Below are 57129 nucleotides of genomic sequence, written 5' to 3'. Positions count from 1 at the left end.
AGCGAAGCTCACGAAGATTTTTCGCTGCTATCCCGCTCGATCCAGCAGGACACAGGGTGGCTGGGAAAGCCCTTGGCACCCCCAGCCCGGCCCGTCCCAGTCCTTGCATCTCTCTGCGGCTTCGTGCTCTTCTCCGCCCTTCCCGCCCTTCGTGGTGAGTGTGATTCAGCGGACAGAGAAGCCCGTGATGGGCGGCAACTCGACCTTGCGCTGCTCCACCTGGGTGATGCGCACGCGGCCGCTGAGCAGCATGACCTTGCGCATCAGCACGGCGATCTTGTCGCGCCCGCCCTGCAGCACGGCTTCCACCGAGCCGTCGGGCAGGTTGCGCACCCAGCCTGCCAGCTCCTGTTCCCGGGCCAGGCGGCTGAAGGCGTAGCGGAAGCCCACGCCCTGCACGTCCCCCTGGAAGAGCAGCTGTTCCGATTGCATCAGGGGCGGCATCAGGCCTCCTCGGCTTTGAGATCGCGGGTCATCAGACGGCCCACCTCCTCGCGGGGATCGCGCCCTTCAAAGAGGATGGCGTGCACGGCGGCCGTGATAGGCATGGCCACACCCAGGCGACCGGCCAGCTCGTGGGCGCCCTCGGTGGTGCGCACGCCCTCGGCCACCATCTCCATTCCGGCCAGGACCTGTTCCAGGCTGCGACCCCGGCCGATCTGCTCGCCCACGGCACGGTTGCGGCTGTGGCGGCTGGCGCAGGTGACGATCAGATCGCCGATCCCCGCCAGTCCACTGAAGGTCTCCGGCCGGCCGCCCAGGGCCGTGCCCAGCCGGGCCATCTCCACCATCCCGCGGGTCATCAGGGCGGCCTTGGTGTTGTCGCCGAAGCCCAGCCCGTCGCACATGCCCGCCGCCAGGGCGATGACGTTCTTCAAGGCGCCCCCCAGCTCCACGCCCGTCAGGTCGCCGTTGCGGTAGACGCGAAAGGTGGAACTGGAAAACAGCCGCTGGACTTCCTCCAGCAGGCCGGCCGAGCCGCCGGCGGCCACCACGGCGGTGGGCACGTCGCGGCTGACCTCCTCGGCGTGGCTGGGTCCCGACAGACAGACGTAGGCCGCCGGATCGTGGCCGGGCAGGACTTCCGCCACCACCTGGGAGAGGCGCAGCAGGCTGCGCTGCTCGATGCCTTTGGCCACGTTCACCAGCGGCAGGCCGGGCGGCAGCAGGGGCGCCAGCCGGCCCAGCAGCGCGCGCTGGGTGTGGCTGGGCACGGCCAGCACCAGCCAGTCGGCGTCCTCCAGCAGCCAGTCCAGCTCCTGCCGGACGTGAATGGCGGGCGGCAGGAAGATGCCCGGCAGGAAGACGGCTTCGCGTTCGCCCCTGGCGTAGCGTTCCACCACGCCCGGGTCGTACTCCCAGGCCCGCACGCGGCAGCCGCGCTGGTGCAGGAGCAGGGCCAGGGCCGTGCCCCAGGAGCCCATCCCGGCCACGGCCACGCGCGGGGAGGCAGCGGCGGTTGCGCGGCTTCGTGCTGGCTGGCGGTTCACGAATCTCCTTTCAGCGCTCGGGCTCCTCGTGTCGCGAACGCCAGCGCGGATCCCCGGCGGGCGCGCCCCAGAGGGTCGGTTCCACGCCGCGGCGCAGTCGGTCCAGATTCTGGCGATGGGTGAAGAGCAGCAACAGGGCCAGCCCGAGCGCGTAGCCGGTCGGGGCTGCGCCGCCCTCGCCGGTCACGCCCTGCAGCAGCGGATAGAGCAGGCCGCCACCGAGGGAGGCCGGCGCCATCCGCCGGCTGGCCAGCAGGACGAGCACCATGCCCAGCAAGGCCAGCAACGCGGCCCACGGCGCCAGGATCAGGGCCGCCCCGGCCCCGGTAGCCACGCCCTTGCCGCCCTTGAAGCGGGCCCAGGGCGAGGCGCAGTGCCCCAGCACGGCCGCCAGCCCGCAAGCCGCGGCCAGGCCGGACGAGTCCGACAGCCCGCGCGCCAGTCCGGCGGCGGCCAGCCCCTTGCCCAGGTCCACCAGCAGCGTGAGCAGGCCCCAGCGCCAGCCCAGCAGCCGACCCACGTTGGTGGCGCCACTGGAGCCCGAGCCCGTTTGGGTGGGATCCGGCGCGCCGCGCCAGCGGGCAAGCCAGACCCCGGTGGGCAGACCACCCAGCCCCCAGGCCGGCAGCAGGAACGCGGCCTGTAGCAGGAGGCTCATGGCTGGCAGCGGGTCGGAGCGCTCCCCACTTCCCCTCCATCACGACGGACGCGCGGTTGCGCGGCCTGCCCAGCGGGCGTTCCAATACCACAGTGTGATCGGGGTCCCGCCCGCACCGGCGCGGGACCCCGCCTCGCCTCAGACTTGCGGGATGCCCGCCGGCGGCAGGCCCATCTTGGCGCGGACCTTGGCCTCGATCTCCTTCAGGAGCTCGGGCTTCTCGGTCAGCAGGGTCTTGACGTTGTCGCGGCCCTGGCCCAGGCGCTCCTCGCCGTAGCTGAACCAGGTCCCGCTCTTGGAGATCACCTCGTGCTCCAGGCCCAGGTCGATGAGTTCGCCGGTCTTGGAGATGCCCTCGCCGAAACCGATGTCGAACTCGGCTTCGCGGAAGGGGGCGGCCAGCTTGTTCTTGACGACCTTGACGCGCGTGCGGTTGCCCACTGCGTCCTGGCCCACCTTGACCGTGCCCACCCGGCGGATGTCCAGCCGGATGCTGCTGTAGAACTTGAGCGCGTTGCCGCCCGTGGTGGTTTCGGGATTGCCGAACATGACGCCGATCTTCATGCGGATCTGGTTGATGAAGATCAGGCAGCAGTTGGATTTGGAGACCACGGTGGTGAGCTTGCGCATGGCCTGGCTCATGAGCCGGGCCTGGGTGCCCACGTGGTAGTCACCCATCTCGCCCTCAATTTCCGCCTTGGGAACCAATGCGGCCACCGAGTCCACCACCACGATGTCGATGGCGTTGGAGCGGATCAGCTTCTCGGCGATGGCCAGCGCCTGCTCGCCGTAATCGGGCTGGGAGACCAGCAGGTTGTCCGTGTCCACGCCCAGCTTGCGGGCGTAGATCGGGTCCAGGGCGTGCTCGGCGTCGATGAAGGCGCAGAGGCCGCCCAGCTTCTGGGCCTCGGCCACGAAGTGCAGGGTCATGGTGGTCTTGCCCGAGCTCTCCGGGCCGAAAATCTCCACGATGCGCCCGCGGGGAATGCCCCCGATACCCAGGGCGCGGTCCAGCATCAGGCTGCCGCTGGGAATCACCGAGACGTCCATGATGGCGCCGTTGTCCCCCAGGCGCATCACCGAGCCCTTGCCGAATTCCTTGTCGATCAGCCCGATGGCCTCTTTGACGGCTTTCTGTCGTTCGTCCATGGTTGCCATGAGTCCTCTTATTCCGCTGTCGATGCTTCGCGTTCGTTTCCACTCAAGATATGCCGGGTCAGGACATGATGCTCGGCTCCAGCCGGCCGCAGCCGGCTCTCGATCAACTGCAGGTGGCCCAGGCGCAGGGCCAGGGGCAGGGGCGGAAAGGCCAGATGGGCCGCCGCCAGGTCCGCCCGACACTGCTTCACACGCCCCAGGGTCAGGTGGGGCTTGAAGCCCGACTCCGCCGGGGGCCGGCCCAGCCGGCGCAGGCGCGACTCGAGCTCCCGCACCAGGCGCTCCAGGGGCTCCAGCCACCCGGCCAGCCCCACCCAGAGCACGCGCGGCGCGGCGGGCGGCCCAAAGATCCCGGGCAAGCCCAGCTTCAGCTCCAGCGGCGCGTGGCGGGCGGCCAGCTCTTCCAATTGCGCGTCCAGCGCAGGGATCTCCGCCTCCTCCACGTCCCCCAGAAAACGCAGAGTCAGGTGGAGCTGCTCCCTGGGCAGCCAGTTGATTCGATCCCGCCGGCTGGCAAGCTGGTCGCGCGTGCGGCCCAGCTCGGCGCGGATCTCCTCCGGCAGCGCCAGCGCGATGAACAACCGGCGGGTCATCTCGCTTGCCTCCGAACCGACACGCAGGGCCCAAGGGAAGACGCGAAGAAATCCAAAGAGGAAAGACCGGTCATGGCGCGCCGCTCCGGCTTGGATTCGTAGGACACGAAGACTCGGGACGAGCACGAAGAGCCCATGAACGGATTCACTGCCGGGCTCTATCCTTTGTTGGTCCTTCCCGCTCTTCCCGCTCTTCCTGCCCTTCGTGAGCTTCGTGAGCTGCGTGTCCCGTCTGGGTCTTCGTGTCCTGCAGGATCTCAAGCAACCAAGCCCAGGCCTGACCCGCCGCCCGCTGGCGGATCTGGCCGCGGTTGCCGCGCAGGTCCAGCCGGCGCGTGAGCAGACACTCCGGCCCGGCCAGCCCCAGCCAGACCGTGCCCACGGGCTTGTCCGGCGTGCCGCCCGCAGGACCGGCGATCCCGGTCAGCGCCAGGCCCCACTGCGCCCGCAGGCGCTGGCGGACCCCCAGCGCCAGGGCCCCGGCGCAGGCCTCGGAGACCGCCCCGTGCTCCTCCAGCAGCTCCCGGGGCACGCCCAGCAGCTCGCTCTTGACGGCGTTGGAATAGGCCACCACGCCGCCGGGAAAGACCTCCGAGCTGCCCGGCAGATCCGTCAGTTCCCGGGCCAGCCAGCCCCCCGTGCAGGACTCGGCCAGGGCCAGCGTGGCCGACCTGCGGCACAGGGCCGCGAAGACCAGCTCCACCACCGGCGCGCCGCTCTCGGCCAGCAGGCAGTCCCCCAGCCGCTCGCGCACCAGCTGCCGGGCCGCCGCCGCACGGGCTTCCAGCTCCGGCGGATCCAGGGCCGGCAGGCGCAGCCGCAACAGCACGCCGTCCGGACTGGGATAGAAGCCCACCTCGCCCAGGGCCTCCAGCTCGGCCAGGGGCTCCAGCCGCTGGGAGAGATCCGCCTCGGGCAGGCGCCGGCTGCGGAAGGCCAGCACGCGGCCCCGGGGCCGGGCGCCCAGTCGCCGGGCCAGCAGGGGCAGCACGCCGGAGGCCAGCAGGTGGCGCAGCTCGCTGGGCACCCCGGGCAGGGCGATCCAGAGCCGGTCGTCGCGTTCGAAGAGCAGGCCGTTGGCCGTGCCCACCTCGTTGGGCAACGCGCCGCCGGGGACGGGGTGGAGGGCCTGGCTGCGCTGCAGCTCCCCGGGCACGCGGCCGCGAGCGGCGAACCAGGCCTGCAGCTCGCGCCAGCGCGTCTCGTCAAAGACCAATTCGGCGCCGAAGGCCGCGGCCAGGACCTGGCGCGTGCGGTCGTCCAGGGTGGGGCCCAGCCCGCCCGAACTGATCACCAGTTCCAGCCCGCCCGCGGGATCCAGCAGGGCCGCCACCTCGGCCCGGATGGCCGCCTCGTGGTCGCGGATCAGGTGGACGTCCAGCGGTCGCAAGCCCAGTTCTTCCAGGGCGGCGGCCACCTCGCGGCTGTTGGTGTCCTGGGTGTGGCCGTCCAGCAGCTCGTCGCCGATGGCCACCAGCCGAATGCCCGGCACGAACGGCGTCGTCTCGCTCAGCGTTCCCTCCCTGTCGCCTTCCGGGCGCCGTGGGGCGCGCTCCGTCCACTTCGCCGGTCGGGACGGGTGGCCAGCGGCTCCGTGCTGCCCGGTCGTCGCGTTCCCCGATCGCCCCCGGCTACACGAGCCACCAGGCCAGGCCCCAGAGGCCGGCTGCGGCCAGCAGACCGGCCAGCAGGTCGTCCATCAGCACGCCCAGCCCGCCGGGCAGACGCTGGGCCTTGTCCACCAGACCCGGCTTCCAGATGTCGAACAGCCGGAAGAGCAGAAAGGCGCCCAGCCAGCCGGGCCAGCCGGCCAGCAGCGCGGGCGGGCCCAACAGGAGAGTCAGCCACTGGCCGGCCACCTCGTCCACCACCACGCGGCCGGGATCGTGGCCCCAGGCGCGTTCGCCCTCCTCGCAGGCCGCCCAGGCGCTGAGCAGAAGCAGAACGGTGAGCGGAAGGGACAGTGCCAGCGGGATGTGCGGACCGCCGCAGAGCCACCAGAGCGGAAAGGCCAACAGCGAGCCCCAGGTCCCCGGGGCCACGGGCAGGCGGCCCAGCCCCAGACCCAGGGCCCAGAGGCGCAACAGACGCGCGCTCATGGGCGCTCCTTCAGGCTGGGTTGGCGCGCCGGGCGCTCCTCCTCGTCCTCCACACCCCGCAGGGTCCGGCGCAGTTCGCGGCGCACCCGGGCCTGCTGGCGGGCCTGGCGGCGGGCCTCGCGCAGGGCCTCGCGGTGCCGCGGATAGCGCAGCAGGTAGATGAGGAAGGTCGAGAGCGTGAGGGCCGCCGAGAGCAGGAAGCCCGTGCCGATCCAGGCCAGGATGCCGTCCCAGCCCATCAGTCGGGAGAGCCAGGCCGGCGAGAGGTTCTCCACCTCCATCACGTTGAGCCGGAACAGGGCCAGCAGGATGGTGATGAACTGCACGGCGGTCTTCCACTTGCCGATCCGGGTGAAATGTAGGTCCACGCCGCGGTAGAGGCTGACCACCGAGAGCAGCAGGATGCCCAGCTCGGCCAGCGCGATCAGCACGATGCAGGGCACGACCACGGGCACCTGTTGTCCCAGGTCGCCGCGCATGAGCAGGGCGAAGAACAGGCTGACCGAGAGCAGCTTGTCCGCCAGGGGGTCGGCGAACTGCCCGAACTGGGACTCCTGCTGCAGCCAGCGGGCCAGGAAGCCGTCCAGCCAGTCGGTGATGGAGGCGGCCACGAAGATGGCGGTGGCCAGCAGGTGCAGGGGGGTGACGTCGCTGAAAAAGAGAATCAGGAAGGCCGGCACCATGATGAAGCGCAGCAGCGTGAGGAAGTTGGGAATGGTGAACATGGGTCCTCCCCGTCGGGCGCCCGGGGCACCCCTTCCTCGCGCCGGTCCCGTTCCCGGGGCGGACGCGCGCGGTCCGGCCGGGATCCCCTGCCCAGGCAGGGTCTAGCTCAGGCGCTCCCGGCCGTCCAGGGCCCGGGCCAGCGTGAGCTGGTCGGCGGACTCCAGGCTGCCGCCCGACGGCAACCCGCGGGCCAGCCGGCTGATGCGCAGCTCACCGCCCTGCAGGCGCCGCTGCAGGTAGAGGGCCGTGGCGTCGCCCTCCACCGTGGCGCTGGTGGCCAGCACCACCTCGCGCACCGGGCCGCCCGCCACGCGGCGCTCCAGTTCCGCCAGCCGCAGCTGCTCCGGACCCACGCCGTCCAGCGGCGAGAGCACGCCGCCCAGCACGTGATAGACGCCGCGGTACTCGCCCACGCGCTCGATGGCCAACAGATCGGGCACCTGCTCCACCACGCAGATCAGCCCCGCGTCCCGGGCGGGATTGCGGCACACCGGGCAGAGTTCCTCTTCACCCAGGTTGCCGCACTGGCGGCAGAAATGGCAATGCTCGGCCGCCCGCAACAGGGCCGCGGCCAGCTCGCGCGTGCGGCCGGCCTGGAGCAGCAGGTGCAGGCCCAGGCGCAGGGCGGTCTTGCGGCCGATGCCGGGCAGTTTGCCCAGTTCGGCCACCAGAGCCTCGAGGCTGGGGCTGAGTTCGGTCATCAGAGCCCCGGGAACTGCACGCCGCCGGTCAGGGCGGACATCTCGCGCTCGGCCTTGGCCCGGCTCTCGTCCAGGGCGCGGTTGAGGGCCGTCAGCAGCAGGTCCTCCAGCAGGGCCGGATCCGCCGCGGCCGCCGGGTCCACCTGCAGGCGGCGCACCTGCTGGCGACCGCTCACGGTGACGTGCACGGAGCAGCCCTCTTCGCCGGCGCTGGCCGAGTAGTCCTCGCCGGCCAACCGTTCCTTCAGCTGGTCGAGCTTCAGCTTCATCACTTGGGCCTGCTTGATCAGGCCGCCCAGGCCACCCTTCATGCGGGAGGTCCCCCTTGGTTGATGTTCACGCCCGGGCTCAGCCGTCCAGCAGGCGTCCGTCCATGCGCTGGAACAGGTCGTCCAGCAGCGGCGCCTCCCGGCGCAGTTCGGCGAAGCGGCTCTCCGCGTCCAGATGCGTGGGCTGCGCCTTGAGGAAGCGCTCGGACTCGCTGAGCACGCCCTCCTCCAGGCTCAGGCTTAGGCCGGTAGAGGTGCCCAGCACCTGGCGCAGCAGCTCCTCGAGCTCGGGCCGGGCCTGCTCCAGCCGGTCGCGGATCGGTCCGGCGCGCAGCTCGCCCTTGAGCCGCAGCCGGCCCCCCGTCAGCGCGACGGGCAGCAGTTGCAGGAAGCCCTCCAGCAGCAGGGGAAAGCGCTTCTCCACCTCCTGCTGGAACTGCGGCCAGTGCCGGCGCACGCGCTCCAGGTCGAGTTCGGCGGCGGAGGGGTCTGCAGGGGGAGCGGGTGCAGGAACAGGCGGGCCGGGAACGCGAACCGGCCCCGGAAGCGGAGCCGCCTGCGCGGCCGGAGGCGCTGCCGACACGGGCGCAGGAGCGGGCCGGGCGGGAGCGGAACGGGCCTCAGGCGCGGGCGTCAGCTTTTTTTTTTGCCCCTCGGCCGGGGCGAGGCTCTCCAGGCTGGCTGCGGGCAGGCCGGCCAGGCCGCGCAGCAGGTCCTGCAGCTCCAGGCTCTGCTCCATCCGGGTCAGACGCAGCAGGGCCAGTTCGAAGCGCAGGCGCGGATGTCCGCCCCGGCGCACGGCGTCGATCTGGCCGCCCAGATAGGTCAGCATGCGGATCAGGTCGGACTCGGCGAAGGCCGGCGCCAGCGCGCGCAGGCGCTCCAGCACATCCTCGGGCAGCTCGGCGGCCGCGGACTCCGGCTCCAGCCGCAGCAGCAGCAGGCTGCGCAGGCTGTCCGCCAGCTGGAGCAGGAACTCGCCCAGATCGGCGCCGGCGGCGGCCAGATCCCGCGCCAGACGCAGGGCGGCGGCCGCGTCGCGCTCCACCAGGGCGTTCAGGAGCTGGTCCAGCCGTTCCTGGCCCACCAGGCCCAGGGCCTGGACCACCTCGTCGTGCTGGACGGCGCCGTCGGAGAAGCTCAGCACCTGATCCAGCATGGACTGGGCGTCGCGCATGCCACCGTCGGCCCGGCGGGCGATCAGCCGCAGGGTGCGCGCCTCCACCGCCACGCCCTCGCTGGCGCAGACGCGGCCCAGACTCTCCTCGATCTCCAGCGGAGTCAGGCGCTTGAAGTCGAAGCGCTGGCAGCGCGAGAGCACGGTCAGCGGCAGTTTGTGCAGCTCGGTGGTGGCGAAGATGAAGACCGTCTGGGGCGGCGGCTCCTCCAGGGTCTTCAACAGGGCGTTGAAGGCGCTGGTGGAGAGCATGTGCACCTCGTCGATGATGTAGACCTTCCAGCGCGCTTCGCCGGGGCCGTACTTGACGTTGGTGCGCAGTTCACGGATGTCGTTGACCGAATTGTTGCTGGCGCCGTCGATTTCGATCACGTCGAAATGGGTGCCCGCCTGGACGTCCTGGCAGGAGCGGCAGGTGCCGCAGGGGTCCACCGAAGGGCCCTGCTCGCAGTTGAGGCTCTTGGCCAGGATGCGCGCGATGGAGGTCTTGCCCACGCCGCGCGGCCCGCTGAACACGTAGGCATGGGCGATGCGGCCGCTTTTCAGCGCGTTCTCGAGAGTCCGGACCACATGCCGCTGGCCGATCACCTCGGAAAAGCGCTGCGGGCGCCACTTGCGCGCCAGGACCAGATAGGACATGCAGACTCCAGGGAATTCGGCTGCGGAATGGAAGGGCAGGCGAAGAGGATGTCCATCATCCCCATTGGACCGGCCGAGTGAAGATGACGGATGGCCGCGGCACAAGCCAGGATCACCTGCCGCTGCTACCTTCCGGTCCTGACGGGGTTCGGCGATCTGTCATCGCGCGGTACCCGTCACCTTCACTCGACCGGCCCCATGCGGCAGACCGGGATGCCGTGCCCGCCTCCCGGCAGGCCCCGGATCCACGATCCCTCCACCGAGCGCGGCCCAATATAGCAAGCGCGACGGCTTCGCCGCGCGGGCGCGGGGCGCTCTCAGGGCTGGCGGCGCGGCACCACCCAGGCATTCTGGAAGCCCAGGCGGAGCGCCCGGCGCTTCAAGTCCACCGCCGCCTCCTGGGTGACCAGCGCGCCCACCCGCACCTTGTAGTTGGGGGGGTCCCAGACCACCTCCACGTGCTCGCCGGGAAAGACCAGGAAGGCCTGCATGCGCATGTCCTCCGCCTGCTCCGGGTCGCTGGTGGACATGATCTGGATCTGGAAGCGCGCGTCCGCGGGAATGGGAATCTCCGCCGGGGCCTGGCCGGCCTCCTCTTCCCGGGCCGCCGCTTCCTCGGCGTCCAGCAGATCCGGACCGTCGAATTCCGCGCTTTCCCGGCTGGCGGGGGCCAGCCGCTCGGGTTCGTCGGGAACCGGGGCGGTCACCGGGGCCGGGGCTGCGGCCCGCCGCGTCTCCCGGGCCGGGGGCGGGGCGGGCCGGTCCTCCGCCGCGGGCGGTGGAGTCGCCGGGGCCGGGCTCGTGGGACGCGGGGCGACCTGCACGGGGGGATCCGCCGGCCGCGCCGGTTCGGGCGTTTCCATGGGGGAGCGCAGGAAGGGCTGGCGCTCGGCCCTGGCCGGTGAGTCCGCCCGCTCGTCCGGGCGGCGGGCGGCCGCCTTGTCGACAGCGCCGCGCTCGGCCACGGCGGCCGCCGGGGGCGGCGCGGGGGCGGGGCTGCGCCGCCAGCTGGCATTCAGGAGCAGCTCGCGCTCGGGCAGCCGGAGCAGGTCCAGTCCCTCCGCCTGATCGCCGCTGCCGGCTTCCACGGGCAGTCCCGACGCCTGGGACGAAGCGGAACGCGGTGTGTTCGCGGCCGGGCGGGCCGGATCACCCGCCTCCGCGTCCGGCGAGACGGCGGACCGCAGGCAGCCCAGACAGAGCGCCAGCAAACCGGTCCAGAGGATGTGCGCTTTCATCGATCCAGTTCTCCCACTCCTCGTGCCCGCGGCCCAGGCCGGCTTGGCAGACTCAGGTGAACGGCTTCAAGACTGCCCACCGGGACCCAGCCGCTGCGGCCGTCGGGCAACACGATTTCGCGCCAACCCGCGGCGCTCTCCCGCGCCAACCGGACCACCGTGCCCGTGTGCAGGTCGAACTGGGCCGTGGACCCGGCGGAGGGAGCCGTGCGCACCTCCACCTTGGCCGGCAAGATCACGCCCCGGGGCGAGTGGACCTGGCGCCGGTCCTGCAGGGCCAGCAGCGACAGGGTCAGCAGGGCCGGCACCAGCAGCACGCTGAACAACAGGCGCAGGGTCGGGGACAAACGCCGCTCCGGCTGAACATACCGCACGCCGGCCACCCCTGCGGCCGCCAGGGCGAACAACAGTCCGCCCCAGGCCAGCAGGGCCGTGGGCAGCAGGGCCAACCAGCCGTCCAGCGTGTCCCAGATCGGCAGGCGCACCGGGGCCTCGAAGCGGTCCGCCAGACTGGGCCGGATGATCTCCAGGTTGGCCCGGGCGTCCCGGTCCAGCGGCTGCAGGGCCAGGGCGCGCTCCCAGTTCAGCACCGCCCGGCCGCTGTCGCCGCAGCGATACCAGGCGTTGCCCAGGTTGTAGACCAGCTCCAATCCGCCGTACCCCTCGTCCAGCAAGGCCTGCCAGCCCTGGGCGGCGGCGGGGAAATCGCCGACCTCGTAGGCCTGGCGGGCCGCCTCGAAGCGTTCCTCGGGCGTGGCCGCCCCGGCTGAAGCGCTCAGGATCACGAGCAGCAGGAGTCCCGGCAGAACGCGGGCGGCCCGGGGCGGGCGCGGCGTGGGCTGCTCGCCGGCGCGGAACCAGGCTTCCAGCCGCTCCAGGAGCGTCAGCAGGCCCGGGCCGGAGTCGCCGGCGCCCCCGCCGTAGCGCTGGAATTCCAACCGGCGCCAGGTCTCCTCCAGCTCGCGCTTGAGGGCCGCGTCCGCGCCGCGCAGCGCAAGTTCCCGCAGGCAATCCTCCAGCAGCAGGCCGGTGGCCGCGCGGCCCAGCCGGTCCGCCAGGTAGGAGCGGAGAATTTCCTCCTGGAGGGCCGCCTGGGAGCCCGCCGCCTTCAGGCGGGTGCGGGCCCGGCGCAGAGCGCTGCGGCCGCGCAGGGCCGGGGCCAGCTCCGCAAGCCGTGCGCGTCGCCGGGCCAGGAGGGCGGCGCCGGGCACCCAGGCCAGGGCCAGGGCCAGGCCCAGCAGCCAGGGCCAGCGGTGATGGACGGGCGCCTGGCGCAGGGGGAGTTCCCGGGGCGTAGGCAGCAACTGGCGAATGTCCTGGCCATAGCTGGTGACCTGCTGGCCGCCGGGGCCCTGGGCGCCGGGCAGGTTGACGCTGCCGTCGCCGGGGCTCACCTGGAGAGTCCAGGGTCCGGCGCTCAAGCGTTTGAAGCTGCCAGTGGCCGGGTCGAAAAAGGCGAAGGCCAGGGCCTCGATGCGCTGCTCGCCGGGCACCCGGGGCACGAAGAGCGTCTTGAAGACCCGGCGGCCGGTCTGCCCGCGCGGGCCGGGCCGGAAGTCGGATTCCGTCTGCGTGTCGTAGCGCTCGAGATCCGGCGAGTGGCGGATCGTCGGCGCCTCTAGCCCCGCCACGTTGCCCGCGCCCTCCAGGGTAACGGTCAGGGTCAGAGCTTCGCCGGCCTTGAGCGTGGTCTTGTCCGGGGCGGCGCGCAGGGTGAAGCTGCCCACCGCGCCGTTGAACTCCACCGGCGCTCCGGCGGGCAGCGGCGCGACGCTGAAGTTGAGCGGATCCGTCGAGACCGCCAGGGTCTTGAGTCGGTTGAAGAGCGAGGAGCCGAAGAAGTCGAAGGGATCGCGCCGCTTGCGCGACTGGGCCTCTTCCACCTGGACCTGCAGGGTGACGGGCGGCAGATGCAGACTGCCCTCGCGGACGGGGAAGAGCAGCCACTCACCCAGGATCGCCGTGTTCCAGGTCTGCCCGCCGACGGTGCGTTGGCTCACCTCCGGCTGGGCCGGACGCTCCAGCGCCTCCACCACGAAGCCCGGGGCCGAGCCCAGCGCGGGCTGGTCGTAACCGCGCACGTTGACGCTGAAGTCCAGCCGCAGGCGCAGGCGCATGGCCTGGCCCACCACGGGCCGGCGGGGCTCCACCTCGAAGGACAGGCGCAGCGGACGCTCACCCGCAGCCTGCTTCTCCGAGCGGCCGGGCACCGTCAGCGATTCGCTGGTCAGCAGCGCGCCGTTCACGCGGATGCGGGCCGGACCGATCTTCCGGGCCTGCTCGGATTCCGGCAGGAAACTGAAACTCCAGGTCTTCTCCTGGCTTGAGACGCCGTTGACGATCCGGTAACTGGTGCCCACGGCCGGCCCGGACACCAGGTTGAGGCCCTTGAACTCGGGGAAGTCGGGTTCCCCCACCTGCCCCTTGGCCTCCTCGAGGACGTAGGTGATCTGCACCAGGTCGCCCTCCAGACCCAAGCGGGCATGGAAGGCCGCCGCCCGCACGGGGCCGGCGCCCAGGACCATCAGCCAGAACAGCAGCGCGGCGTGTCTCATCCTACCAGTCCTTCTCCACCTTGCGACCCTGCCCGGGCATTCGTTTCAGCTGGCGTTCCTGGGCCTCGCGCTCCTGGGCCTCCAGCGAGTTGAGCAGCTGCTGGAGCTGGGCCGGATCGATGCGCTGGGGCGGCGCGGCGCTGCTGTCCCCGGCCTGTTCCTGCCCTTCCTGGGGTTGGGGTTGCCCGTCCTGGCCGGGCTGGGGCTTGCCATCCTGCGAAGGCGACGAGTCGCCCGGTTTTGGCTCCGGCTTGCCGTCCTGCTGCTGATCCTGTTTCTGGTCCTGTTTCTGGTCCTGCTTGGAATCGCCCGATTGCTTCTGTTGTTGTTGCTCCTGCTCCTGACGGCGCAGGGCCAGCTCCAAGTTGTGCCGCGCTTGGGGGAGGTCCGGCTTGAGCACCAGCGACTCCTCCAACGCCTGGCAGGCGGCGTCCAGCTGCTGCTGATCCAACAGCACGCGGCCCAGGTTGGCCCAGGCCCGGGCGGCCAGCTCGCGCCCCGCGCCGCTGCCGGCCTGGCCCGCCACCTGGCGGTACTGGGCCGCGGCGCCTTCCAGATCCCCGCTGCGGTAGAGCGCATCCCCCAGGTTGAAGCGCGACTGGGCCGTCTCGCGGGCGGCCAACGACTGGCCGAAGCCCTCGGCGGCTGCGCCGAACTCGCCCTTGCCGTAGGCCTTCAGCGCCTGATTGTTGCGGGTCACGTGGTCGGCCCGGGCGGGGGCGACGGCCAGCATCAGCGCGAGCCCCAGCCCGACCCGCGCCGCCCTCCGGGCGGGCCAGGCCCAGGCCAGCAGGCTGAGCAGCAGGCCCGGCACCAGGAAGACGGGAAAGCGCTCCTGCCAGCCTGCATAGAGGCGGCTGCCCAGTTCCCGGCCCTCCATCTCGCCGATCCGCTCGAGGATCTTCACCAGTTCGTCACCGCCGGGCGTGGAGCGCTGGTAGGTGCCGCCCCCCTCCGTCGCCAGTTCCTGCAGGACGCTCTCGTCCAGCCGCGAGAGGACGATGCTCCCGGCGCGGTCCAGCTTGTAGGCTCCGGGCCAGCCCGGATCGGGCACCGGCGCGCCTTCGGGTGTTCCCAGCCCCACCGTGTGGATGACCACGCCCGCCTCGCGCGCCTCGGCCAGAGCCGGGCGCCAATTGTCCTCGAAGTCCTCGCCGTCGGAGAGGATGATCAGCACGCGCTCGCCCGGCGAACTCTCCTGATAGGTGAGCAGGGCCCGGCGGATGGCGCCGCCCAGATCCGTGCCGGCGACGGGGATCAGGCCGGGTTTGAGCAGGTCGGTGAACAGGCCAGAGAGCGAGTAGTCGCTGGTGAGCGGGTGCTGCAGAAAGGCCGAGCCCGAGAAGGGCAGCAGGGCCACGCGGTCACCCTGCAGCTGTTCGAGCAGCTGACGGATGCTATGCCGGGCACGGGCCATCCGGTCCGGGGCCAGATCCTGGGCCGCCATGGACTGGCTCACGTCCACGGCCACCACCACGTCCACGCCCTTGCGCTGGACGTCCACGCGCCGGGTGCCGATCTGCGGGCCGGCGGCGGCCAGGATCCAGAGGGCCAGTGCCAGCAGCCCCAGCAGGCCCTTGGCCCGGCTGCGACCCCGGGACCAGCCGGGCAGCAGGCGGCGCAACGTGTCCGCGCCGCCATGGGCGGCCAACAGGCGGGCCGGCCGACCGGCCTCGCGCCAGGCCAGCACGGCCAACAGCGGCAGGCTGGCCAGCAGCCAGAGCAGCCAGGGGTGGGCGAAGCGCATCATGCGGCCAGCCTCCGCGCCCAGAGCCGGGCGGCCCGCTCCAGCAGCAGCAGGGCCAGCGCGGCGGCCAGCCAGGGGAACCAGTGTTCCTTGGTCAGCCGGTATTCCTTCACGGTGATCTCCGTCTTCTCCAGCCGATCGATTTCCTCATAGACCTGTTTGAGCTCCTTCAGGCCCCGGGCGCGAAAGTAGCGGCCCCCGGTCTGCTTGGCCATCTCGCGCAGCAGATCCTCATCCAGATCGACTTCCATCTGCTGGACCACGGTGCCGAAGGGCGTCTGGACGGGGATGGGCGCCACGCCCTCCTGGCCCACGCCGATGGTGTAGACCTTCACACCCAGCGTGATCGCCAGGTCCAGGGCCGTGCGCGGATCCAGCCCGCGGTTGTTGACGCCGTCCGTCAGCAGCACCAGCACGCGGCTCTTGGCCTTGCTCTCCTGCAGGCGGTTGACCCCCGTGGCCAGAGCCAGGCCCACCGCCGTGCCGTCCTCCAGCTGCCCCAGCTCCAGGTCCTTCATCAGGCTGGAGAGCATGCCGTGATCCAGAGTGAGCGGACACTGGGTGTAGGCCTCGCCCGCGAAGACTACCAGGCCCAGCCGGTCGTCCGGCCGCCCGGCGATGAAGTCCAGCGCCACCTGGCGGGCCGCCTCGAAGCGGTTGGGCAGGAAATCCTGAGCCTGCATGGAGCCGGAGAGGTCCAGGCAGAGCATCATGTCCAGGCCTTCCGTCTGGAACTCCTGCTCCGCGCTGTGGCTGACCGGACGGGCCAGGGCCACCAGCGCCAGGGCGCAGGCCGCCAGCAGCAGCAGGTCGGGGAGCCCGGCCTTCAGGCGCGTGCGGGCGGTGGCGGGCGCGCACTCGGGAGCTTCCGCCAAACTGTGCAGCAGCACGCTCTCCCGCCAGGGGCGCCACCAGCGCCAGGCGAACAGCGCGGCCAGCAGAGGCAGGCCGGCCAGCCAGAGGGGTTGGGCGAAGCTCATGAACGCCCCTTGCGCCCGAGCCGGAGCCGCGGGCGCGGCCTGGCCGGCTGGACGGGCGCGGATTCGGCCCGGGCCGCGGCCTCCTGGCGCTGCCGGTGGCGCTCCAGCAGCAGCTCGCGACGCGCCTCGGCCCAGCCGAGATAGCGCCCGCTCTGGCGCGCGCAGGTCTCCGCCGCCGGCCACTGCCGCGCGTACTTCACCCAGTCGTTCTCGTCCAGCAGGCGCAACAGCTCCTGCAGGTCGCCGTCGGTCAAGGGCGAATCACGCAGCACGGCGCGCAGCTCGTCCGTGGAGCGCTCCCGGCAGGGCAGGCCCAGACAATCCTCCAGCAGGCCGCGCAGGGCCAGGCTCAGGTCGGCGTAGTGGCTCTCCACCTGGCCGGCGCGCCAGAGGGCGCGCTCCTCGATCCGGGCCAGCTCCGCCAGGAAGTCCTGCCAGGGGTCGGGGGGCAGGGCGGGTCCGCCAGGCTCGAGCCTGGCGGTCCGCCGCCAGCGGCGCCAAGCCCAGACTGCCAGCCCGCCCAGGACCAGCAGGGCCCCCGCCCGCAGCAGCCACCAGCGCCAGCCGTGCCGCAGGCGGCCGGGCTCCAGGATGTCGGCGGGCTGGGCGCTGTCGGGCAGGGTGGCGAGAACCTCCAGGCGCAGGGTGTCCCCAATAGCGGGTTGGCCGTCCAGCAGCGGTCCGGGGGTGGGGAGGGGCGCCGGGCCCAGCCGGAAGCGGGCCAGACGCAGCCGGCGGGTCAGGGTGCGCGTACCACCCTCGGTCTGCTCCGCCAGGGAGTCGGCGCCCAGCAGGCGCCAGCCGCCCAGTTGCTCAGGACGGGGCAGGGGCCAGTCCACGGCTTCAGCCGGAGCCGCGGTGACGCTCAGGCTCAGGGTCAGCGGATCGCCCAGGGTCAGGCTGTCCCGGTCCACTGTGGCGGACTGCCACTCCCAGGCCCGGGCCCCCACAACGGCCAGCCCGAGCAGCAGGCCGGCCCACCACAGGAAGTGCCTCATGTGCGTTGACTCCGGCGCAGAAAGAACTGCTCCAGCGGTCGGCCCGGATCCTCGCCCGCGCTCAGCCGGACCTGATCCACGGCGGCCGCGCGCAGTGTCTGGTCCAGGGTTTGGCGCCGCTCCTGCCAGCGGGCCCGCCAGTGGGCGCGCACGGCGGGATCTCCGGCGTCCAGCCAGCGCCGGCGACCCGTCTCCAGGTCCTCCAAGCGCAGCAGGCCCAGGGGCGGCAGCTCCCCTTCCAGGCGGTCCTGGACGCAGAGGGCCACCAGATCGTGCCGGCGGCCCAGGGCGCGCAGCCCGCGCGCGTCGAGCGGAGCCTGGAAGTCACTGATCAAAAAAATGATCGCCCGCTTCTTCTGGGTGCGCTGCAGGTGCTGCAGGGCCAGGCCCAGGTCCGTTCCGCGGCCCTCCGGCTCGTGGGCCAGCAGGTCGCGGATCAGGCGCAGCCCGTGCCGCGAACCCTTGGCGGGGGGCACGTGGCGCTCCACGCGGTCGCTGAACAGCAGCAGGCCCACCTTGTCCCGGTTGCGGATGGCGGAAAAGGCCAGCACGGCGCCCAGCTCGGCCATCCAGTCGCGCTTGCTCTTGCCGGCGGAGCCGAAGCGCCCGGAGGCGGAGACGTCCACGGCCAGCAGGACGTTCAGCTCGCGCTCCTCCTGGAAAACTTTGACGAAGGGCGCGCCCATCCGGGCGCTGACGTTCCAGTCCAGCGAGCGCACCTCGTCGCCGGGCACGTACTCGCGCACCTCGGCAAAGTCCATGCCCTGGCCCTTGAAGGCGCTGTGATACTCGCCGGCCAGCAGCGTCTGCACGCGGCGGCGGGTGCGGATCTCCAGGCGCCGGATGCGCTCCAGCAGTTCGCTCGTCAGCATGGGATCAGGCCACTTCGATCCGGTCCAGCAGCCGGCCGATCAGTTCGTCGGCGCTGATGCCCTCGGCCTCGGCCTCGTAGGAAAGGCCCAGCCGGTGGCGCAGCACGTCGCGGGCCACACGCTTCACGTCGTCCGGCGTGACGAAGCCGCGCCGACGCAGGAAGGCCTGGGCCCGCGCCGCCCGGGCCAGAAAGATGCTGGCCCGCGGGCTGGCCCCCACCTGGATCAGGGGCTTCAGGTCGCGCAAGCCGTGGGCCTCGGGGTAGCGCGTGGCGAAGACCAGGTTGAGGATGTAGTCCTCCACCGGCTTCTCCAGCAGGATGTCGCGCGTCACGGCCCGGGCGGCCAAAATGTCCTCCACCCGGCAGACGGGATTCACGCGCTCGGGATCCACGCCGCTCACCCGGCGCAGGATCTCGCGCTCTTCCTCCCGGTCGGGGTAGTCCACCTTGACCTTGAGCATGAAGCGGTCGGCCTGGGCCTCGGCCAGCTGGTAGGTGCCCTCCTGCTCCAGCGGATTCTGCGTGGCCAGCACCAGGAAGGGCGCGGGCAGCGGGTGGGTCTCGCCGCCGATGGTCACCTGACGCTCCTGCATGGCCTCCAGCAGGGCGCTCTGGACCTTGGCCGGGCTGCGGTTGATCTCGTCGGCCAGGATCAGGTGCGAGAACAGCGGACCCTTGCGCGTGCTGAACTGCCCCGTGGCCTGGTGGTAGACCTGGGTGCCCAGCAGGTCGGCGGGCAGCAGGTCCGGCGTGAACTGGATGCGCTTGAATTCCGTGTCGATGGCCCGGGCCAGCACGGAGACGGCCGTGGTCTTGGCCAGGCCGGGCACGCCCTCCAGCAGGATGTGGCCGTCGGCCAGCAGCCCGATGAGCAGTTTCTCCAGCATGTCCCGCTGCCCCACCAGGACCTTGCGCACCTCGCGCTCCAGGCCGTCCAGAAAGGCCGAGGCCGCTTCCACGCGGCGCGTCACTTCCAGCGCATCCATCTGCATGGCTGCCGACTCCATCTTGGATTCTGTTAGGGAACGGGGTCCAGCGGCGCCGCAAGCGTCCCGGGCAGGCCGGCCGGACCGGACGAATGGCGCCTCAAACGGGGCGGGAACCGCCGAGGTTCCCGCCTTGTGAACGAAGGATCAGATCCGACCGCCGGCTCAGGGTTGGACGCCCTCGGGCTGCTCGGGCTGGGCCGGCTTGCCCGGCTGGGTGGGCGGGTTCAGGAACTCCAGCTCGCTGATGTTCTGGCCCAGGTGCTCCAGCTCCCACTCGGCCGACATGCGCAGGCCGGGATCCGCCGCGGGGAACGCGTCCAGGAAGGACTTGTAGGCCTGCCGCGCGCGCAGCGTGTCCTGGAAATCGTTGGCGTAGATGAAGCCGATCATGAACGAGCAGCGCGCCGCCTGGCTGGAATCGGGGTAGTATTCCACGAACTGCTTGAACTGGTCCAGGGCCTCCACCAGCTTGCGGTCCTTGTAATACATCTCCCCCTTGCTGAGCAGTTCGGTCGCCGGCGGTTTGCTTTCCCCGCAGGACAGAACGAAAAGCAAGCCCGTCAGCAGCAACAGATGGCGCATGGCGACCCCCGGTTCATGGAGATTTGTGTTGGGCCTAAAATCGAAATGTGCCCTTCCGAAAGCAAGGACGGCGCCCGGCGCTTCGGATGACCCGCCGCCGGCCCACGGAGGCCTCCCTTGTCCCGCTCTCGCCCAGGTTCTATCTTGAACGTGTCACAACAAGGAACAGGCCCGGAACATGAGCGTACGCCCCTCCCCCGTCCCGCCGGCGCCTCCGCGCCCCAACACGGTCTTCCAGGGGGACTGCGCCGACCTGTTCGCGCTGCTACCCGACAACAGCGTGGACCTGCTGCTGACGGACCCGCCCTACAAGGACTACCAGTCCAACCGGCCCGTGGCCCACGAGAAGGTGACGGCCATCTCGGCCTCGACCTTTGATCTGGCGCGCTTCATCCGGGAATCGGAGCGCGTGCTCAAGCCGGGCTGCCACTTCTACTGCTGGTGCGACCACCTGAGCTTTCCGGCGATTTTCGAAGCCATCCAGGAGCGCTCGCGGGACTTGAGCCCGCGTCAGGCCGCCCAGCGCCTGAAGTACAAGAACTGCCTGATCTGGGTGAAGAACAACCACGGCTCGGGGGACCTGCAGGGCAACTACGCGCCCCAGCACGAGCTGGTGATCTACGCCAGCAAAGGCCGCACGCGCCCGCTGCTCTCGGACAAGCGGCCCTCCAACGTCTTCTTCGAGGGCAAGCAGGGCAGCATCAGTTTCTTCTCCAAAGTGGCCAACCAGCGCTACCAGCACGGCACGTCCAAGCCGCTGCCCATCCTGCAGCGGATGATCCAGGCCTCCTCCAAGCGCGGGGAGATCGTGCTGGATCCCTACGGCGGCAGCCTGTCCACGGCGGAGGCCGCGGTGCGCGAGGGCCGGCAGTACTGGATCGGCGAGCTGGATCCCGGCCACTGCGAGCGCGGCACCGAGCGCCTGCGCCAGCTCAATTTGGAACTGGCGGAGGAAGGCTTCGACACGCAGTGGCTGTCTGGTCCGCACTTCCAGGCCCTTGAGCCTGTGCCGCACCCCGCCCCGGCCCCCGCGCTCGAACGCGCCGAGCCCCGGACGGAGTCTCCGGGTCTGGCCGCGGCCACGCGCGAATTGCCCGACCTGCTGCGCGGGGATTGAGAGAAATCTACCACAGAGGCACAGAGACACAGAGTAGAGTTTATAGATAGGTTCTAGAAGCTTGTTTGTAAATTGTGACAGATTAAAAGTTGAGATTCGATTCTTAAGTAGCTTATTATCCAAATAAATGGTTTTATTCGTAACTTGTTTTAATTATAACACAACCATGCGATAGACTCTAGACAACTCAACATCCATTTACATCTCTGTGTCTCTGTGTCTCTGTGGTAAAACCACCCCTTCCCCCCCGCGAAGCCCAGTAGCCGCGGGCGGTGACGGCGGCCAGCACCAGCGCGCCGCCGGCCAGGGCGCGGGGGCCAGGGATCTCGTGGAGCAGCAGGGCCACCCAGAGCGGGTTGAGCACGGGCTCGATGGCCGCCGTCAGCACGCCCGTGGCGGCGCTGACGTGGCGCAGGCCCAGGGCGTAACAGGCATAGGCCAGTCCGAACTGGCCCACGGCCAGCGTCAGCAGCAGGGGCCACTGGCCCGCCGGGACCGCCGCGCCCAGCCAGAGCGGGGCCAGCAGCAGGGCGGCCAGCCCGTTGCCGAGCAGCGGGACCAAGAGCGGATCGTGACCGGCCTCCCGGCGCAGCGCCAGGATGGTCCCGGCGAAGGTCAGGCCCGCCCCCAGGGCCAGCAGGTTGCCCAGGCCCGAGCTGGGTCCTTGGCGCTCGGAGAGCAGCAGGGCCAGGCCCAGAAAGGCGCCGCCCACGGCCAGCACGTCGCGCCGGCGGATGGGTTCACCCAGCCAGAGCGCGCCGAAGAGCAGCACGTAGACGGGGGCCGTGTACTGGAGCAGGATGGCGTTGGCCGCGCTGGTGAGCTTGGTGGCGCTGATGAAGAGCAGCGTGTTGAGGGCGAAACTGGCCGCCCCCAGCCAGAGGCCGGGCCGCCGCCAGTCCACGGGCGCGCTCGCGCCGGTTCGGGAGCGGAACCAAGCGCGGAAGACCAGCAGAAAGCCGGCGGCGAGCAGCGAGCGCCAACCGGCCAGCGCCGGACCCGCCAGGTCGATCTCCTTGATCAGCCAGCCGCCGCTGGACCAGAGCAGGTTGGCCGCCACCAGCAGGGCCAGGGCGCGGGTCGCGGGCGTGGATCCGGAGATCGGGGTCGGCCTCACCGGGGATGACGCAGCAGGCGCCAGCCCCAGGCGGGCAGCTCCAGTTGCAGCGTGCCGGCAGCGTGTTCCAGCGCGCCATCCTCCCAGACGCGCCAGGCGCCGCTGAGCGCGGGATCCGCCAACTCCACGGTGATCGGCTCCCCGCCCAGGTTGACCACGCAGAGCAGGTCTTCCTGGCTGGAGCCGCGCAGGAAGGCCCAGACCTTTTCCGACCCGGGCGCGGAGCCCGTGGGCAGACGCCGGTAGCTGGCCGCGTTCACGTCCGTCTCCCAGAGGGCCGGACTCAGGTGCTTGAGTCGGTTCAGACTGGCGTAGAGCGCCTGACGCGGATGGGCCTGCCAGACGATCTCGTCCTTCTCGAAGAAGCTCAGGCGGTGGGCCAGCCCGGCCTCCTGCCCGTTGTAGAGCAGGGGCATGCCCGGCAGCGTGGCGGCCAGCACGCCGAAGGCGTCCGCCGCCGGCCCCAGCCGCTCGTCCTCAGTGCCGTTCCAGCTGTTCTCGTCGTGGTTGGTGGTGAAACGCATGCGGATGTGCCCGGCCGGCCAGCGGCCCTCCTCGGCGCGCAGCAGGGAGTCCAGCTGGTCCACGCCCAGTTTGTCCTGCATGTAGGCGTTGCCGGCGCGGTGCAGGTCCCAGGAATAGCTCATGTCGAAGGGACCGGCCAGGAGCGGGTCCTCCCACTCGGCCAGCAGGAAGACGGGCTTGACCGCTTCCAGGGCCGGCCGGACCTCCTGCCAGAAATCCGTCGGCACCATGCCCGCTACGTCGCAGCGGAAACCGTCCACGTCCGCCATCCGCAGCCAGTAGGCCATGGACTGGATCTGGTAGTCGCGCAGCCCGCGCTGGCTGTAGTCCAGGTCCACCACGTCGCTCCAGTCGGCCACAGGCGGCTGGGGGCGGCCGTCCGCCCCGCGGGTCAGCCACTCGGGCTGCTGGGTCACCAGCGGATTGTCCCAGGCGCAGTGGTTGGCCACCCAGTCGAGGATCACGCTCATGCCCAGGGCGTGGGCTTCCCGCGTCAGCTCGCGCAGATCCTCCAGGCTGCCCAGCTCGGGGTTGACGGCGCGGTAGTCGCGCACCGAGTAGGGGCTGCCCAGGCCGCCCTTGCGGTTCTCCAGGCCCACGGGGAAAATGGGCATCAGCCAGAGGATGTCCACGCCCAGCTCGCGCAGCCGGGGCAGGTGCCCGCGGAAGGCGTCCAGGGTCCCCTCCGCCGAGAACTGCCGCAGGTTGACTTCGTAGATCACCTGGCGCCCCCAGCGCGGATCCGGCCGGCGCTCGTCCGCGACGGGTTCCAGCGCGCCGGCCTTCATGACCAGCAGGGCCAACAGTGCGAGCGTCCCGTGTGCGCGTCCCATCTCCGACCTCCTTGGCTGTGTTCCACTCCGGTCCCCCTTGTGCGTGCGCCGTGGCGCTCAGCGCGGCAGCAGGGCTGCCAGCGCCTGCTCCAAGCGCAGCAGGTCCGCCTCGCGGTTATAGGGCTGCAGCGAGACGCGCAGCAGCGGCCGGCCACGGAACTCGTGGGCCGGCACTTCCACGCCGAAGCGCTCGAACAGAGCGCCGTGCAGGGCGACAGCATCCAGCGGCGGCAGACCCAGGGCCAGCATCTGCAGGCTCGGGTCGCGCTCGGTGACGCGCTCCAGGCCCAGCCGCGCGCAGAGCCGGTCACCCCACTCCTGGAGCCGTTCCCGGCCCAGGGCGGCGCGCTCGTCCCAGTCCCAGCGGCGGCGGAATTCCAGCGCCGCGGGCAGGGCCAGCCAGGCGCAGGGATCCGTGGTACCCGCCCACTCCAGCTCATCCAGGAAGGCGCCGCGCCGCTCGGCCTCCGGGCGGTTCTGGTTGCCCCAGCTCGTGACCAGCGGCTCCACCCAAGCCTGGTGGCGCGCCGGCACCTGCAGGAAGCCGCAACCCTTGGGGGCCAGCAGCCACTTGTGGCAGTTGCCCGCGTAGACGTCGGCGTCCAGGGCGCGGATGGAAAGCGGCAGCTGGCCCGGCGCGTGGGCGCCGTCCACCAGGCTGAGCCAGCCGCGCCGGCGGGCCAGGGCCACCAGTTCCTCCGCCGGCAGGCGCAGGGCCGTGGGCGAGGAGATGTGGCTGAAGAACAGGACCCGCGTGGCGGGGCCGGCGGCGACTTCAAAGGCCTGGACCAGGGCCTCCGCCGTGGGCCGCGGCCAGGGCAGCTCCACCACGCGAATCCGCAGCCCGCGCCGCCCGGCCTCGGCCTGCCAGGCGCGCAGCAGCGCGCCGTACTCGTGGTCGCCCAGCAGGATCTCGTCACCGGCCTGCAGGGGCAGACAGCGGATCACCAGGTTCAGGGCCGCCGTGACGTTGACCTGGTAGGCCAGCTCGGAACCCGCGCAATCCAAGGCGCTGGCCAGGGCGGCCCGGGCCTCCGCCAGCCACTCCGGCAGGTGGTGATACAAGAAGCGGACAGGCTCCTGCTCCAACCGGGTGCGCAGTTCGCCCTGGCGGGCCAGCACAGGTCGCGGGCAGGCCCCGAAGGAGCCGTGGTTGAGGAAGGCGATCTCCGGGTCCAGCAGGAACTGCTGACGCAGCTCGGCCGGGCCCTCCCAGGCGGTCGTCATCGGCGCACTCCCACGGCCAGGTATTGGGTCTGGCAACCGTAGCCCTCGCGCTCCACGCGGACCCGGATCTCCGCCAGCCGGCGTCGCAGACCGGGCAGGTGGCGGCGCCGCAGTTCGGCGTCCAGGCGGCTCAGCGTGTCCAGCACGGGAGCCAGCTGGGCCGTTTCCGTGGGCGGCAGATCCGCCGGCCGCCAGCAGGTCGAGCGCCAGGCCAGCGGCAGCCCGTCCAAAAGCCGGCGTAGCGCGCGCAGCGGATAGGTGGGCCGGTGGCAGCGCCCCAGCCGGCGGTCCAGCCGGGCCGAGAGGTGGTGCAGGTCGCGGTGGATGGTCTGCAGCGGGCGCAGGCCGTCCGCCAGCGGTTCGGCCAGGATCAGCCGCCCGCCGGGCTTCAGCAGGCGGCAGGCCTCGCGCAGCACGCGACCCGGCCGCCCCAGATGGTGCAGGGAAAAGGAGAGGGCCACCGTGTCCAGGCTGCCCGCGGCCAGCGGCACGCGCTCGGCCCGGGACTGGAGCGGCAGCAGGGGTGCGCCCAGCTGCGGACCCAGCCCGGCCCGAGCCTCGCGCAGCTGCGCCAAGTCCGTGTCCAGCAGGATCCAGCAGGTGGCCGGTGCCAGCGCGGCCAGCCGGCCGCTGAAGGCGCCCCGGCCGGAGGCCAGGTCCAGGCAGCGGCCCAGACCCGCCTCCCCCAGCAGCTCGGCCAGGGGATCGCGGAAGGGTTCCTCAGCCACCGAACTCCTCGGCGTAGTCGGCCATGGAGGCCTCCACCACCCGCAGCGCGTGCTCCACGTCGTAGATCACTTCCGCCTCGATGTCGGACTCCTTGCCCGGGATCAACTTGTAGGTGGAGAAATAGTGGCGCAGACGCTCGATCAGCACGTGGGGCACGTCGTCCAGGCTTTCCGCCCCGCCCCAGATGTTGTCGTTGGCCAGCACGGCGATGATCTTGTCATCGGCCTCGCCCCCGTCCACCATCTGGATCCCGCCCAGCACCTTGGCCGTCAGGATGACTTCGCTGCGGTTGACGGGCCGCTCGCTGATCACGCAGATGTCCAACGGGTCGCCGTCCCCGCGGCTGGCCGTGGGCGAGAGCGCGCCCACCCGGCGGCCGCAGTAGGTGCGCGGCACGAAGCCATATAGCGCCGGCGGCTGGGAACTGGTGCGCTGGGGCCGGTCCACGCGCAGGTAGCCCGTGGCCTTGTCCACTTCGTATTTGACCAGGTCGAAGGGCGTGATTTCGATGTAGGCATTGAGGCGGCGCGGCGGCTCGGGTCCGACGTCCAGACCGTGCCAGGGATGAGGCCGCCAGCGGTAGAAGGGCGGGGGAAAATTCATGCTCGTCCTCTAGTTGGAAAAAGCGGCGGCGTCCAGTTCCACCCGCACGAGGCCGCGCAGCTCGCCTTCGCGATAGCCCGTGGCCGGATCTTGGGGGTAGAGCGTGGCCAGCACCGCGCGCACCGTGTCCGACAAAGTCTCCCCGTGACAGGCCAGGCAGGGCGCGCCCGTCACGATGGGCGTGTAGTAGCGGTAGCGCAGTTCGCCCGCCCGCTCCAGACGCAGCACCCAGTCCTCCGGCAGGTGGCCCGAGTCGCGCTCCGCGCCCTCGAACAGCTCCAGCGCCTGGAGATCCCACTCGTCTGGGGCGTCCAGGGGGTTGCGCGCCCGGCGGCTCACCCGGCGCAGCTCGGCTGGAGGCGAGGCCGCCGCGCCCAGCTCCTGCGCCAGCTGCTGGGCCCGGACGCTGCAGACGCGCACGGCGCCCGCCGGTCCGCCGGCTTCCAGCGCGCCCAGCAGCTCGGCCCGCAGCCCGTGCTGCAAGGCCTGGGCCAGCGCGTGGCCCACCGGCCGCACCAAATCGGCCTCCCGCCGGCTGGCCGGTCCGGGGGCGGGTCGGCCGCCGCAACCCAGCGTCCAGGCGCTCAGCAGTAGACCGAGAATCAAGTTGAAAGTGGGAAGTGGTCCTCGCATGGCCCAAGGTAGCACGCGGCGCGCCGGGTTGCCCGGCAGTGGGCTCAGGCCCTGCTCAATCTTGGAACGAACACAGAGCCACGGAGACACAGAGAAAACAAACAAGCGGTGGTCTTCTGATTGGACAGTGGTCGATTGGCCAGCCTGGTTGTAGGTCTCACTGGTTTCGGCCCCCTCACCCCCACCATGTTCTTCCTGAGTTGATCTGCATCAGCTCTCTGTGCCTCTGTGTCCCTGTGGTGTGATACCCAGGAGACCTTCAACCAGGATCAGGCCCGGCCGAGGCCCGAGCTGAGCAGAAAGATGCCCGCCAGGGCCAGGGCTGCCCCCGCCCAGGCCAGGGCGCCCGTCCGGCGTCCGGACAGGCGGGCCAGCAGCAGGGCGAAGAGCGGGGCCGTGGAGAGCAGGGTCTGGGCCACGCCCGCGGGCAGGCGCGCCAGCGAGACCTGCTGCAGCCAGATGCCCAGCCAGGTGCCCAGCAGGGCCGCGCCGGCCACGCGCAGCCAGAGCCGATCCGTGCGCAGAGCCTGCCAGGCCCGCCGGCCCGCCCCGGTAGAACTGAAGGACCAGGCCAGTAGCAGCGCCGCCTCCCCGGCCGCCAGCCGGAGACCCGCCGCCAGCGCGGGATCCATTCCGGTGGCGTGGAAGGCCCCGCGGGCCAGCACCAGGCCGCCGCCTTGGCAGAGCGCGGCCAGCAGGCCCCAGAGCAGCGCGGCGGGCGGGAGGCGACGCGCGCCCTCCGGGCGGAATCCCCCCCAGACCGCCAGGCCCACGCCGACCAGGGTCAGCCCCAGGCCCAGCCAGGCCGCGGGGCGCAGCGTCTCCTGCAGCGCCAGCCAGGAGAGCCCGGCCGCCGTGGGCGCGGCCAGCAGTTCCAGCAGCAGGACCCGGCGGGTGCCCAGCACGCCCAGCGCGCGGAAGTAGGCCGTGTCCCCCAGTCCGATGCCCAGCACACCGGAGAGGACCAGCAGGCCCAGGGCCGCGCCGTCGGGCCGCGGAGTGCCGGGGAGGGTGAAGGGCAGGGTCAGGCTGAAGAGCAGCAGAGCGCAGGCGCCCTTGCAGAGGTTGAGTTCCAGCGCGGGCAGGCGGCTGCCGGCGCCCTGGAAGAGGCGCGTGGCCAACACCCAGAGGAGGGCCGCGCCCAGCGCGGCCGCGATGCCCGTTAGCGGGCTCACGCCTTTCCCGTTCTTGGAACAAACACAGAGACACGGAGACACAGAGACACGGAAAGCTGGAGTGAAGCTGGAGCGTGGATCATCCCACAGCCTGCCTTTCTATCTCTTGCAATCTCTGCCCTGCGGTTGGAACTAGTGCCTGGGCGGTCAGACCACTGGCCTTCACCTCACGCGGTCCAGTTCATCTTTGATTCTTCAAGCCCTCGTGTGCACCATGTCTGACAGGCTAAGCCACCCCCACTCCGGCAATACTCCCCCAAAAAAACTGTGCCTCTGCATCTCTGTGGTGAAAACCGCGGGAGACGCTCAGCGCCGCTCGTAGCGGGCCCGCACGCGATAGCCGCGCTGGGGCAGGCCGGGGGTGGCACCATCCGTCCAGCTGGTGGCCCCGGTCAGAGCCAGGCCCTGCCAGCCGCCGTAGCCCGTGGGCGAGCCCTCCACCGCGAAGCCGGCCAGCGTCCAGCCCGCCGGCGGGGTCGGCGCCGTCCAGGCCAGCCGGATGCTGCCGTCCGCCTGCCGTAGAATGCTCAAATCCTCCACCGACCCGAACCCGGGCGTGGCCAGCGGGAAGGCCAGCCATTCCCCGGCCTCCAGACTGCCGTCGCCGTCGAGCGCGAGCGGGACCTGCGCCTGCAGAGCGCCGCCATCGGCGTTGCCAAAGGCGCCCAGCGCCAGCCAAACCGTGTCCGGCAGCGCGCCGAAGAGCGCGGCGGGATCCAGGCTGCCCTCGAGCACGGCGCCGCGGGCCTGAACCGGCGCCCCGGCGCCGGCGTCGAACCAGCCGCACCAGCCGTTGCTAACCTCGTTGGCCAGATAGCCGCCCCAGCCCGCCACCTGGCCGGCCTTGGCCCAGGGCGCGGCGCGCAGGGCGCCGGGGGGCGCGGACACGAAGAGGAAATGGTCGCGCGCGTTCTGGGCCGGCGTGCCCGCCAGGTAGAGCCGGCTGCCGTTCCAGCCGCCCCAGAGCTGCAGACCCGCATTCTGGGCCAGCAGCAGGGCGTCCGGATCCAGCGCGCCGTCCATTACCCAGTCCGCCGCCGCGCCTTCCACGGGCACGTGCCAGTCCTGGCCGCTGTGGTTGTCCCAGTGGCCCAGGTTGTCGTGGAACACGAAGTCCACCTGCTCGGCGCCCTGGGGCAGGGTCAGAGTGCCGCGCCAGGCCGCGCTGTCTGCCGCCCAGCTGAGGGCCACGTCCGCCACGCCCTCCCAGCCGTTGAAGCCGTAGTGCAGATAGACGGGGTTCGTTCCCGCCGGCAGCGGACCGCCCTCCAGCCGGTACTGCACGGTGAAGGCCTGGCCGGCCTGGGCGGGCACGGGCCACCAGGAGACGCGCTCGTCCCCCGTTCCGCCGCCCTGGCCCTCGCCCGTGCCGATCCAGGTGTGCAGGATGGGGCTCTTCTTGACGTTGCCGCGCGTGTCCCGGGCTTCCACGTAATAGTCGATGAGCAGGCCGCCGGTGGCGGTCAGCTCGGGCTCCGTCACGTGGATCCAGTATTCATCAGCGATGGCCGTGGGCAGCACGGAGAAGTTGATGTTGGGGTCGTTGTAGACGTTGCCCGTGGGAAACACGCGGCGGTTCATGGGCCGGCTGCGCCAGGAGCCCACTTCCGGCCCGCCGGCGAAGGTCTCGTTCTGGTGGCTGCCCAGCGGGTTCAGTCCGTCGGCGTCAATGCGGTAGTGCCAGCTCACGCTGTCCAGGCCGGAGACGTCGTGCACGAAACTCCAGATCCAGAAGTCGCGGCTGTGGAAGGTGGGCGTGTAGCCCCAGAGGCTGCCGAAGCCCGTCTCGCCCGGATTGTGGGGCAGTTGCTGGGGCGCCCAGATGGTGGGCGGCGTGGTCTCCCCCGCGCCGGAGCCGATCACCTGGCTGGCGTGGCCGATGGCCGTGTTGCAGGCCACGGTGGGCTTGAGTTCCATGTCCAGCGCCGCGCCGTAATACATGTAGCCGCTCTCCAGCGCGGGCAGGAAGTGGTGCCACGCCAGTTCGGCCGCGCTGGCCGGATGGGCCACGGGGTCCATCACGCTGGCGGGATCCACGTTGCCGTCCAGCTCGGCGGCGGTCTGCACGTAGTTCTGGGCGGCGGTGATCACGGCCCAGTTGCGCTCGTCCTCGGCCCAGCCGCCGGGGATGTCGAAGCCGTCGGGGCCGGTGAGGGGCCAGTTCCAGTTGATGAAATCCGGGCTGCCGAAATCGCCGTCGGCGTTCACCCAGCCGCCGTCCTCCACGTGGACGAGGTCCGCGGCGGAGACCGGATGCTCTAGCAGATACTGCTGCACGACGGTGGGCGTGTAGCCCGCGGCCACGGCCTGGCTGGTGAACTGGGGCACGCTCTCCAGGTAGTAGCTGTAGCCGCCGCCCCAGGCGTTGTCGCCGTCGTGGCCCAGCACAATGAGCAGCGGCTGGGCGGCCTCGCTGGTCGCCGCCACCTGGTTGATGTCCTCCAGCCCGTACATCTGGTAGCCGTCCTGCCAGCTCATGGCCATCTCCATCGGCACCACGGTGACGGAGCTGGCCACGCCCGTTTCGGGGTTCACATACTCGGCCTTGTGGGGCCGCATCGCAAAGGGAGCGGCATTGGTGGGCGTGCAGCCGCGGCTGATGGTGCGGCTCCACCAGGTGCTCTGGGCGGGATTGAGCTGGTCGGCGCGGTTGGGCGGATCACAGTTCTCGCCCCCCGTGCCCAGGATCAGCGGAAAGTTCGCGCAGGCCCGGCTGAGGTGGGTATTGGGGACGAAAGTCCACTGAACTCCTTCCTCCGCCAGCACGGGGATGATGCGTTCGCTGAAGCACATCTCCGGCGGGAAGAAGCCCGACGAGAGCCCCGGCGCGCTGCCCCAGGCCCGGGCGTGGGCCAGCTTGGCGATGCGGATCTCCATCCGCAGGGCCTCTTCGTCGATCAGGGGCGCGATGCTGTGGTGGTAGGGCGTCAGCACCAGGTCCAGGCGCGGCAGGCCGCCCGGCGTGAGCCAGCCGCGGGCCTGGCGGATGCCCTGGTTCCACGACGGGCTGTAGCCCAGGGAAAAGTGCGCGCCCAGGCTGGCGATGTTGTCGATCAGGCAGCCCGCGTAGCTCACCTGGGCGCCGGAACTGGGACCGCTCATCAGGCCCACGGCGTCGCGCATCCGGCCCTGGTAGGCGGCCACGCGGTCGGCCACGCTGAAGATCTCGGCCACGTCATTCTCCGGGTGGGCGGCTCCGGCGTTCCTACGCTGGATGGATTCCCAGGCCGTCTCGATGGCCGGCGGACCCAGGGCCGAGGTCTGCGGCCAGTAGATGGGCTGCTGCTGGTGCCAGTGATAGGTGGTGTAGACAGCGGCCCGGGCCGTGGACAACAGGGCCAGGCCGAGGCCGGCAGCCATCAGGGTGCGACGGTTCATGAGGATCTCCGCAAAGCTGGACAAGCGGAGGGAAGGTGGGGTGAGGGCACGGGAATTCCAACTGGACTGAGGGCAAAGGTTGAGCAGGCTGGTGTCAGGCATCGTGCCAGACACCAGCGCTGTCCGCCGCGGTGTCTCTGCCGTGTCAGGCACGGTGCCAGGCACGGTGCCTGACACCAACTCGGCGATTCGTCCTGCGCGCTGGACAGCGGCGGCATGGCGGTGGGCTCCGCAGCAAGTGCCACGTTGGAATAGAAAGGAGGCCCCATGACTCTCGTCTGGTTGACCCACAGCCTGCGCCGGCACGACAATCCCGCTCTGGCGGTGGCCCGGGACGAACCCGCGCTGCTGATCCTGGACCCCGCCCCGCCGCTGCCGGAGCGGTCCGGTGCCTGGCGCGCCCGCAGCCTGCGCCTCTTTCTGGCGGAGGCGGAAGCTGCCGGCCGGCCCGTGCTGGACGCCCGCCGACTGGACGCAGCGGCCTGGGACGCGCTGCGCGGGCTGGATCCGCGCCGCGAAGTGCAGCTGGATCTGGGCGATCCCGCCGCCGCCGCCGCGGCGCGGACCCGGCTGGTGGTGGCAGGCCTGACTCCCATCCTGCACGAACCAGGCCTCTGTCCCCAGCCCGAGCTGTTGATCGGCCCGGCCGGGCGCCTGCCGCGCTCCTTCTCGGCCTTCCAGCGCCTCTTCGTGTCCCGGGTGGAGATCAGCGCACCGCGACCGGAGCCGGACCAACATCCCTGGCTGGGCGCGCTCCCCGCCGAGCTGGCGAACTACCGCCTGCGCCTGGCGGATCTCCCCGCCGCCCCGGCCCTGCCCGCCGGCAACTGGCAACCCGGCGAGGCCGCGGCGCTGGCCCGCCTGCAGGCCTTCCGGGAGGCGGATTGGCCGGCGGATCCCGCCGCCTGGGAGCGCGCCGACGGCGGCGGTTCGTCCTTTCTTTCGCCCTGGCTGGCCCGGGGCGAGCTGGGCCCGCGCACGGTCTGGCAGGCCCTGGACGAGGAGGCGCGGGATCCCGCCCGGGCGGCCCGGGCCCGCAGCCTGCAGCGCCAGCTGATCTGGCGTGAGTACGCCCTGGCCCTCTTGCGCGAGCATCCCGACCTGGCCTGGGAACCCGTCGCCCCGGCCTGGCGGGACTTTCCGCGCCGCCCGGACGCCGCACGGCTGGCCGCCTGGCGCGCAGGCCGGACGGGCATTCCCATCGTGGATGCCGCCCAGCGCCAGCTCTACGCGGAGGGCTGGATCCACAACCGCCTGCGGATGATGACGGGCACCTGGCTGGTCAAGCAGCTGGGCCAGCCCTGGACGGACGGACTCAAGGTCTTCGAGGAGTGGCTGGTGGACTGGGACCCGGCGCTGAACGCCATGAACTGGCAGTGGTGCGCGGGTTGCGGCGTGGACGCCCAGCCCTGGTTCCGGCTCTTCAGCCCGGAAAGGCAGGCCGAGCGCGCAGATCCCGACGGGCGCCTGCTGAGGCGCTGGCTGCCCGAACTGAACTCGCTCTCCCTGGAGACGGCCCGCCGGGCCTGGACGCTGACACCCCTTGAGCGGGCGGCCACGGGCTACCCGGCGGCGCAGCCGGATCCCGTCCAGGGTCGGCAGGAAGCGCTGGCGGCCTGGGAGCGCTTTCGGGCCCGGCCCTGAGTTGATGCCGCTGGAGAGAACCACCACAGAGTCACAGAGACACAGAGTTGTCTTGAAGGTTGTCAGTGCGCCGGCGGCCGGCTTCTGGCCCCTTCCGCCGGCCGGCCCTCGTTGCGTACCTTGGGGCGCCAATCCCTGACAACAAAGGACGCACCGTGGCCCGCAACATCACCGCCCGTTCCCAGGACTACTCCGAGTGGTACCTGGACGTCATCAAGGCCGGCCAGCTGGCCGACTACTCGCCCGTCAAGGGCGCCATGGTCATCCGTCCCACGGGTTACGCCCTCTGGGAGAGCATGCAGGCGGACCTGGACCGCCGCTTCAAGGAGACCGGCCACGTCAACGCCTACTTCCCGCTGCTCATCCCTGAGTCCTTCATGACCAAGGAGGCCGAGCACGTGGAGGGCTTCGCGCCGGAATGTGCCGTGGTCACCCACGGCGGCGGCAAGAAGCTCGACGAGCCGCTCTACATCCGCCCCACCAGCGAGACCATCATCGGCCACATGTACGCCAAGTGGCTGACCAGCTGGCGCGAGCTGCCCATCCTGATCAACCAGTGGGCCAACGTGCTGCGCTGGGAGATGCGCACGCGCCTCTTCCTGCGCACCAGCGAGTTCCTCTGGCAGGAGGGCCACACGGCCCACGAGACGGCGGAGGAAGCCCAGGACGAGACGCTGAAGATGCTCGAGGTCTACCGCGCCTTCTCCGAGGACGTGCTGGCCATCCCGGTGATCAAGGGCCGCAAGACCGAGAAAGAAAAGTTCCCCGGCGCCGTGGCCACCTACTGCATCGAGGGCTTCATGCAGGACGGCAAGGCCCTGCAGATGGGCACCAGCCACAACCTGGGGCAGAACTTCGCCCGGGCCTTCGAGATCAAATTCACCGGACGCGACAACATCGAGCAGCTGGCCTGGACCACCTCGTGGGGCGTCTCCACGCGGCTGGTGGGCGCGCTGATCATGGCCCACTCCGATGACGACGGGCTGGTGGTGCCGCCCCGGCTGGCCCCCAAGCTGGGCGTGGTGGTGCCGCTCTGGAAGAACGACGAGGAGCGGGCCTCGGTAGAACCCTTCGCCCGCCGGGCCTTTGAGCTGCTGCAGAGCCAACTGGGCGCGTTGAAAGTGATCTGGGATTCCGACACGGACAAGCGTCCGGCGGACCGCTTCTTCGGCTGGGTCCAGCAGGGCATCCCCTTCCGGCTGGAGATCGGCCCGCGCGACGCGGCCCAGGGCAGCGTCTGTCTGGTGACACGCCACGACCGCCAGAAGCGGATTCTCAGCCTGGCCGAGCTGGAGGCCGGGATCGCCGGCATCCTGGAGACCATGCAGGCCGAACTCTACCAGCAGGCGCTGGAGCGACGCACGGCGGGCACCGTGCGCGTGGAGAGCTGGGCGGAGTTCCAGCAGGCGATCCAGGAGCGCAAATGGGTGGAAGCCCACTGGGACGGCACGGGCGAAACCGAGGCGGCCATCAAGGAGGCCACCAAGGCCACCATCCGCTGCCTGCCCTTTGACTGGGCGGACGAGCCCGGCACCTGCGTGTTCAGCGGCCAGCCCAGCGCGCGGCGCGTCCTGTTCGCCACCGCCTACTGAGCCTTGCGGCGCTCTTCATGACGCTGAAAAAGCGCGCGTCCCCCCGGGGAACGCGCGCTTTTGTTGTCTGTCTGGCTGGGCGGGCTACAGTTTGGCCCGCTCCCGCTCCAGGGCCAGCGTGATTCGCTCCGCCAGGTCCTGCAGGTGCTGGGCCTGCAGGCGGTCGCCGCCCGCCGACTTCTGCCAGGCCGCCAGCTGGGCGCGGATGCCCTGCAAGTCCGCCCGGGCCAGCAGGCGCGCGTCCTCGGGCAGCTCGCGCAGCTTCTTCTCCAACAAAAGCTCGCTCAAGAGGCCCACGTGCAGGCGCTGCAGGTCGCGGGCCGCCGGATCGGCGGGCGCCTGGCTCCAGATGCCGGTCCGCACCTTGGCGAAGAGCTCGTCCAGGCCCAGCACGCGCCCCTTGGGCAGGCGGGCCTCCAGCTCCACCACGCGGGAGAGCCGGGCCGGGCAGTAGAGATCGGCCAGCAGGCGGCCCCGTTGCTCGGCCAGCCAGCCGCGCAGCGGCGTGTCCAGCCGCTCCACCTCGCGCGAGCCGTCGAAACTCCAGCTCCAGCCGGGTCCGAAGCGCTCCAGGGCCGGGCCCGCTCCCCGCCAGGGAGCCGGATCCAGCGCCGCCGCCAGCAGCAGGTCCAGCAGCGCGCGCTGCTCGTCCACGGCCCAGGCCTGCAGCGGATCCACCCCCTGGCCCCAGGGCTGACGGCGGTATTCCAGCGCGCCCACGTAGCGGGGCAGCGGCTCCAGCGCGGCCCAGTAGGCGCCGAAGGCCCGCTCCCAGGCGCGCCGGTAGAGGGCCGGATCGTCGCCCGGCGTGAGGATCTGCTCCGGCCCCGTGGCCAGCAGCGCACGGGCCAGCTCCAGCTGGTGGCGCGTCCAGGCCTCCTCGTCAGATGACAGGTCGAAGACGCGGATGCCCGGATCCACGGCGCTGCCCCAGCCGCGCACGTCGTAGGCGTCCTCGTCCGTGCCGTAGCGCAGGCCCGCCTCGCGCGCGGAGCGCTCCAGCAGCGGCTGCAGGGCCCGGGCGTCCGCGGCGGGATCCGTCTCCCCCGTGGGCCGGTAGCCCCACTCGATGGCGAACAGGTCGTAGGGTCCCAAGGTGCGCGTGTAGTAATCGCCCTGGCGGGCCGGGTCCAGGGCCACGCAGGCCCCGTTGTACTCCATCACCGAGCCGGTCAGGCCCGTCGCCCCCGTGGCCGTGGAGTCCCAGAGGCCGGCGAAGGGCAGCAGGGCGCTGGCCGCGAAGTTGTGGCGCAGGCCCAGGGTGTGGCCCACTTCGTGCGCCACCACCTGGATCAGGTACTGCTCCACGATGGGCCAGGGCAGCGGATCACCCGGCGCCAATTGGCCGGCGGAGGCCAGCCGCGCGCCGGCCAGCCCGGCCTGCTCGGCCAGCTCCTGGGCGACGCTGCAGGAGTGGACGCCGCCCTGCTCGGGATCCGCCCAGGCCGCGGCCTGCCGTTCGCCCGCCTGCTGGAGCGCCAGCAGCAGGCCCTCGCCCGCGGCGGGCAGAGCCGCTTCCTGGCCCGCGTCCGCCGCGCGCCGACCCAGCGGCGCGATACTGGCCCGCCAGCCCCAGGCCACGCGCCGCACCATGTCGGCTTCCACCACGATGTCGGCGTTGAGGATCTCGCCCGTGTAAGGATTGACCTGGCTGGGTCCCATGGCGCCGAAGGAGGGCTCGTTGGACGAGATCCAGCGGATGGTGTTGTAGCGGATGTCCGCCGGATCCCAGTCCGCGTCGTCGGGCATCTGCTTCACCACGAAGGCGTTCTGGAAGCCCGCCCGCTCGAAGGCCAGGTTCCAGAGTTCGGCGCCCCGGCGGACGGCGGCGCGATACTCCGCGGGAATGGTGTTCTCCAGCCAGTAGACGATGGGCTGGACGGGCTCGGACAGGGCGGCCTCCGGTTCGCGCTTCTCCAGCCGCCAGCGGTTGGCCACGTGGACCATCGGATCCTCGCGGCCGTCGTCGCCCCAGAGCCGCCAGCCCGTCTCGAAGTAGCCCACCCGCGGGTCGGCCAGGCGGGGCGTGAAGGGCGCGGCGGGCAGCTCCGACAGACTGGCCCGCACCTCGATCTCCAGCGCGCGTGGATCCTCCAGCAGGCTCCAGCCCTGGGCGGGCCGCTCGGTCTGGAAGCCCAGCCGCGCGCCCAGCTCGAGGTTGGCCGGGAAGCTCTGCAGGCGCGTCCAGCGTCCGCGGCCCTCCACGGGGCTGAAGTCCGAGCCCAGGGCATGCTTCAGGCGCTGAGCCGTGCGCAGGGGATCGCCCAGGAACCAGTCGTTGAGCGGCACCAGCCACGAGCCGCGCTCGGGTTCGGCCTGGGCGGCCAGCTTGAAACTGGCCAGGGGCGAATCGCTGCGCGAACGCTCCACCATGGCGGCGGCGGGCTCGGCCGCGGCGCGGAACATCAGGTTGCGGCGGGTGAGCAGGATGCGCTCGCCCACCTTGTCGAAGCGCACCACCATGTGCCCGGCGGGCACGCCGGCCAGCACGCCCTGCCCGCCCGCGCCGGTCTCCTGGGTGAAGGAGAGGATATAGTCCCGGCCCAACTGGTCGGGCTGGATCTCCAGCCAGCAGGCGTCGGTGCGCGGCAGGTGGTAGAGCGTGAACAGCCCGCCCAGGGTGTCCGCCCCGGCCAGCACCTCGGCGAAGGGCGGCTTCTCGTCCTTGGCCCCGCCCTTCTTCGGCCCGCCCTCGGGACCCGGGATGCTCAGGCTGAAGAAGGCGTCGTAATCGTCCGCGGCGCGGGCGGCGGGCGGCGCGGCCAGCCCCAGCAGGAGCAGGGCGGCCAAGCCCAGCGCGTGGCCGTGAGAGTGGAAGCGGGCAGGCATGGAAGCCCCTTTCTGTGAGACGGCGGAGGGCGGCGGGACCTCAGGCGGGTCCGCGCTCGCCCAGTTTGCGATCGATGACGCGCTTCAACTCGCCCAGGTCCATGGACTTGACCAGATAGGCGTCGGCCAGCCAGCTGGAAAAGTCCTCCTTGTGGTGCGGGAAGGCGCTGTAGATGATCACGGGCACCTCGTTGTCCTCGGCCACGATGCGCCCCATGGCCTCCAGGCCGTCCATCTCGGGCATGCGGATGTCCATCACGATCAGGTCGGGGCGCTCCCGGCGCGCCAGCTCCACGGCCTCGCGGCCCGTGGAGGCGAAGAGCAGCTCGTGCCCGTCCGCGCCGAATTCCTCGCGGTAGAGCAGCCTCAGGGACTCGTCGTCATCCGCGAACAGGATCCTGGCCATGATTCCTCCCATGCAGGGTGGTGATGAACTCCGCGCCGCCCAGCCGGCCGGGCTGCAGCAGGCGCAACTCGCCCTCGTGCAGGCGGGCGATGTCGCGGGCCTGGGCCAAGCCCAGTCCCAGGGCGCCGTCCCGGCCGCTGACAAAGGGTTCGAACAGGGTGTCGAGCAGGGTCACGGGCACGCCCGGTCCGTCGTCGGCCACGGAGATCGAGAGACCCTCGGCCTCCAGGCGCAGGCTGATGCTGAGCAGGCTGCAGCGCCGCACGCCGTCCCGCCGGACCTCGTTCAGGTCCAGCACGTTCTGCACCTGGGCGTGGAGCATTTGATCCAACCGCAGCACGTCGCCCCAGACCCAGCAGGGCTCGGCGGGCGTGTCCACGCTGAGCTGGATGCCGCGCTCGCGGAAGGCGTCCTCCAGCCGGTCGCGCAGCTGCAGCAGACGCTCGCGCAGGTCCAGCCGGTCGCGGCGCAGGATCTGGGGCGCGCCGTAGTCCATCAGCGCCTCGAGGATCCGCTCGATGCGCTTGCACTCCCGCAGCACCAGGTCCGCGTGGGAGCGCGGCTTCTCCTGGCCCTCCAACTCCCGCACCAAGAGGCGTGCGAAGCCGCCGATGGACATCAGCGGCGTCTTGATCTCGTGGGCCAGGTTGCCCGTCACGCGTCCCACGGCGGCCATCTTCTCGCTCTTGAGCAGCAGCTCCTGGCCGCGGTCCAGCTGCTGGTAGGCCTCCTGGAGTTCCTCCAGCCGGTGGTCCAGCTCCTGGTTCATGCGGGCGCGCTCCAGCGCGAAGCCCAGGTGCCGCGCGCAGCTGACCAGCGCGTCCAGGTGGTCGCTGGTGGGCGGGCGGTTGGTGATGGCGTTGTCCACCAGCAGAAAGCCCCGGGTCTCCTCCGCCTCGCGGCCCGGACTGGCCGGCACGCGCACGGGCGCCAGCCAGGACTCGGAGCTACCCGTCAGGTCCAGCAGGCAGAGGCTGCCCGGCTCGCGCAGCTCGGGCACGCGCAGGCACGTGCAACCCGGCCGGTCCAGGGCCGCGCGCAGCTGAGGCGCGGCGGCCAGCAGGTGGAAGCGGATGCTCTCCACCCGGCGCTGGATGGGCCGGTCGTCCTCCTCGGGACCCAGGTTCTGGAAGAGCTCGCCTAGGCTCAAGTCCGTCAGGTCGCCGCGGTTCCAGATCCGCGCGGCCTCCTCGCCGGAGAGCGGGCCCACCGCCAGCCGGCCGACGATCTCGTCGCCCTGGCGCTCGAAGAAGAAGGCGCGGTTGAACTCCAGCCCCTTGCCGAAGGTCAGGCCGGCCAGGATGATCCGCAGGATGCGGTCCAGGTCTCGACTCTGCTGCAGGGCGGCCAGCACCTGGTTCAGGATGTCCAGCTGGCGAATCTGGCGCTCCAGGCCGGCGTCCGTCCGGCTGAGCTCCAGGTCCTGCAGGTCCAGCTCGCGCTCCAGGACCAGCACGCCGCCCTCGGGTCCCTTGAGGGGCAGGATGTCCAGCTCGAGGTAGTGCTCGCCGCCGCACATGTGGGGCGGCAGCTCCAGGTGGCGCCGACGCCCGTCCGCCAGGCTGAGCCGGATGGGGCACTGCTCGGTCAGGGCCGTGCAGAGGCGGCAATCGGAGTCGTGGACGGCTCCGGGCGTCTCCAGCTCACGCCCGTCCAGTCCCCGGGCGCGGTGCTCGCGGTCCACGAGGTAGATGCGGATGGGCAGGCTGTCCAGCAGGTCCGGGGTGATCAACTGCGACATGGCGTTTCCGTTGGGATGGTGCTCAAAGGTATCCACACGGGCCGGCTGGAACAACGCCCGGCCACCACGGACCCACGAGACGGGCTCAGACTCCGGGGTCCGCTCCCGCCGCCGGCGGCGGCGCGGGCCCGGCCTGGACGGCCTGCACGGCCAGCACGCCCTTCATCAGTCCGGCCAGGGAGAGCAGCAGGGGCACCAGCCACGAGCGGCCCAGAGGCAGCCCCAGCAGAAGGCCCAGGGCGCTGAGCTGGCTGGAGGCCAGGATGGCCAGCGAGATCAGCCGCAGCCGGGCGATCCACTCCAGCCGCGTGTCGTAGAGCCGGTTGGGCACCAGGATCATCAACGTGAGCAGGGCCTGCTGCACGAAGAGCAGGCCCAGGGCCAGCACGAAGAGCAGGGGCGCGGAGAGGGTGAGGGCCAGCCAACGGGCGGGACCCTCCAAGAAGGCCAGCAATTCGGCGGGCTTGACCTCGCCGTCGGGCTGGCCCGGGCTGGCCAGCGGAAAGGCCTGGACCTGGTTCTCGGCCCCCTTGACCAGCAGGCGCGTGCGGGTGAGCTGCAGATCCACGGGCTGGTCGGCCAGCCGCAGGGTGGCGTCCAGATCCAGCAGCAGGATCGGCCGGCCGGCGCGGTCGTGGATCCAGAGCGGCTCCGGAGTGGGCGGATCCGTCCAGAGCGCACCGCCGCGCAGGCCCATCTTTGGCAACTGGGCCAGGATGGCGGGGGCCTCGTCCAGGTAGCGGTTCAGCTCGCGGTTGGCCAGGAAGGCCAGCGCCAGGGTCAGGCAGAGGGCCGCCAGCAGCAGGCGCGGCAGGCCCGTGCCCCGGCCCTCCAGCACCTCCGTGGCCCAGCGGCGGCCCGGGCGCCAGGGCAGCCAGAGGGCCTGCCCCAGTCGACGCAGCAGAGTCATCGCGTCCTCTCCTTTCGCGCCGCCGCCCGGCGACGCCACTCTCCCATCACGCGCTCGCCCAGTCCGGCCCGCCAGGCCAGGGCCCCGAAGGTCAGGCCGTGGAGCGTCCCGCCCAGCAGGATGCTCTCCAGCGCCCCGCGCCCCGCCAGCCGGCCCGCCAGCGCGGCCAGCCCGGCCACAAGCGAGTAGCGCGCGATGCGCCAGAGCCGCGCGGGCACGAGGATCCGGGCCAGGGGCTGGCCCAATCCGCGCCGCAGCAGGTGCCAGAACACCACCACTTCGGCCAGGGTGGCGATGACCGTGGCCAGCGCGGGTCCGGCCCAGTGGAAGCGCACCAGGATGATGGCCAGGACGAAGTTGAGCAGGAGGTCCCCGGCCGCCGTGCCCAGCACCCAGCGCTGCAGGCCCAGGTTGTTCAGCACCTGGCCGTAGAACATCAGGCGCATGGGAAAGAGCAGCAGGTAGAGGCGGAAGGGCAGGGCGGACTCGGCGTAGGCCGGACCCCAGAAGGACACGTAGAGCGGGTCGGCCAGCACCATCAGCAGGGTGAAGATCGGGAAGACCAGCCAGGCCACCTTCTCCACGCCCTCGGCCAGCAGGTCGGCCATCTCGGCCAGCTTGCCCTCGTGCTGCAGGCGCGAGAGATGCGGCAGCATGACCACGGAGACGCTGCCCACCAGCACCGAGACGAAGGGCACTTCCAGCGCGCCGGCCTGGAACTTGGCGTAGACGGCCTTGTCCGTGAACCAGGCCGCCACGATGTTCTTGTCCATGTACATGGCCAGGTAGGCCACCAGCGTGGTGGCCGTGATGGGCAGCGCGTAGCCGAGCAGGGGCTTGACGCGCGCGCCGACGAACTTCACCGGGTGCCAGGCCATGTCCGGATGGCGGGCGGCCAGCACCAGTTGGAAGACCGCCCACTTGAGCAGGGCCATGCCGCTCAAGAGCCAGCAGACGGCGCGGATGGAGGCGGCCTCCAGGCTGAGCGTGGGCCAGAGGGCGCCCAGCAGTGCCGCCGGCCCCTGGAACAGCTGAGGCTGCGCGCCGGCCACCAGCGGGCCCAGCGCCAACAGGAGGAAGAGCGCGGACTCCACGCTCATCCAGACCGCCAGCAGTTTGAAGCGCCCCAGCAGGTTGAAGGTGGACTCCATCGCCGCCGAGCCCACCATGGCGAAGGAGTAGAGGGCGAAGACCCGCAGGTGGCCCACCGCGTCGGGACTCATGTGGTAGAAGTCCCGCAGCCAGGGCGCCCCCAGCCAGAGCAGCGCGCCGTAGACCACGCCCAGGCTGAGCAGGATCTGGTGCACTAGGCTCATCAGGTAGCGCCGACCCGCCTCGTCCAGCCGGGGATGGAAGTAGAACAGCACGCTGGGCAGGCTAAAGATGAAGAGCATGTAGGTGCTGTTGAAGACCAGCCAGACGTTCTGGTACTCGGCGGCGATCTCGAGCCGCTCGCCGAACAGGCGGGCCACGCCCAGGTTCACCAGCAGGCGGGCCAGACTGGCGCTGGAGCGGCCCAGGCTGAGCAGCAGGCTCTGCCGGGTCAGGCTCATGAGCGGCCCCGGCGCCGTGCGGCCACGCGCGGCGGCGCCGGGGGCAGTCCGGCGCTGAGCCAGGGCACGTCGACAGCCAGGACGGGATCCGCCTCCAGCCTGGGCAGCCAGGCCCGGCAGCGGGCGGGATCCCGGCGCGCCAGCAGGCGCAACAGCTCGCGGCGCTCCAGGGCCGGGGCCAGCGGATCGAAGAGCCGGGCCTCCAGCGGCGCGCCGTCCAGGGTGGTGTCCGCAGCCAGGCTCTCGAAAGCGCTGATCCGCACCGCTAGCACGCTGTCCGCCAGGGCCGCCAGCAGCGCCGCGCGCCCGGCCGGGCCGGCGGGGTTGCGCCCCAGGCCCCAGGCCGCCGAGCGCCGCACGCCCGGATGCGTGTGGCGCAGGCCTTCCAGCAGGATCTGCGGGTCCCCGTCGCGTTCGGCCAGGCCCTCCAGGAGCAGAGAAAGCGAACCCGGGGTGGACTGGGCCAGCCCGCGCGTCCACCAGTCGGCGAAGCGCGCCGGATCCCCCAACTGGCAGGCCTCGGAAAAGACCCAGAGGGCGAAGGCCTGCTCGGAGAGCCGGCGGGTCCGCTCCTCGCCGGGCTCCGCCGGCAGGGGGGCCTCCACGGCCTCCTCCAGCAGGGGCACGGCCGCCGCACCCAGCGCGACCACCACGTCCTTCAGGGCGTGGCGCTCCCAGCTGATGTCGCTGGACAGCAGGCGCCGGCGGCGGAGCAGGTCCACGGTCTCCACAGGCCGCCGCACCAGGGCCGCCCGGGCCAGGTCGCGCTCGCGCAGCCACTTGGGTTCCAGGCGGATGGCCCAGACGTAGAGCCGGTCGACGGAATCCGTCTCGACGAAGAGCGAATCCAGCGGGCCGGGGTCGTCCGCGGCGGCGGCCGCCGCCAGCGCGGGCGCGGCCCCGGCTCCGGCGGGAGTCCGGCGCGGGCCCCAGTCCTGGGCCAGGCCGCGCAGGCTGCCGCTCCAGAGGCTGTCGTTGGCTCCGTTGCCCAGGTAGTAGTCCGCCCCCGTGGCGTCGAGGAAGAGGCCCAGGCTGCCCGTCCGGCGGCGGGGATCGCCGTAGGCCCGGGGCTTGGCCGGACCGCGCATGGCGTAGAGGTCCGCGCCCAGCAGGTCCGTCAGGCGGCCTGTGCCGTTGGCGCTGCCCGCGCCCTGGCTCAAGTCCCAGGCCGTGTAGCTGTCGTCGCCCCCGCGCTCCAGCAGCCAGCCCAGGGCCAGGTCGTGCCCGCAGCCCTGGCTGACGCCCCGGCTTTGGTAGACGTCCTGCCCGTCCTCGTCCAGCAGGAGGCCCGCCGCCAGGTGCACGCCCGCGCCCTGGGCGTACTGCCAGGCCAGGTAGCGGTCGTTGCCCGCGCGGTCCACCAGCGCGCCCAGGGCCCACCAGTAGGCGCCGCCCTGCCCGAAGATGTCCGCCGAGTAGAGGTCGTTGCCGGCCAGGTCGTGCAGGAGACCCACGCCGCCGGAAAGATCCGGCCGCTGGCCGAAGCCGAAGCCCTGTCCCATGCTCAAGTGGTGGTCGTCGTAGCGGATCTGGTCCACGTAACGCGGCTGCAGCAGGTACTGATCGTGGCCGGCCTTGTCCTGGAGCAGGCCCAGCCCGGCCACGTGGCCGAAGCCCTGGCCGTAGAGGCTGCAGCGGTAGAGGTCGTTGCCGGCCTCGTCCAGCAAGAGGCCCATTCCCAGGCTGCCGGCCCCCAGGCAGAAGGTGTCCCCCGTGTAGAGGTCGTCGCCCCCTCTGTCCACCAGGAGGGCCAGCCCGCCCAGGGAGGCGCCCAACGCCGCGTAGCGCCCCTCGTACTGGTCGTCGCCGGCCAGGTCCAGCAACAGGGCCAGCCCGCCCACGCTGGCGGCGGGACCGAGCTCGCCGCCGCTGCGGTAGCGGTCGTTGCCCTGCAGGTCCAGCAGCAGGCTGACTCCGCCGCGGCTCAGGGCCACCGGGCCCTCGTAGAGATCGTCGCCCCCCAGGTCGATGACGATGGGCGGCAGGCCGCCCGTCCAGTGGTTGACCGCCTCCGTGCCCACGGCCAGGAATTCGTCTGCGTAGAGCACGGGTCCGTAGAGCGGGTGCTTCTGGGGGCGCAGGCCGTCGGCCGCGGCCCGGAAGTCCTCCAGTTGGGCCACGAACTGCTCCAGCTCGTCCAACAGGCCCAGCAGTTCGGCCGGGTCGGGCCGCCGGACGGCCTCCAGGCGCAGGCGCCGGGCGCGGGACTCGGCCTCCGAAAGCCGCTGCAGGCTGTCCAACTCGAAGACGCTGAGTTCGCCCAGTTCGCCGTCCTCCTGCAGCAGGTCGCCCAGATCCTGCTCCAGGACCTGGACCTGGGCGGGCTCCAGCAGACGCCGGCGACCCAGGCCGCCCAGCCAGTCGGTCCAGTCCTCCCAATCCCGCCCCCGAAGCGCCCCCGGCCGCAGGTCGGGCAGTTCCGTCGCCGGCGCGCCGGCGCGTCGCAGCTCGGGCCAGAGCCGGCGCACCAATTGGCCCAGTGTCTCCGTCCGCTCCAGGCGCCGGGTCAGCGAATCCCCCCAGCTGTCCAGCGGCTGGCCGGACTTGAGGATTTCGTCCACCCGGGCCAGCCGGAAGGAGTCCCGTTCCGCGGGCAGCAGCGGAAAGGCCAGATCCTGCTGGCGCAGTCCGGCCTGTTCCAGGGATGCCGCCAGGCGCGGATCGGCCTGCGCCGGCGCGAGACTTGCGGCCAGGCCCAGCGACAACAGGCTCAGGCGAATCAGGGATGCTGTCTTCATGCTCCGGCCTCCGGGTTCAGCAAGTGCCGCGCCGCCGCCTCGTAGCCGGCCAGCCCCAGGCCGCAGATCAGGGCCTGCGCGCCGCGGGCCGTCAGCAGGGTGCGGCGGAATTCCTCGCGCGCCAGCACCTGGCTCACGTGCACCTCCACCACCGGGATGCTGAGGGCCAGCAGGGCGTCCAGCAGCACGACGCTGGTGTGGGAGAGCCCCGCCGGGTTGAGGATCACGCCGTCCACGTGACCCTCTGCCCACTGCAGGCGGTCCACCAGGGCCCCCTCGTGGTTGCTCTGGAAGAAACTCCACTCCACGGCGGGGAACGCCGCGCGCAGGCGCCGCTCCAGCTCGTCCAGTCCCTGGGTGCCGTAGATCTCCGGCTCGCGCCGCCCCAGTCCGTTCAGGTTGGGGCCGTTGATCACGTCCAGCCTCATGTGAGCAGGCCTCCCCATTCGGTCAGCGCGCGCTCCAGCAGCGGCCGCTCCACGATCTCCAGGCGGGCTGCGCCGGGCCGCACGGGCAGCACCAGCCGCAGGCGGCCCGCGCTCACCTTCTTGTCCTGGGCCATCCGGGCCAGGATCTCGGGCACCGCCAGCTCGCGCAGGGCCGGCGCGGGCAACAGACCCAGCTCCAGCAGGACGCGCCGCAGGCGCTCCTCCATCCCGTCCGCCGCGGCGGCGTCGGCCACTCCGGCCAGCCGGGCCGTGCGGGCCGCGGCCAGCATGCCCAGCAGCACGGCGTGGCCGTGCTTGAGTTCCTCGCCCCGCAGGGCCTCCAGCGCATGGGCGAAGCTGTGGCCCAGGTTGAGCAGCGCGCGGCAGCCGGCCTCGCGCTCGTCCTGCTCGACAATCTCCAGCTTGAAGCGCAGGGCCCGCTCCACGTGGGCGGGCAGGTCCGGGTGGTCCGCCCGCAGCAGGTCCGCCGGCTGGTTCTCCAGCTGCCGCGCCCAGCCATCGTCCTGGAGCCAGGCGGCCTTGAGCAGCTCGCCGTAGCCGCTGCTCCAGTCCTCCGGACGCAGGGTGGCCAGGCTGTCCAGGTCGATCCAGATCGCCCGGGCGGGCCAGAAGCTGCCGACGGAGTTGCGCTGCCCGCCGAAGTTGATCGCCGTCTTGCCGCCCACGGCCGCATCCACCATGGCCAGCAGGCTGGTGGGCACGCAGCAGAAGGGCACGCCGCGCTTCCAGAGGCTGGCGGCCAGGCCGCCCAGGTCGCCCACCATCCCGCCGCCCCAGGCCAGGAGGGGCGAGCCGCGCTCCAGGCCCAGCTCGGCCATCTCCCCCAGCACGGTGAGCAGGTTGGCGCTGTTCTTGGCGCCCTCGCCCTCGGGCAGCACCAGGCGCTGCAGGTCCACGCGGTCCATGACCTGCTCCTGGAAGCGCCCCTGGGCCCGGGCCACGCGGGATTCCGTCAGGAGCAGGCGCGGGCCGGGGAACTCGGCCAGGGCCGCGGCGATGGACTCGCCAGCCTGGTGGCCCAGCCAGATCCGGGACTCCCCGAGGGCGCTGTGGAAGGTCAACTGCATGGGTGGAATCCGGAAACGGGCGAAGCGGCGGCGTGGCCGGTGCGGGGCAGGGACATGGGACCATCCGTTGGTTTGGTGGCCCAAGATAACAGCGGACGGGCTGGCAAGCGCCGGTCCGGGGCCGCTGGACGCCCCCCGGGAGTCGATTCCAGCCCGGGGCCCGGGGCCGCGGCGGGAGAAGCGCTTGCCGGGCATTGCATCAACCGGGATGGGGTGCTATACTTTTCGCTCTTGAATTCGGCGGCTCGCCGCTCCCTCTCGGGCAGGGATTGGCGGTTGGAAGCCCCGGACGTGGAATTGGATAGTGAGGTGTTCCCATGAGCCGAGTCTGCCAGATTTGCGGCAAAGGCCCGATGAGCGGCAACAACGTGTCCCACGCCAACAATCACACCAAGCGCCGCTTCCTGCCCAACCTGCAGACCGTGCACGCCATGGTGGACGGCGAACGCCGCCGCATGCGCGTCTGCACGTCCTGCATCCAGGCCGGCAAGATCACGAAGTAACGCGCCAGCGCATCCAACGTGGAAACGGCGGCCCAGGCCGCCGTTTCGTGTATCCGTCCCGCCCGGGATTCCCTCACTCCGCCAGCGGCGTGCTGACCAATTCCAGCTTGTCATCGAGCAGGGAGACCTGGATCCGCAGGGCCTTGCCGCTGGAGGCCAGGATGGCTTCGTTGACCCGCTCGGCCACCAGCTCCTCGAACTTGCGATCCACGTTCTGCCCGCTCAGCTCCAGGCGCGTGCCCAGCCGGGCCACCCAGCGCGAGACGTCCGGCGAGACCGTCAGGTCGTGGCCCAGCCGCGCCACCTTGCTCTGGAAGGCCGGCACGATGCGCTCGTTCAGGATGCGCTGGAGGTCGGACTCCGCCAGCGGCTGGAAGACCACCAGCTTGTCCACCCCGCGCAAGAGGTCGGGCGTGAAATAGTCGCGCAGGGCGGCCTCGTCCAGGCGGCGGTCCTCCGGGCTGGAGAAGCCCATCGACCCGTGGGGCTCGAAACCCAGGATATCCGAGACCAGCACGACGGTGGTCTCGCCCACGGGCATCTGCTGGCCGCCGGCGTCGCGCAGGAAGCCCTCCTCGAAGCCCTTGAGGAAATAGTGCAGGACCTCGCCGGCGGCGAACTCAAGGTTCTTGAGGAGCAGCACGCGGCGCGGCTCCACGCGCAGCCGCTCCAGCACGCTGGGCGCGGGATACCCGCCTTCGCCCTGGGAGACGCGGCCGGTGATCAGCTGCAGGCTCTCCGCCTCTTGGTAGTCGCTCAAGTCCACCACGAAGGGCTCGCGGTTGTAGAGGATGCGCGAGAGTTCGCCCGCGAAGTACTTCTTGCCCACGCCCGCCGGCCCGGCGAACAGGAACACGCCGTCCGGCCGGTCGGGGTTCAGGTCCAGGTCGCTCTTGGTGAAGCGGATGGTCCGGCAGACCTCGAGGATGGCCGACTCCTGGCCGATGATCCGCTCCCGCAGCAGCTCCTCCAGCCGGGTCAGGCGCTCCTGCAGGTCGGGGAAGTCGGCCGATTCCTGGCCCGTGATCCGCCCCAGGGCCAGACGCAGCGCGCTCTCCCAGGCCAGCGGCTCGGGCCCGTCGTCCAGGGCCTGGATGGAGAGGGCCACGTCCAGCAGGATCAGCGCCTTCTTGGGGAACTGGCTGGTGCGCACGTGAGCCTCGGCCATCTCCACCACGCGCTCCAGCTGGGCGCGGTCCAGGCTGACCCCGTACTGCTCCTCGAACTTGTCCTTGATCTGCTCGAGGATCAACAGGACGTCGGAGCGGGTCAGGGGCTTGATGTAGAGCGGCGAGAGCCACTCCTCGAAGACGGGGTTGGACTTGAAGACGCGGTTGAAGAACTCCACGTCGGCCAGCAGCACGAAGTGGAGCTTCTTGTAGCGCAAGAGGCCCAGCAGGCGCTGGAGGAAGTCCTGCATCACGGTGGTGGCGTTGGCGAACCAGTGCTGGATGCCGTCGAGCACCAGGATGATCTCGGGGTGCTGCTCCAGGTGCAGGCGGAGCACGTCGAAGCGGGCCTGGAGGTCGGTCTGGCTCTGGAGGTCCTTCAGGAACAGTTCGCGGTTGAACTCGAAGAAGCGCTTGCCCGCGAAGATGCGCGGCACGCGGCCGGCGGCGGTCTCCTCCACCAGGCGCCGCAGGACCATGCTCTTGCCCACGCCCGGCAGGCCGTAGATCAGCAGGTTCTGGCGGTAGCGGCGCACCAGCACCTCCATGGCCGCCCGGCAATAGTCGGGATAGGGCAGGAGGCCCTGCATGGGATCCTGGCCGTAGCGCCGGTTCAAGTCCTGCTCCGGGGCGAAGAAGGCGCGCAGGAAGTCCGCCGCACCCTCGCCCTTGCGCTGCAGCTCGATGCCCAGCTTCTCCAGCGGCATGGGATAGAGGTGGTTCCAGTTGAAGAGCACGAGCTGCAGCAGGGGGTCGGCGTCCAGCTCGTCCTCGCCTTTCTCCTGCTGCCAGCTGGCCAGCACGCTCAGGACGGCCTCGTCCGGCGGCAAGGCCAGCTCGTCCACGGCCTCCAGGACTTCGGCGGGGAAGTCCTCGGCCGGCGGCGCGGCGTCCCGGGCCGCCTCCTGGGCCGCCACGGCGCTGGAGGCCTGGTGGAAGTGGCGCAGCAGGGCCTCGCGATGTTCCTCGCCCTGCAGCAGGCCCTCCCAGACCTCCGAGAGCCGGGCGGGATCCTCCAGCGCGGCGATGAGCAGTTCGGGGATGCCGAAATCCTGCCGATTGTGGGCGGCGGCGGCGGCCGCGGCGCGGGCAAACCAGTCGAGCAGTGCGGGGGAGAGTTGCATGACGCCGGCCTCCGGTTGTGGGCGGGTCGTTCCGGTCCGTCCCGCGCGGCCAATCTAGCAGTCTGCGCGACTTGACCGCCGGACGCTTCCGCCGGGCCATTGCAGGAAATGGCCGGGTTTTCCAGACTGGAAGCCGGGATTCCATCGGATGGAGACGGCGGCCCCGGCCGCGGAAAGGACCCATGCCCGCCACCACCCACCCCTACGCCGCCCTCCTGGAGCACGTGGAGAAACCCGCCCGCTATCTTGGAGGCGAGGTCTTCTCCGTGGTCAAGGACTGGAGCGACCCGCAGCTCGCCTGCACCTTCGCGCTCTGCTTCCCCGACCTCTACGATATCGGCATGAGCCACCTGGGCACCAAGATCCTCTACAAGGTGGTCAACCAGGCCGCCGACCTGCTGATGGAGCGCTGCTTCTGTCCCTGGTTCGACCTGGAGGCCGGGCTGCGCGCGGCGGGCCTGCCGCTGATCAGCCTGGAGACGCGCCGGCCGCTCCGCGACTTCCAGGTGGTGGGCTTCTCGCTGCAGTACGAGATGACCTTCACCAACGTGCTCACCATGCTCGAGCTGGGCGGGATCGCGCTGCGCTCCGCCGAGCGGCCCGAGGACGCTCCGCTGGTGATCGCCGGCGGTCCGACGGCCACGCACCCCGAGGCCATCGCCCCCTTCATCGATGCCTTCGTGATCGGCGACGGCGAGGAGGCCCTGCCGCGCGTGCTGCGCCTGGTGGGCCGCCTGCGCCGGGAGGGCCGGCCGCGGCGTGAGATCCTCGTGGAGCTGGCGCGCTCGGGCGGTGTCTACGTGCCCGCGCTTTACGGCACGCGGATCTGCGAGCGCTCGGGCCTGGAAGTGGTGGACCAGCCGCTGGAGCCGGGGGTGCCGGCGCGCGTGACCCGCAACTTCGTGCCGGACCTGGACGCCTATCCCTTCCCCGACGACTCGCCCGTGGCCGTGACCGAGGCGATCTTCGACCGCATGTCGGTGGAGATCGCCCGGGGCTGCACGGAGGGCTGCCGCTTCTGCCAGGCGGGGATGATCTACCGCCCGGTGCGCGAGCGCCGGCCCCAGGACGTGATCGAGACCGTGACCCGCGCCGTGGCCAAGGGCGGCTACGAGGAGGCCAGCCTGACCAGCCTCTCCACCGCGGACTACTCGGCCATCTCGCCCCTGATCCGCGGCGTGATGGAGCGCCTGCGTCCGGAAAAAGTCGGGCTGGGCATCTCCAGCCTGCGGGCCTACGGTCTCTCCGAGGAGCTGCTGGACGAGATCGCCAGCGTCAAGGCCACGGGCCTGACCTTCGCCCCGGAGGCCGGCACCCAGCGGCTGCGCGACGTGATCAACAAGAACATCTCCGACGAAGACATCGAGGCCACCTGCAGGCGGGTCTTCGCCCGGGGCTGGTCGAAGATGAAACTCTACTTCATCCTGGGGCTGCCCACGGAGACCGACGAGGACCTGAACGGGATCGCGGCCATGGGCGCGCGGGCCATGGGGCTGGGCCGGGCCCACCACCGCAACGTGACGGTGACAGTCAGCGTCAGCAGCCACGTGCCCAAGCCGCACACGCCCTTCCAGTGGTGCGCCATGGACAGCCTGGCCGAGATCGAGCGCAAGCAGGAGCGGCTGCGGCTGGCCTCGCGCCGCCACGGCTTCCGTTTCCGGCGCCACGACCTGCGCATGAGCCACCTGGAGGCCATCGTGGGTCGCGGCGACCGCCGGGTGGCCGACCTGATCGAGGACGCCTGGCGGCGGGGCGCGCGCTTCGACTCCTGGGACGACCGGCTGGACTGGGAGAGCTGGCAGCTGGCCCTGGAGGCCTGGGAGAGCCGCACGGGCCTTGAGCGCCGGCTGTTCACGGACACGCTGCCCGTGGACGCCGCCCTGCCCTGGGACCACATCGACGTGGGGTTGAAGGAGGGCTTCCTGGCCGGCGAGTACCGACGCGCCCTGCAGGACCGGCTCAGCCCGCCCTGTGGCAAGCCGGCGGGAATGCAGGTCCACCACACCAACCTGCAGGAGGCCCGGGAGGACACGCGCAAGCTGGTCTGCTGGCACTGCGGCGTGGCCTGCGACCTGAGCCGGATGCGCGACGAACGCCTGGAACACCTGGAGGGCCTGGGAGCCCGGGAGCCCGTGCGGCGCACGGGACCCAACGAGCGCGACCTGGCCCTGGAACGGCTGGCCGCGGGCCGGGCGCCCCACGAACAGCAGCAGGGCGAGCGTCCCTGGCGCCTGCGCCTGCGTTTCACGCGGCTGGCGGAAGGCCGCCTGCTCAGCCAGCTGGATCTGGTGCGCCTCTTGCCGCAGATCCTGCGCCGGGCGGGGCTCCGGGCCTGGTTCAGCCAGGGCTTCAGCCCGCATCCGGTAGTCTCCTTTGCGCCGGCCATCACCATGGGCGCGGGTTCGCTGGGCGACTACTGCGAGGCCGCGCTGGCCCGGGAACCGGATCCCGACGGCCTGCTCGAGAGCTTGCGCGCCGCCTCACCGGCCGGCTGGAAGCCCGTGGCCCTGCGCCTGCTGGAGCCCGCTGAACCCGTCCTCTCGCGCTGTCTGGAGGCCGTGGACTGGGACCTGCAGCTGCCCGACGCGGACGAGGACCCCGCGCTGCCGGATGAGCCCGCCGCGCTGCTGGAACACTACCGGGCGCAACTGGCCGGTCGACTGGCCACGGGCGAACCCCTGCTCGTGACCCGCAAGGGGCGGCGCGTGGAGCTGGACCTGAGCCAGCGCCTGCTGGACTGGTCGCTGGGTCTGGACGAGGACCCGCCCGGCGATCTGGAACCCGGCCGGCCGCGATTGGCCCTGCGCCTGCTCAGCGTGGAGGGCGCAGGTCTGAAGCCGCTGGAGCTGGGCCAGGCCCTGTTCGGCCGTGCCCTGCCGGCCTCCCTGCTGCTGCGCCGGAACGGCCTGCAGCGGCTGGAGACAGGCTGGACGGACGTGCTGCCCCTGCCGGTCCACGCAGGCGTGACCCCATGAACCCGGCGCGCCCGCCCCTGCTCATCCGGCAGCTCCTGCGGGGCGCCGTGCTGGCGGCCCTGGCCGGCCTGCTGCTGCTGGCGGCCCAGGGCTACCTGGCCCTGGACGGTCTGCGGCGCGCGGCCCAGTTGCAGGGCGTCGGGCTGGGGACGGTCCTGGGGCCCCTGCAGTGGCGGCTGGGCCTGGGCGCTGGCCTGGCCCTGGTGGTGATCCTTGCGCCGGCCGTCTGGTTCAGCCTGCGGCTGGGACGGCAGCTGGCCGCCCTGCGCGGCGAGGCGGACCGGCTGGCGGCGGGCGGGCTGGATCCCCGCCCGCTGTCGACGCACCTGCCCCGGGAACTGGATCTGTTGCAGGACTCCATCCAGCGGCTGGCCCGCGGGCTCTCGCGCCAGGTCCAGGCCGAGGAGGATCGGCGCGGGGAGCTGGACGCCCTGCTGGCCGGGCTGCGCGACGGCGTGCTGGCCCTGGACCGCGGCGGCCGCGTGCAGGCCTGCAATCCGGCGGCCCGGCGCCTGTTGGGCCTGGACGGCCATCCGGTGGGGGGGCGGCTGGCGGATCTGGGGGCGCCCCCCGAGTTGCTGACGCTGCTGGAGGCGCCCTGGCAGGAGGCGGTGCACGAACTCCAGCTGGGCCAGGGCCCCGTCCGCGAACTGCGCGTCCACAGCCTGCCCCTGCCCGGCGCGCCCGGCCCGGGCGGCGAGCGCCTGCTGGTGGTGCTCACCGACCAGAGCACGGTGAATCAGGTGGAGCGCCTGCGGCGCGAGTTCGTGGCCAACGTTTCCCACGAACTGAAGACGCCGGTGACCTCCATCCGCGGCTACACGGAGATGCTGCGCGACGGCGGCCAGGACGAGGCCACCACCGCGCGCTTCCTGGAAGTGATCGAGCGCCAGGCCCGCCGGCTGGACGCGATCATCGACGACCTGCTCAGCCTGTCCCGGCTGGAGCGGCAGAAAGCGCCCGACCCGGCCCTGCAAGAGGAGGTGGCGCTGCCGACGCTGCTGGCGGAGGTGCTGGAGGACCACGAGCTGCTGGCCCGGGAGGCCCGGGTGCGGCTCAGCCTGGAACTGGAGCCGGGCACGCCCGCCCGTCTGCTCTGCCAGCGGCCCCTGCTGGAGCGCGCCCTGGTCAACCTGCTCAGCAACGCCATCCGCTACGGACGCCCGGAGAGCGTGGTGCGCCTGAGGGCCCTGCCCGAGCCGGGAACCGGTCCGCTCCGGGTGCGGCTGGAGGTGATCGATCAGGGCCAGGGCATCGCGCCCGAGCACCTGCCGCGGCTCTTCGAACGCTTCTACGTGGTGGACAAGGCGCGCTCGCGCTCGCTGGGCGGCACGGGGCTGGGGCTGGCCATCGTCAAGCACGCAGCGGCCGTCCTGGGAGGCGAGGTGGGCGTCCAGAGCGAACCCGGCCTGGGCAGCACTTTCTGGCTCAGCCTGCCGCTGGGTGGGTCAGAGTAGCGGGCACGTGGTGGAGTGCCTGCGTGTTCCATCAGGTGTGAAGAGTGGCCTGACCATGGAAAGGCAGGCTGAGGCGCGGGGCTTGGTGGCCGAAAGGCAGGCCCGCCAGCACGGGACCCGGGCAGCGGGCGGCGGCCGCGCGCAGAAGTTCAGTGGCCGTGAAGGTGGATTTGTCCGGATCCGGCTCCTCGCAGCGCGCGAAGGAGCCCAGCAGCAGGGCCGCGCTGTTCGAGAACGCAGCGGCGTTGGCCAGCTGAGTCAGGTGGCGGTCCAGGCGGAAGGGATACTCGCCATGGTCCTCCAACAGCAGCAGGCGCCCGTGGAGGTCCGGTTCCCAGCCGCTGCCGTAGAGGCTGCCCAGCACGCTCAGGTTGCCGCCCGCCAGCCGGCCCGCCGCCTCACCCTTTCTCCAGACGAAATCCGCGTGGAAACCCAGCACCTGGACGCATCCCGCGCCTTCCAGCCGCAGGCGGGCCGAGCTGCCGGCCAGCCCGGCCTCCGACTCCAGCAACGACCAGTTCCCGGCGCTGTCCTGGCGCGCGACCAGCACGGGCGGGGACTCGGCGCGCCGCAGCGCGGCCAGCAGGCCGGCCAGTGAGGCGGCGCTGAGCGCATCCAGCGGCTCGGCCAGCTCGCTGGCGATCATCGGAGCGTGCCAGACGGGCCAGTCCAGCCGGGCGGCCAGCGCGTTCTGCAGGCTGGTCAGGTCACTGTAACCGATGAGTGGCGGGCGTGTGGGAGCCGGCCGCGCGGCCAGGCGCTCCACGTCCAGCAGGGGCAGCAGGCGCAGTCCGCCGAAGCCGCCCCGGGCGGCCCAGATAGCGTCCACGTCCGGATCCAGCAGGGCCGCCTGCAGATCCGCCGCCCGCGCCGCGTCGGAGCCCGCCAGATGGCCCCAGCAGGCCTCCACGGCGGGTGTCCAGCTCACGCGGCAACCCAGGCCCTCCAGCACGGCCGCGCCCGCCCGCAGGCGCTCAGGCCGGACGGGTCCCGCCGGCGCCACCACGCGGATCCGCAGCTCGTTCATCGGGTGGGATCCAGCACCAGCTGGTAATCGCCGAAGCCCAGCCGGTCCAGGAAGAAGAACTCGCGCCCGCTCTCCTCGTAGCTCCAGCGCTCCCAGGCCGGCTCGTCCAAGTCGCCGGCGGAGCGTTCCACTTCGTCCGGATCGCCGTAGATCATGTAGATCCGCCCGCGGTCGCTGCGCCAGCCGGCGAAACGCGACCAGGAGAAACGGCGGTCGGCGAATTCGGCCCGCCGGTAGTACTCGCCCATCAGCTCGTTGACCTCGTTCTCCGGCGTGGGGTCGACAGACCGCCAGAAGTCGTCGAACAGGGCCTTTTTCTGGCTCATCAGCGCCTCCTGCAGCTCGCGGAAGCGCCGGGCGGGCAGGATGTAGCGCAACTGCTCCACGGCGCGGTCCAGGTCGCCGGGATTGCCCGGCTCGCCCTGCCAGCGCACGGTGAAGCGCGCCAGGCGCCGGGCGGGGCCGGTGCGGTCCTTGCCCTCCTGGCCCTCGCGCCAGTCCCGGCGCTTGGGGGCTTTCTGGTCGCCCAGCCGCAGCTCCAGCAGGTAGTCACCGCTGCCCAGCGCCTGGAGCGGCACCTGCAGCAGGTTGCGGGTCAGGCCCGCCGGAAACCAGCGGCGCAGCGTGCGCTTGTGGCGCTCCGTCTCGCGGCGGTCCAGGATCTGCGAGTGCAGGTCCAGCGAATCGCCCCCGCGGCTCCAGACCTGGTAGAACACGGCCAGCTCGGCGGGGTGGGCGCCGCCCCGCTCCTCGACGAAGGGCCGCGCCAGCAGGGGATCCACGGCCTGGCTGTCGCTCTCCGCCAGCAGCCAGAGTCCGGAGATGGCCTGTTCGCAGCCCTTCAGGTCCGTCACCTTGAAGCGGCCCTCCCGGCGCACGTGGCGGCGGGACTGCAGGTCCTGGAATTCCACCCACCAGGTGTAGTCGCCCGGAGGCAGCTCGACCTCCAGGTGGTGCCAGCGGCGGGGATTCTCCACGTCCGCGTGGGTCCGGTCAAGGGTGAGGGTCTGGTGCAGGTAGCGCGAGGCGCGCGCGCGCTGGTGCCGGCCCTTGCCCTGGAAGATCTCCAAGCTGATCTCGTACTCGGCCCGGTAGCACGAGCCGCCCAGGCTGTCGGCGGGGGCGGCGTCCGGCGCGTCGCAGCGCCGCAGTTGCAGGTCGCTGAGATTGAGCACGCAGGTGAAGACCGGGTGCTCGGAGGGTTCCCCGTCCGCGGCCTGCAGCAGGCTGGAGGCCAGCACGCGGAAGTCCGGCTCCCACTCGCGGTTGAGGAAGATGTCCGAGCGGGCCTGGGCGCCCAGCGCCAACAGGAGCAGACAGGCGAGAGTGCGCAGCATCAAAGCCCCCGATTTCCCCTTAGACGGGTCGCGCGATCAGATCGTACTCCAGCGCGTCCACGTATTCCACGTCCACGAACTCGCCGGGCCGGAAGCGGCCCTGCAGGTCGACGGAGTTGTCGATGTCCAGCGCGTCCCGGTAGCTGCGGCCCAGGCTGCCCGTGGCCCCCGGCTCGCACTCGTCCACCAGGATGCGGTCGCGCTGCCCGATGAGCGCCTGGTTGGCCTCCAGGCTGCGCGCCATCTGCTCCTCCATGATCCGGTCGCGGCGCTCCTCGGCCACTTCGCGCGGGACCTGCTCGCCATACTTGAGGGCCGGAGTGCCCTCCTCGGGCGACCAGAGGAAGACGCCCAGCCGGTCGAAGGGGTGGGCACGCAGGAAGTCCAGCAGCTCGAGGAAGTCCGCCTCGCGCTCGCCCGGGAAGCCCACGATCAGCGAGCTGCGCAGGATCAGGCCGGGCACTGTCTTGCGCAGCATCTCCACCTGTGCGCCCAGGCTGTGGGCGTCGCCCCGGCGGGCCATCCGGCTCAGCACGTGGCCGCTGACGTGCTCGACGGGGAAATCCAGATAGGGCAGGATGTGGCGGCCGGCGGCCATGGCCGCGGCGAAGCGCTCGTCCACCAGCGGCGGATGGCTGTAGAGCAGGCGCAGCCAGGGCGCGCCACAGCCGTCCAGGCGGCCCAGCAGGTCCACGATGTCCGGGCCGGCGAGATCTCGCCCGTAGCTGGAGATTTCCTGCCCGATGATGTTGATCTCCTGCACCCCGCGCTTGACCAGATGCTCGGCCTCGCGCAGTAGGTCGTCGGGCTGGCGCGAGCGCATCCGGCCGCGCATGAGCGGGATGCTGCAGTAGGTGCAGTGCTGGTCGCAGCCGTCTGAGATCCGCAGATAGGCGCTGTGGGCCGGGCTGAGCAGCACGCGGCGGGTGAAGAGCTCGAGTTCGTCGGGGCCGCCCTGGGTGGCCGGACCGGGCTTTAGGCCAGCGTCGCGCAGCAGGGCGCCGAACTCGCCCACGCCGTAGACACCGTCCAACTCGGGCAGCTCGCTGCGCATCTCCGCGCGGTAGCGTTCGCTCAGGCAGCCCATCACGGCCACGCGCCGGCCGGGGCGTTCGCCCTTCAGGCGCACGGCCTCGAGCACGGCCTCGATGCTCTCTTCCCGGGCGGCGTCGATGAAGCCACAGGTGTTGATGATGATCAGATCGGCCGCGTCTCCCTCCTCCACCAGCCGGACGGCGTCGCCCATCTGGCCCAGGAGGATCTCGGAGTCCACCAGGTTCTTGGCACAGCCCACGGTGTGAACGTAGATCGCCAGGGCTTCCTTCAATCCATCCACCTTTCTCGTCAATGTCTGCGGTCTTGCGAATCCAGGGTCATCCAAGAAACTCCCGGCAGCGACCCCTTCCCCCTGCAAGGGGGAAGGCAGGGATAGGGGTTCACCGCGTCCCAGTCGTCTGCCGCGCGCCTTGTTTTCCACCTTTCTGCTTGCGCCAGAAAGGTGGAGCCAAAGAGGCGCTTTTTTCAGCGGCCGTAGCTAGCCCGCCTCACGGCGGGCGTCGAACAGACGGCCGAGCCAACTGATTCCTGCCATCGTGTAGTTGGTTCGCGCGCTGCGCTTCACCCGGTTGTGGGTTCAGCCCTGCGGGCTTCACCTCACTCAACCATTTTCGCCATCCCCCGGCTTGACCGGGGGATCCCATCACAGGGCTGCCATCCGGCCGCTAATGCGCAGATGTAAACCCCGCTTGACAGTGCTCTGGCACCGGCCTGGCACCGGTCTGGCACCGACCTGGCACCG

The 57129-nt window shown here is 71.4% G+C and carries 45 protein-coding genes and 1 other RNA gene; 6 read left to right on the top strand and 40 right to left on the bottom strand.

The annotated features are described in order from the left end of the window. Window positions 1-165: 165 nt before the first annotated feature. The 20 genes from WC326_10275 to WC326_10180 form a co-directional block, all read right to left on the bottom strand. Window positions 166-444 (bottom strand): acylphosphatase, encoded by a 279-nt coding sequence (locus tag WC326_10275; protein ID MFA7331445.1) that lies wholly within the window; start codon window positions 442-444, stop codon window positions 166-168. Next, a complete protein-coding gene (locus WC326_10270) occupies window positions 444-1490 on the bottom strand; it encodes an NAD(P)H-dependent glycerol-3-phosphate dehydrogenase (GenBank protein MFA7331444.1) in 1047 nt (348 codons plus the stop codon). The genes WC326_10275 and WC326_10270 overlap by 1 nt, the downstream gene beginning before the upstream one ends. A gap of 10 nt (window positions 1491-1500) precedes the next feature. Beyond that, on the bottom strand, window positions 1501-2148 hold the full coding sequence (locus WC326_10265; protein MFA7331443.1) for a glycerol-3-phosphate acyltransferase: 648 nt from the start codon (window positions 2146-2148) through the stop codon (window positions 1501-1503). Between the two features lie 138 nt (window positions 2149-2286). Beyond that, the gene (recA, locus tag WC326_10260; GenBank protein MFA7331442.1) at window positions 2287-3297 is read right to left on the bottom strand and encodes a recombinase RecA; all 1011 of its coding nucleotides are present in this window, start codon (window positions 3295-3297) and stop codon (window positions 2287-2289) included. Window positions 3298-3314: 17 nt separating this feature from the next. Next, window positions 3315-3899 carry an RNA 2',3'-cyclic phosphodiesterase gene (thpR, locus tag WC326_10255; protein MFA7331441.1) on the bottom strand — a complete coding sequence of 195 codons (585 nt, stop codon included), beginning with the start codon at window positions 3897-3899 and terminating at the stop codon, window positions 3315-3317. 145 nt (window positions 3900-4044) lie between these two features. Next, window positions 4045-5391: a CinA family nicotinamide mononucleotide deamidase-related protein gene (locus WC326_10250; protein ID MFA7331440.1), complete on the bottom strand. Its 1347-nt coding sequence runs from the start codon at window positions 5389-5391 to the stop codon at window positions 4045-4047. A 139-nt stretch (window positions 5392-5530) separates the two neighbouring features. After that, window positions 5531-5998, bottom strand: a complete 468-nt coding sequence (locus WC326_10245) for a phosphatidylglycerophosphatase A (protein ID MFA7331439.1) — start codon at window positions 5996-5998, stop codon at window positions 5531-5533. Further along, window positions 5995-6723, bottom strand: coding sequence for a CDP-alcohol phosphatidyltransferase family protein (locus tag WC326_10240; GenBank protein MFA7331438.1), 729 nt, complete (start codon window positions 6721-6723; stop codon window positions 5995-5997). Before WC326_10240 ends, WC326_10245 begins: the two co-directional genes overlap by 4 nt. A gap of 102 nt (window positions 6724-6825) precedes the next feature. Continuing rightward, window positions 6826-7425: a recombination mediator RecR gene (recR, locus tag WC326_10235; protein ID MFA7331437.1), complete on the bottom strand. Its 600-nt coding sequence runs from the start codon at window positions 7423-7425 to the stop codon at window positions 6826-6828. After that, window positions 7425-7736 carry a YbaB/EbfC family nucleoid-associated protein gene (locus tag WC326_10230; GenBank protein MFA7331436.1) on the bottom strand — a complete coding sequence of 104 codons (312 nt, stop codon included), beginning with the start codon at window positions 7734-7736 and terminating at the stop codon, window positions 7425-7427. Before WC326_10230 ends, recR begins: the two co-directional genes overlap by 1 nt. A 37-nt stretch (window positions 7737-7773) precedes the next feature. Continuing rightward, the gene (gene dnaX / locus WC326_10225; GenBank protein ID MFA7331435.1) at window positions 7774-9510 is read right to left on the bottom strand and encodes a DNA polymerase III subunit gamma/tau; all 1737 of its coding nucleotides are present in this window, start codon (window positions 9508-9510) and stop codon (window positions 7774-7776) included. Window positions 9511-9591: 81 nt separating this feature from the next. Beyond that, window positions 9592-9689, bottom strand: an RNA gene (gene ffs, locus WC326_10220) — signal recognition particle sRNA small type. A gap of 138 nt (window positions 9690-9827) precedes the next feature. Next, a complete protein-coding gene (locus WC326_10215; GenBank protein MFA7331434.1) occupies window positions 9828-10748 on the bottom strand; it encodes an SPOR domain-containing protein in 921 nt (306 codons plus the stop codon). After that, on the bottom strand, window positions 10745-13303 hold the full coding sequence (locus tag WC326_10210; GenBank protein MFA7331433.1) for a BatD family protein: 2559 nt from the start codon (window positions 13301-13303) through the stop codon (window positions 10745-10747). The genes WC326_10215 and WC326_10210 overlap by 4 nt, the downstream gene beginning before the upstream one ends. 1 nt (window position 13304) lies before the next feature. Next, window positions 13305-15053, bottom strand: a complete 1749-nt coding sequence (locus WC326_10205; protein MFA7331432.1) for a VWA domain-containing protein — start codon at window positions 15051-15053, stop codon at window positions 13305-13307. Beyond that, entirely contained in the window at window positions 15050-16030 is a 981-nt protein-coding gene (locus WC326_10200) for a VWA domain-containing protein (GenBank protein MFA7331431.1), read from the bottom strand. The genes WC326_10205 and WC326_10200 overlap by 4 nt, the downstream gene beginning before the upstream one ends. Further along, complete coding sequence (locus WC326_10195) at window positions 16027-17028, bottom strand: hypothetical protein (protein MFA7331430.1); 1002 nt, start codon at window positions 17026-17028, stop codon at window positions 16027-16029. Before WC326_10195 ends, WC326_10200 begins: the two co-directional genes overlap by 4 nt. Next, on the bottom strand, window positions 17025-17900 hold the full coding sequence (locus WC326_10190; protein ID MFA7331429.1) for a DUF58 domain-containing protein: 876 nt from the start codon (window positions 17898-17900) through the stop codon (window positions 17025-17027). Before WC326_10190 ends, WC326_10195 begins: the two co-directional genes overlap by 4 nt. A 4-nt stretch (window positions 17901-17904) precedes the next feature. Then, window positions 17905-18894, bottom strand: a complete 990-nt coding sequence (locus WC326_10185; protein MFA7331428.1) for an AAA family ATPase — start codon at window positions 18892-18894, stop codon at window positions 17905-17907. Window positions 18895-19053: 159 nt separating this feature from the next. Beyond that, window positions 19054-19473, bottom strand: a complete 420-nt coding sequence (locus WC326_10180; protein MFA7331427.1) for a tetratricopeptide repeat protein — start codon at window positions 19471-19473, stop codon at window positions 19054-19056. 178 nt (window positions 19474-19651) lie between these two features. Between WC326_10180 and WC326_10175 the strand changes: the two genes are divergently transcribed. Next, complete coding sequence (locus WC326_10175; GenBank protein ID MFA7331426.1) at window positions 19652-20590, top strand: DNA methyltransferase; 939 nt, start codon at window positions 19652-19654, stop codon at window positions 20588-20590. Between the two features lie 187 nt (window positions 20591-20777). On the opposite strand, the gene WC326_10170 is transcribed toward WC326_10175, so the two are convergent. The 8 genes from WC326_10170 to WC326_10135 form a co-directional block, all read right to left on the bottom strand. Then, a complete protein-coding gene (locus WC326_10170) occupies window positions 20778-21707 on the bottom strand; it encodes a DMT family transporter (GenBank protein ID MFA7331425.1) in 930 nt (309 codons plus the stop codon). Continuing rightward, window positions 21704-23065 carry an alpha-amylase family glycosyl hydrolase gene (locus tag WC326_10165; protein ID MFA7331424.1) on the bottom strand — a complete coding sequence of 454 codons (1362 nt, stop codon included), beginning with the start codon at window positions 23063-23065 and terminating at the stop codon, window positions 21704-21706. Before WC326_10165 ends, WC326_10170 begins: the two co-directional genes overlap by 4 nt. Window positions 23066-23122: 57 nt before the next feature. Then, entirely contained in the window at window positions 23123-24292 is a 1170-nt protein-coding gene (locus tag WC326_10160; protein MFA7331423.1) for an aminotransferase class V-fold PLP-dependent enzyme, read from the bottom strand. Then, window positions 24289-25020, bottom strand: coding sequence for a class I SAM-dependent methyltransferase (locus WC326_10155; protein MFA7331422.1), 732 nt, complete (start codon window positions 25018-25020; stop codon window positions 24289-24291). Before WC326_10155 ends, WC326_10160 begins: the two co-directional genes overlap by 4 nt. Continuing rightward, a complete protein-coding gene (locus WC326_10150) occupies window positions 25013-25624 on the bottom strand; it encodes an inorganic pyrophosphatase (GenBank protein MFA7331421.1) in 612 nt (203 codons plus the stop codon). Before WC326_10150 ends, WC326_10155 begins: the two co-directional genes overlap by 8 nt. 9 nt (window positions 25625-25633) lie before the next feature. Beyond that, window positions 25634-26257, bottom strand: coding sequence for a DUF3365 domain-containing protein (locus WC326_10145; GenBank protein ID MFA7331420.1), 624 nt, complete (start codon window positions 26255-26257; stop codon window positions 25634-25636). A gap of 269 nt (window positions 26258-26526) precedes the next feature. Beyond that, window positions 26527-27432, bottom strand: coding sequence for an EamA family transporter (locus tag WC326_10140; GenBank protein ID MFA7331419.1), 906 nt, complete (start codon window positions 27430-27432; stop codon window positions 26527-26529). Between the two features lie 306 nt (window positions 27433-27738). After that, window positions 27739-30810 carry a carbohydrate-binding protein gene (locus tag WC326_10135; GenBank protein ID MFA7331418.1) on the bottom strand — a complete coding sequence of 1024 codons (3072 nt, stop codon included), beginning with the start codon at window positions 30808-30810 and terminating at the stop codon, window positions 27739-27741. Between the two features lie 267 nt (window positions 30811-31077). On the opposite strand from WC326_10135, the gene WC326_10130 reads away from it, so the two are divergent. Both WC326_10130 and proS read left to right on the top strand, forming a co-directional pair. Further along, window positions 31078-32454 carry an FAD-binding domain-containing protein gene (locus tag WC326_10130; GenBank protein MFA7331417.1) on the top strand — a complete coding sequence of 459 codons (1377 nt, stop codon included), beginning with the start codon at window positions 31078-31080 and terminating at the stop codon, window positions 32452-32454. Between the two features lie 155 nt (window positions 32455-32609). Further along, window positions 32610-34046 (top strand): proline--tRNA ligase, encoded by a 1437-nt coding sequence (gene proS / locus WC326_10125; GenBank protein MFA7331416.1) that lies wholly within the window; start codon window positions 32610-32612, stop codon window positions 34044-34046. Window positions 34047-34130: 84 nt separating this feature from the next. Here proS and WC326_10120 read toward each other — a convergent pair whose 3' ends face one another. The 8 genes from WC326_10120 to WC326_10085 all read right to left on the bottom strand — a co-directional run bounded on the left by WC326_10120 (window position 34131) and on the right by WC326_10085 (window position 45739). Continuing rightward, complete coding sequence (locus tag WC326_10120; GenBank protein ID MFA7331415.1) at window positions 34131-36875, bottom strand: zinc-dependent metalloprotease; 2745 nt, start codon at window positions 36873-36875, stop codon at window positions 34131-34133. 40 nt (window positions 36876-36915) lie between these two features. Beyond that, on the bottom strand, window positions 36916-37281 hold the full coding sequence (locus tag WC326_10115; protein ID MFA7331414.1) for a response regulator: 366 nt from the start codon (window positions 37279-37281) through the stop codon (window positions 36916-36918). After that, window positions 37256-39022: a HAMP domain-containing sensor histidine kinase gene (locus tag WC326_10110; GenBank protein ID MFA7331413.1), complete on the bottom strand. Its 1767-nt coding sequence runs from the start codon at window positions 39020-39022 to the stop codon at window positions 37256-37258. Before WC326_10110 ends, WC326_10115 begins: the two co-directional genes overlap by 26 nt. 85 nt (window positions 39023-39107) lie before the next feature. Then, complete coding sequence (locus WC326_10105; protein ID MFA7331412.1) at window positions 39108-39932, bottom strand: hypothetical protein; 825 nt, start codon at window positions 39930-39932, stop codon at window positions 39108-39110. Next, the gene (locus tag WC326_10100; protein MFA7331411.1) at window positions 39929-41485 is read right to left on the bottom strand and encodes an oligosaccharide flippase family protein; all 1557 of its coding nucleotides are present in this window, start codon (window positions 41483-41485) and stop codon (window positions 39929-39931) included. The genes WC326_10105 and WC326_10100 overlap by 4 nt, the downstream gene beginning before the upstream one ends. Beyond that, window positions 41482-44223 carry a hypothetical protein gene (locus WC326_10095; protein MFA7331410.1) on the bottom strand — a complete coding sequence of 914 codons (2742 nt, stop codon included), beginning with the start codon at window positions 44221-44223 and terminating at the stop codon, window positions 41482-41484. The genes WC326_10100 and WC326_10095 overlap by 4 nt, the downstream gene beginning before the upstream one ends. After that, entirely contained in the window at window positions 44220-44651 is a 432-nt protein-coding gene (locus tag WC326_10090; protein MFA7331409.1) for a type II 3-dehydroquinate dehydratase, read from the bottom strand. Before WC326_10090 ends, WC326_10095 begins: the two co-directional genes overlap by 4 nt. Then, window positions 44648-45739, bottom strand: coding sequence for a 3-dehydroquinate synthase family protein (locus WC326_10085; GenBank protein ID MFA7331408.1), 1092 nt, complete (start codon window positions 45737-45739; stop codon window positions 44648-44650). Before WC326_10085 ends, WC326_10090 begins: the two co-directional genes overlap by 4 nt. A gap of 317 nt (window positions 45740-46056) precedes the next feature. Between WC326_10085 and rpmB the strand changes: the two genes are divergently transcribed. Beyond that, complete coding sequence (gene rpmB / locus WC326_10080; protein ID MFA7331407.1) at window positions 46057-46242, top strand: 50S ribosomal protein L28; 186 nt, start codon at window positions 46057-46059, stop codon at window positions 46240-46242. Window positions 46243-46315: 73 nt separating this feature from the next. Here rpmB and WC326_10075 read toward each other — a convergent pair whose 3' ends face one another. Then, on the bottom strand, window positions 46316-48535 hold the full coding sequence (locus WC326_10075) for an AAA family ATPase (GenBank protein MFA7331406.1): 2220 nt from the start codon (window positions 48533-48535) through the stop codon (window positions 46316-46318). Between the two features lie 182 nt (window positions 48536-48717). On the opposite strand from WC326_10075, the gene WC326_10070 reads away from it, so the two are divergent. Both WC326_10070 and WC326_10065 read left to right on the top strand, forming a co-directional pair. Continuing rightward, window positions 48718-51510: a TIGR03960 family B12-binding radical SAM protein gene (locus tag WC326_10070; GenBank protein ID MFA7331405.1), complete on the top strand. Its 2793-nt coding sequence runs from the start codon at window positions 48718-48720 to the stop codon at window positions 51508-51510. Then, window positions 51507-52967, top strand: coding sequence for an ATP-binding protein (locus WC326_10065; GenBank protein MFA7331404.1), 1461 nt, complete (start codon window positions 51507-51509; stop codon window positions 52965-52967). Before WC326_10070 ends, WC326_10065 begins: the two co-directional genes overlap by 4 nt. 31 nt (window positions 52968-52998) lie before the next feature. On the opposite strand, the gene WC326_10060 is transcribed toward WC326_10065, so the two are convergent. Genes WC326_10060 through rimO form a run of 3 tightly spaced genes read right to left on the bottom strand, consistent with a single transcriptional unit; the run spans window position 52999 to window position 56658 of the window. After that, the gene (locus WC326_10060) at window positions 52999-53994 is read right to left on the bottom strand and encodes an LD-carboxypeptidase (GenBank protein MFA7331403.1); all 996 of its coding nucleotides are present in this window, start codon (window positions 53992-53994) and stop codon (window positions 52999-53001) included. Continuing rightward, the gene (locus tag WC326_10055) at window positions 53991-55331 is read right to left on the bottom strand and encodes a GWxTD domain-containing protein (GenBank protein MFA7331402.1); all 1341 of its coding nucleotides are present in this window, start codon (window positions 55329-55331) and stop codon (window positions 53991-53993) included. Before WC326_10055 ends, WC326_10060 begins: the two co-directional genes overlap by 4 nt. A 19-nt stretch (window positions 55332-55350) precedes the next feature. Then, window positions 55351-56658: a 30S ribosomal protein S12 methylthiotransferase RimO gene (gene rimO, locus WC326_10050; GenBank protein ID MFA7331401.1), complete on the bottom strand. Its 1308-nt coding sequence runs from the start codon at window positions 56656-56658 to the stop codon at window positions 55351-55353. Window positions 56659-57129 lie beyond the last annotated feature (471 nt).

It is taken from the genome of Candidatus Delongbacteria bacterium, assembly GCA_041675285.1.
Classification (GTDB): Bacteria; CAIWAD01; CAIWAD01; order CAIWAD01; family CAIWAD01; genus CAIWAD01.
The sequence above is the reverse complement of the archived record's forward strand: the minus strand, read 5'-3'. Positions and strand labels throughout refer to the sequence as shown.

Coding starts and splice junctions, on each gene's coding strand:
- WC326_10275 (MFA7331445.1), bottom strand. CDS start 444: ATGCCGCCCCTGATGCAATCGGAACAGCTGCTCTTCCAGGGGGACGTG.
- WC326_10265 (MFA7331443.1), bottom strand. CDS start 2,148: ATGAGCCTCCTGCTACAGGCCGCGTTCCTGCTGCCGGCCTGGGGGCTG.
- recA (MFA7331442.1), bottom strand. CDS start 3,297: ATGGACGAACGACAGAAAGCCGTCAAAGAGGCCATCGGGCTGATCGAC.
- thpR (MFA7331441.1), bottom strand. CDS start 3,899: ATGACCCGCCGGTTGTTCATCGCGCTGGCGCTGCCGGAGGAGATCCGC.
- WC326_10245 (MFA7331439.1), bottom strand. CDS start 5,998: ATGAGCGCGCGTCTGTTGCGCCTCTGGGCCCTGGGTCTGGGGCTGGGC.
- WC326_10240 (MFA7331438.1), bottom strand. CDS start 6,723: ATGTTCACCATTCCCAACTTCCTCACGCTGCTGCGCTTCATCATGGTG.
- recR (MFA7331437.1), bottom strand. CDS start 7,425: ATGACCGAACTCAGCCCCAGCCTCGAGGCTCTGGTGGCCGAACTGGGC.
- WC326_10230 (MFA7331436.1), bottom strand. CDS start 7,736: ATGAAGGGTGGCCTGGGCGGCCTGATCAAGCAGGCCCAAGTGATGAAG.
- dnaX (MFA7331435.1), bottom strand. CDS start 9,510: ATGTCCTATCTGGTCCTGGCGCGCAAGTGGCGCCCGCAGCGCTTTTCC.
- WC326_10215 (MFA7331434.1), bottom strand. CDS start 10,748: ATGAAAGCGCACATCCTCTGGACCGGTTTGCTGGCGCTCTGTCTGGGC.
- WC326_10210 (MFA7331433.1), bottom strand. CDS start 13,303: ATGAGACACGCCGCGCTGCTGTTCTGGCTGATGGTCCTGGGCGCCGGC.
- WC326_10205 (MFA7331432.1), bottom strand. CDS start 15,053: ATGATGCGCTTCGCCCACCCCTGGCTGCTCTGGCTGCTGGCCAGCCTG.
- WC326_10200 (MFA7331431.1), bottom strand. CDS start 16,030: ATGAGCTTCGCCCAACCCCTCTGGCTGGCCGGCCTGCCTCTGCTGGCC.
- WC326_10195 (MFA7331430.1), bottom strand. CDS start 17,028: ATGAGGCACTTCCTGTGGTGGGCCGGCCTGCTGCTCGGGCTGGCCGTT.
- WC326_10190 (MFA7331429.1), bottom strand. CDS start 17,900: ATGCTGACGAGCGAACTGCTGGAGCGCATCCGGCGCCTGGAGATCCGC.
- WC326_10185 (MFA7331428.1), bottom strand. CDS start 18,894: ATGCAGATGGATGCGCTGGAAGTGACGCGCCGCGTGGAAGCGGCCTCG.
- WC326_10180 (MFA7331427.1), bottom strand. CDS start 19,473: ATGCGCCATCTGTTGCTGCTGACGGGCTTGCTTTTCGTTCTGTCCTGC.
- WC326_10175 (MFA7331426.1), top strand. CDS start 19,652: ATGAGCGTACGCCCCTCCCCCGTCCCGCCGGCGCCTCCGCGCCCCAAC.
- WC326_10165 (MFA7331424.1), bottom strand. CDS start 23,065: ATGGGACGCGCACACGGGACGCTCGCACTGTTGGCCCTGCTGGTCATG.
- WC326_10160 (MFA7331423.1), bottom strand. CDS start 24,292: ATGACGACCGCCTGGGAGGGCCCGGCCGAGCTGCGTCAGCAGTTCCTG.
- WC326_10150 (MFA7331421.1), bottom strand. CDS start 25,624: ATGAATTTTCCCCCGCCCTTCTACCGCTGGCGGCCTCATCCCTGGCAC.
- WC326_10145 (MFA7331420.1), bottom strand. CDS start 26,257: ATGCGAGGACCACTTCCCACTTTCAACTTGATTCTCGGTCTACTGCTG.
- WC326_10135 (MFA7331418.1), bottom strand. CDS start 30,810: ATGAACCGTCGCACCCTGATGGCTGCCGGCCTCGGCCTGGCCCTGTTG.
- WC326_10130 (MFA7331417.1), top strand. CDS start 31,078: ATGACTCTCGTCTGGTTGACCCACAGCCTGCGCCGGCACGACAATCCC.
- WC326_10120 (MFA7331415.1), bottom strand. CDS start 36,875: ATGCCTGCCCGCTTCCACTCTCACGGCCACGCGCTGGGCTTGGCCGCC.
- WC326_10115 (MFA7331414.1), bottom strand. CDS start 37,281: ATGGCCAGGATCCTGTTCGCGGATGACGACGAGTCCCTGAGGCTGCTC.
- WC326_10110 (MFA7331413.1), bottom strand. CDS start 39,022: ATGTCGCAGTTGATCACCCCGGACCTGCTGGACAGCCTGCCCATCCGC.
- WC326_10105 (MFA7331412.1), bottom strand. CDS start 39,932: ATGACTCTGCTGCGTCGACTGGGGCAGGCCCTCTGGCTGCCCTGGCGC.
- WC326_10100 (MFA7331411.1), bottom strand. CDS start 41,485: ATGAGCCTGACCCGGCAGAGCCTGCTGCTCAGCCTGGGCCGCTCCAGC.
- WC326_10095 (MFA7331410.1), bottom strand. CDS start 44,223: ATGAAGACAGCATCCCTGATTCGCCTGAGCCTGTTGTCGCTGGGCCTG.
- WC326_10090 (MFA7331409.1), bottom strand. CDS start 44,651: ATGAGGCTGGACGTGATCAACGGCCCCAACCTGAACGGACTGGGGCGG.
- WC326_10085 (MFA7331408.1), bottom strand. CDS start 45,739: ATGCAGTTGACCTTCCACAGCGCCCTCGGGGAGTCCCGGATCTGGCTG.
- rpmB (MFA7331407.1), top strand. CDS start 46,057: ATGAGCCGAGTCTGCCAGATTTGCGGCAAAGGCCCGATGAGCGGCAAC.
- WC326_10075 (MFA7331406.1), bottom strand. CDS start 48,535: ATGCAACTCTCCCCCGCACTGCTCGACTGGTTTGCCCGCGCCGCGGCC.
- WC326_10070 (MFA7331405.1), top strand. CDS start 48,718: ATGCCCGCCACCACCCACCCCTACGCCGCCCTCCTGGAGCACGTGGAG.
- WC326_10065 (MFA7331404.1), top strand. CDS start 51,507: ATGAACCCGGCGCGCCCGCCCCTGCTCATCCGGCAGCTCCTGCGGGGC.
- WC326_10060 (MFA7331403.1), bottom strand. CDS start 53,994: ATGAACGAGCTGCGGATCCGCGTGGTGGCGCCGGCGGGACCCGTCCGG.
- WC326_10055 (MFA7331402.1), bottom strand. CDS start 55,331: ATGCTGCGCACTCTCGCCTGTCTGCTCCTGTTGGCGCTGGGCGCCCAG.